Annotated in this window: 52 protein-coding genes (2 of these 52 running past the window's edge); 23 read left to right on the top strand and 29 right to left on the bottom strand. The window is 67.6% G+C overall.

Annotated elements, in window-relative coordinates:
• Positions 1–6,292 carry the start of an SdrD B-like domain-containing protein gene (locus JW030_RS00550; protein WP_188045890.1) on the bottom strand. It extends 9,848 nt beyond the left edge of the window, so only the first 6,292 of its 16,140 coding nucleotides appear in the window; the start codon lies at positions 6,290–6,292; its stop codon lies beyond the left edge, outside the window.
• Between the two features lie 406 nt (positions 6,293–6,698).
• Here JW030_RS00550 and JW030_RS00545 point away from each other — a divergent pair, with 406 nt between their 5' ends.
• Together JW030_RS00545 and JW030_RS00540 are read left to right on the top strand one after the other, a co-directional pair.
• A complete protein-coding gene (locus JW030_RS00545; RefSeq protein ID WP_188045891.1) occupies positions 6,699–7,064 on the top strand; it encodes a hypothetical protein in 366 nt (121 codons plus the stop codon).
• Complete coding sequence (locus JW030_RS00540; RefSeq protein ID WP_188045892.1) at positions 7,061–8,395, top strand: MATE family efflux transporter; 1,335 nt, start codon at positions 7,061–7,063, stop codon at positions 8,393–8,395. Before JW030_RS00545 ends, JW030_RS00540 begins: the two co-directional genes overlap by 4 nt.
• Here JW030_RS00540 and JW030_RS00535 read toward each other — a convergent pair.
• The 4 genes from JW030_RS00535 to JW030_RS00520 form a co-directional block, all read right to left on the bottom strand.
• A complete protein-coding gene (locus JW030_RS00535) occupies positions 8,392–9,882 on the bottom strand; it encodes an alpha/beta hydrolase (protein ID WP_188045893.1) in 1,491 nt (496 codons plus the stop codon). The genes JW030_RS00540 and JW030_RS00535 overlap by 4 nt on opposite strands.
• Before the next feature lie 56 nt (positions 9,883–9,938).
• Positions 9,939–10,637: a hypothetical protein gene (locus JW030_RS00530; protein WP_188045894.1), complete on the bottom strand. Its 699-nt coding sequence runs from the start codon at positions 10,635–10,637 to the stop codon at positions 9,939–9,941.
• Positions 10,638–10,771: 134 nt separating this feature from the next.
• A complete protein-coding gene (locus JW030_RS00525) occupies positions 10,772–12,346 on the bottom strand; it encodes an alpha/beta hydrolase (protein ID WP_188045895.1) in 1,575 nt (524 codons plus the stop codon).
• An 88-nt stretch (positions 12,347–12,434) separates the two neighbouring features.
• Positions 12,435–13,367, bottom strand: coding sequence for a helix-turn-helix domain-containing protein (locus tag JW030_RS00520; RefSeq protein WP_188045896.1), 933 nt, complete (start codon positions 13,365–13,367; stop codon positions 12,435–12,437).
• 196 nt (positions 13,368–13,563) lie between these two features.
• Here JW030_RS00520 and JW030_RS00515 point away from each other — a divergent pair, with 196 nt between their 5' ends.
• The 4 genes from JW030_RS00515 to JW030_RS00500 are packed head-to-tail and all read left to right on the top strand — an operon-like array spanning position 13,564 to position 16,654.
• Positions 13,564–14,778 (top strand): sugar MFS transporter, encoded by a 1,215-nt coding sequence (locus JW030_RS00515; RefSeq protein WP_188045897.1) that lies wholly within the window; start codon positions 13,564–13,566, stop codon positions 14,776–14,778.
• A gap of 9 nt (positions 14,779–14,787) precedes the next feature.
• Positions 14,788–15,480, top strand: coding sequence for an endonuclease NucS (gene nucS, locus JW030_RS00510; protein ID WP_188045898.1), 693 nt, complete (start codon positions 14,788–14,790; stop codon positions 15,478–15,480).
• Positions 15,481–15,515: 35 nt separating this feature from the next.
• Complete coding sequence (locus JW030_RS00505) at positions 15,516–15,971, top strand: SseB family protein (RefSeq protein WP_188045899.1); 456 nt, start codon at positions 15,516–15,518, stop codon at positions 15,969–15,971.
• Positions 15,968–16,654, top strand: a complete 687-nt coding sequence (locus tag JW030_RS00500) for an HAD hydrolase-like protein (RefSeq protein ID WP_188045900.1) — start codon at positions 15,968–15,970, stop codon at positions 16,652–16,654. Before JW030_RS00505 ends, JW030_RS00500 begins: the two co-directional genes overlap by 4 nt.
• Positions 16,655–16,657: 3 nt before the next feature.
• Here JW030_RS00500 and JW030_RS00495 read toward each other — a convergent pair whose 3' ends face one another.
• The 4 genes from JW030_RS00495 to JW030_RS00480 form a co-directional block, all read right to left on the bottom strand.
• Positions 16,658–17,230, bottom strand: coding sequence for an HdeD family acid-resistance protein (locus tag JW030_RS00495; RefSeq protein ID WP_188045901.1), 573 nt, complete (start codon positions 17,228–17,230; stop codon positions 16,658–16,660).
• A 124-nt stretch (positions 17,231–17,354) separates the two neighbouring features.
• Positions 17,355–17,762: an acyl-CoA thioesterase gene (locus JW030_RS00490; RefSeq protein WP_188045902.1), complete on the bottom strand. Its 408-nt coding sequence runs from the start codon at positions 17,760–17,762 to the stop codon at positions 17,355–17,357.
• A 58-nt stretch (positions 17,763–17,820) separates the two neighbouring features.
• Complete coding sequence (locus JW030_RS00485; RefSeq protein ID WP_188045966.1) at positions 17,821–17,976, bottom strand: hypothetical protein; 156 nt, start codon at positions 17,974–17,976, stop codon at positions 17,821–17,823.
• A gap of 43 nt (positions 17,977–18,019) precedes the next feature.
• Complete coding sequence (locus JW030_RS00480; RefSeq protein ID WP_255499139.1) at positions 18,020–19,762, bottom strand: bifunctional diguanylate cyclase/phosphodiesterase; 1,743 nt, start codon at positions 19,760–19,762, stop codon at positions 18,020–18,022.
• A 235-nt stretch (positions 19,763–19,997) separates the two neighbouring features.
• Here JW030_RS00480 and tagD point away from each other — a divergent pair, with 235 nt between their 5' ends.
• The gene (gene tagD / locus JW030_RS00475; protein ID WP_188045904.1) at positions 19,998–20,390 is read left to right on the top strand and encodes a glycerol-3-phosphate cytidylyltransferase; all 393 of its coding nucleotides are present in this window, start codon (positions 19,998–20,000) and stop codon (positions 20,388–20,390) included.
• Between the two features lie 82 nt (positions 20,391–20,472).
• Here the strand turns inward: tagD and JW030_RS00470 are convergent, their stop codons facing one another.
• The 4 genes from JW030_RS00470 to JW030_RS00455 form a co-directional block, all read right to left on the bottom strand.
• Positions 20,473–21,246 carry an amino acid ABC transporter ATP-binding protein gene (locus JW030_RS00470; protein ID WP_285895460.1) on the bottom strand — a complete coding sequence of 258 codons (774 nt, stop codon included), beginning with the start codon at positions 21,244–21,246 and terminating at the stop codon, positions 20,473–20,475.
• A complete protein-coding gene (locus tag JW030_RS00465; RefSeq protein WP_188045905.1) occupies positions 21,243–22,265 on the bottom strand; it encodes an amino acid ABC transporter permease in 1,023 nt (340 codons plus the stop codon). Before JW030_RS00465 ends, JW030_RS00470 begins: the two co-directional genes overlap by 4 nt.
• 3 nt (positions 22,266–22,268) lie before the next feature.
• Positions 22,269–23,162: an ABC transporter substrate-binding protein gene (locus JW030_RS00460; protein WP_188045906.1), complete on the bottom strand. Its 894-nt coding sequence runs from the start codon at positions 23,160–23,162 to the stop codon at positions 22,269–22,271.
• Positions 23,163–23,227: 65 nt separating this feature from the next.
• Positions 23,228–24,118, bottom strand: a complete 891-nt coding sequence (locus tag JW030_RS00455; RefSeq protein ID WP_188045907.1) for an ABC transporter substrate-binding protein — start codon at positions 24,116–24,118, stop codon at positions 23,228–23,230.
• 393 nt (positions 24,119–24,511) lie between these two features.
• On the opposite strand from JW030_RS00455, the gene JW030_RS00450 reads away from it, so the two are divergent.
• The 5 genes from JW030_RS00450 (at position 24,512) to JW030_RS00430 (ending at position 29,760) form a co-directional block, all read left to right on the top strand.
• Complete coding sequence (locus JW030_RS00450) at positions 24,512–25,183, top strand: hypothetical protein (protein ID WP_188045908.1); 672 nt, start codon at positions 24,512–24,514, stop codon at positions 25,181–25,183.
• Between the two features lie 93 nt (positions 25,184–25,276).
• Entirely contained in the window at positions 25,277–27,418 is a 2,142-nt protein-coding gene (locus JW030_RS00445) for an MMPL family transporter (protein ID WP_188045909.1), read from the top strand.
• Complete coding sequence (locus JW030_RS00440; RefSeq protein ID WP_188045910.1) at positions 27,381–28,667, top strand: sensor histidine kinase; 1,287 nt, start codon at positions 27,381–27,383, stop codon at positions 28,665–28,667. Before JW030_RS00445 ends, JW030_RS00440 begins: the two co-directional genes overlap by 38 nt.
• A complete protein-coding gene (locus JW030_RS00435) occupies positions 28,664–29,308 on the top strand; it encodes a response regulator transcription factor (protein WP_188045911.1) in 645 nt (214 codons plus the stop codon). Before JW030_RS00440 ends, JW030_RS00435 begins: the two co-directional genes overlap by 4 nt.
• 20 nt (positions 29,309–29,328) lie before the next feature.
• On the top strand, positions 29,329–29,760 hold the full coding sequence (locus JW030_RS00430) for a DUF2871 domain-containing protein (protein WP_188045912.1): 432 nt from the start codon (positions 29,329–29,331) through the stop codon (positions 29,758–29,760).
• Between the two features lie 72 nt (positions 29,761–29,832).
• Here the strand turns inward: JW030_RS00430 and JW030_RS00425 are convergent, their stop codons facing one another.
• The 8 genes from JW030_RS00425 to JW030_RS00390 form a co-directional block, all read right to left on the bottom strand.
• Positions 29,833–30,858 carry a DUF2804 domain-containing protein gene (locus tag JW030_RS00425; protein ID WP_241095482.1) on the bottom strand — a complete coding sequence of 342 codons (1,026 nt, stop codon included), beginning with the start codon at positions 30,856–30,858 and terminating at the stop codon, positions 29,833–29,835.
• Entirely contained in the window at positions 30,851–31,621 is a 771-nt protein-coding gene (locus JW030_RS00420) for an enoyl-CoA hydratase/isomerase family protein (RefSeq protein WP_188045913.1), read from the bottom strand. The genes JW030_RS00425 and JW030_RS00420 overlap by 8 nt, the downstream gene beginning before the upstream one ends.
• Before the next feature lie 2 nt (positions 31,622–31,623).
• Positions 31,624–32,814, bottom strand: coding sequence for a bifunctional 2-methylcitrate synthase/citrate synthase (locus tag JW030_RS00415; RefSeq protein WP_188045914.1), 1,191 nt, complete (start codon positions 32,812–32,814; stop codon positions 31,624–31,626).
• Between the two features lie 69 nt (positions 32,815–32,883).
• Entirely contained in the window at positions 32,884–33,783 is a 900-nt protein-coding gene (gene prpB, locus JW030_RS00410; RefSeq protein WP_188045915.1) for a methylisocitrate lyase, read from the bottom strand.
• Positions 33,783–35,309, bottom strand: a complete 1,527-nt coding sequence (locus JW030_RS00405) for an MmgE/PrpD family protein (protein ID WP_188045916.1) — start codon at positions 35,307–35,309, stop codon at positions 33,783–33,785. Before JW030_RS00405 ends, prpB begins: the two co-directional genes overlap by 1 nt.
• Positions 35,306–35,944, bottom strand: a complete 639-nt coding sequence (locus JW030_RS00400; RefSeq protein WP_188045917.1) for a GntR family transcriptional regulator — start codon at positions 35,942–35,944, stop codon at positions 35,306–35,308. The genes JW030_RS00405 and JW030_RS00400 overlap by 4 nt, the downstream gene beginning before the upstream one ends.
• Before the next feature lie 241 nt (positions 35,945–36,185).
• Complete coding sequence (locus tag JW030_RS00395) at positions 36,186–37,127, bottom strand: ThiF family adenylyltransferase (protein ID WP_188045918.1); 942 nt, start codon at positions 37,125–37,127, stop codon at positions 36,186–36,188.
• The gene (locus JW030_RS00390) at positions 37,127–37,897 is read right to left on the bottom strand and encodes a GNAT family N-acyltransferase (protein ID WP_188045957.1); all 771 of its coding nucleotides are present in this window, start codon (positions 37,895–37,897) and stop codon (positions 37,127–37,129) included. The genes JW030_RS00395 and JW030_RS00390 overlap by 1 nt, the downstream gene beginning before the upstream one ends.
• Before the next feature lie 257 nt (positions 37,898–38,154).
• Here JW030_RS00390 and JW030_RS00385 point away from each other — a divergent pair, with 257 nt between their 5' ends.
• Positions 38,155–39,015: a hypothetical protein gene (locus tag JW030_RS00385; RefSeq protein WP_241095481.1), complete on the top strand. Its 861-nt coding sequence runs from the start codon at positions 38,155–38,157 to the stop codon at positions 39,013–39,015.
• Between the two features lie 35 nt (positions 39,016–39,050).
• On the opposite strand, the gene JW030_RS00380 is transcribed toward JW030_RS00385, so the two are convergent.
• Positions 39,051–41,378 carry a bifunctional diguanylate cyclase/phosphodiesterase gene (locus JW030_RS00380; RefSeq protein WP_188045919.1) on the bottom strand — a complete coding sequence of 776 codons (2,328 nt, stop codon included), beginning with the start codon at positions 41,376–41,378 and terminating at the stop codon, positions 39,051–39,053.
• 401 nt (positions 41,379–41,779) lie between these two features.
• On the opposite strand from JW030_RS00380, the gene JW030_RS00375 reads away from it, so the two are divergent.
• Positions 41,780–43,486, top strand: coding sequence for a hypothetical protein (locus JW030_RS00375; RefSeq protein WP_188045920.1), 1,707 nt, complete (start codon positions 41,780–41,782; stop codon positions 43,484–43,486).
• Between the two features lie 91 nt (positions 43,487–43,577).
• Here the strand turns inward: JW030_RS00375 and JW030_RS00370 are convergent, their stop codons facing one another.
• The gene (locus JW030_RS00370) at positions 43,578–44,387 is read right to left on the bottom strand and encodes an HAD-IIA family hydrolase (protein WP_188045921.1); all 810 of its coding nucleotides are present in this window, start codon (positions 44,385–44,387) and stop codon (positions 43,578–43,580) included.
• Positions 44,388–44,487: 100 nt separating this feature from the next.
• Between JW030_RS00370 and JW030_RS00365 the strand changes: the two genes are divergently transcribed.
• Positions 44,488–45,324 (top strand): alpha/beta fold hydrolase, encoded by an 837-nt coding sequence (locus JW030_RS00365; protein ID WP_206348592.1) that lies wholly within the window; start codon positions 44,488–44,490, stop codon positions 45,322–45,324.
• Positions 45,321–46,748, top strand: a complete 1,428-nt coding sequence (locus JW030_RS00360; protein WP_188045922.1) for a diguanylate cyclase domain-containing protein — start codon at positions 45,321–45,323, stop codon at positions 46,746–46,748. The genes JW030_RS00365 and JW030_RS00360 overlap by 4 nt, the downstream gene beginning before the upstream one ends.
• Before the next feature lie 3 nt (positions 46,749–46,751).
• Here the strand turns inward: JW030_RS00360 and JW030_RS00355 are convergent, their stop codons facing one another.
• On the bottom strand, positions 46,752–47,195 hold the full coding sequence (locus JW030_RS00355; RefSeq protein ID WP_188045923.1) for a nuclear transport factor 2 family protein: 444 nt from the start codon (positions 47,193–47,195) through the stop codon (positions 46,752–46,754).
• A gap of 107 nt (positions 47,196–47,302) precedes the next feature.
• On the opposite strand from JW030_RS00355, the gene JW030_RS00350 reads away from it, so the two are divergent.
• From JW030_RS00350 to JW030_RS00335, 4 genes are all read left to right on the top strand, one after another.
• Complete coding sequence (locus JW030_RS00350; protein ID WP_188045924.1) at positions 47,303–47,887, top strand: YdeI family protein; 585 nt, start codon at positions 47,303–47,305, stop codon at positions 47,885–47,887.
• Between the two features lie 80 nt (positions 47,888–47,967).
• Complete coding sequence (locus tag JW030_RS00345) at positions 47,968–49,482, top strand: SDR family NAD(P)-dependent oxidoreductase (RefSeq protein WP_188045925.1); 1,515 nt, start codon at positions 47,968–47,970, stop codon at positions 49,480–49,482.
• A 17-nt stretch (positions 49,483–49,499) separates the two neighbouring features.
• Positions 49,500–49,949 carry a MepB family protein gene (locus tag JW030_RS00340; protein ID WP_241095480.1) on the top strand — a complete coding sequence of 150 codons (450 nt, stop codon included), beginning with the start codon at positions 49,500–49,502 and terminating at the stop codon, positions 49,947–49,949.
• Positions 49,946–50,164 (top strand): SCO4848 family membrane protein, encoded by a 219-nt coding sequence (locus JW030_RS00335; protein ID WP_188045927.1) that lies wholly within the window; start codon positions 49,946–49,948, stop codon positions 50,162–50,164. Before JW030_RS00340 ends, JW030_RS00335 begins: the two co-directional genes overlap by 4 nt.
• Before the next feature lie 185 nt (positions 50,165–50,349).
• Here JW030_RS00335 and JW030_RS00330 read toward each other — a convergent pair whose 3' ends face one another.
• A complete protein-coding gene (locus JW030_RS00330) occupies positions 50,350–51,036 on the bottom strand; it encodes a hypothetical protein (RefSeq protein ID WP_223159932.1) in 687 nt (228 codons plus the stop codon).
• A 177-nt stretch (positions 51,037–51,213) separates the two neighbouring features.
• Here JW030_RS00330 and JW030_RS00325 point away from each other — a divergent pair, with 177 nt between their 5' ends.
• Entirely contained in the window at positions 51,214–52,023 is an 810-nt protein-coding gene (locus tag JW030_RS00325) for a tyrosine-protein phosphatase (RefSeq protein ID WP_188045928.1), read from the top strand.
• Between the two features lie 6 nt (positions 52,024–52,029).
• On the opposite strand, the gene JW030_RS00320 is transcribed toward JW030_RS00325, so the two are convergent.
• Entirely contained in the window at positions 52,030–53,160 is a 1,131-nt protein-coding gene (locus JW030_RS00320) for an MFS transporter (RefSeq protein WP_241095479.1), read from the bottom strand.
• Positions 53,161–53,323: 163 nt separating this feature from the next.
• Here JW030_RS00320 and JW030_RS00315 point away from each other — a divergent pair, with 163 nt between their 5' ends.
• Positions 53,324–53,671 carry a helix-turn-helix transcriptional regulator gene (locus tag JW030_RS00315; protein ID WP_188045929.1) on the top strand — a complete coding sequence of 116 codons (348 nt, stop codon included), beginning with the start codon at positions 53,324–53,326 and terminating at the stop codon, positions 53,669–53,671.
• Between the two features lie 9 nt (positions 53,672–53,680).
• Entirely contained in the window at positions 53,681–54,661 is a 981-nt protein-coding gene (locus JW030_RS00310) for an epimerase (protein WP_188045930.1), read from the top strand.
• A gap of 57 nt (positions 54,662–54,718) precedes the next feature.
• Here JW030_RS00310 and JW030_RS00305 read toward each other — a convergent pair whose 3' ends face one another.
• The 3 genes in view from JW030_RS00305 to JW030_RS00295 are tightly spaced (at most 39 nt apart) and all read right to left on the bottom strand, a layout consistent with a single transcriptional unit that may run on beyond the window.
• The gene (locus JW030_RS00305; protein ID WP_188045931.1) at positions 54,719–55,339 is read right to left on the bottom strand and encodes an NADPH-dependent F420 reductase; all 621 of its coding nucleotides are present in this window, start codon (positions 55,337–55,339) and stop codon (positions 54,719–54,721) included.
• Entirely contained in the window at positions 55,336–56,556 is a 1,221-nt protein-coding gene (locus JW030_RS00300) for an FAD-dependent monooxygenase (RefSeq protein ID WP_188045932.1), read from the bottom strand. The genes JW030_RS00305 and JW030_RS00300 overlap by 4 nt, the downstream gene beginning before the upstream one ends.
• A gap of 39 nt (positions 56,557–56,595) precedes the next feature.
• Positions 56,596–57,236: the 3' portion of an MFS transporter gene (locus tag JW030_RS00295; RefSeq protein ID WP_241095478.1), read on the bottom strand. The gene runs 739 nt beyond the window's last position; the window shows 641 of its 1,380 coding nt (coding positions 740–1,380); its start codon lies beyond the right edge, outside the window; it ends in the stop codon at positions 56,596–56,598.

Here is a 57,236-nt window from a genome sequence, read left to right as displayed (position 1 = left end):
CCCGGGCCTCGGCTGCGCTGTCGAACGACTGCAGGTTGAACTCGACCGTCGGGATGGCCTTCCACGCGGTCGATGACGCCTCGCTGCGGTACGTGTATTCCGCGACCGGCGATCCGGCAGGATCCTGGTGGGTCAGCTGGGTAGTCGCCTGCGAGGAGATGACATACGACTTCGTCGACTGCGATCCCGCGGTCTTCCAGTGCCCGATACCCGGAACCTGGAAGCTCGGGGCCTCGAACACCGTCGCGGCGTCGCCCAGCGCCGGGACGGTGCCGTAGTCGACGCGGAGCTGGTTGACCTCGCGCAGCGTGTGCACCGACGCGTCGAACGCCTCGGCGGCGATCCACTTGCCGCCGGCGTCCAAGAAGGACACCTTCGGCGCCGCGAACTCGCCCGCAAAGCCCGCGGGATAGGTCGGGGCAGGGAAGCCCGTCAGCTCAAACCCGGAGAGCGCGCTCTTGTCGAGCGTCACGAACAGGTCGAGGCGCGTGTTGTCGTGCAGGATCTCGTTGCGGATGTTCTTGACCGTCAGGGTCATGTCCTGGCCCGAGACGTTCTCGGTGTCGAAGCGGCTCTCGATGACGAGCTGGTTCGGGTCGGCGTAGCGGTAGAGCGTGTTGTGGACCCGGCCGAGCTGCTCGGCGAAGCTGTCCCCGTCGAAGTTCACTGCCGCGGTCGTGCCGGTCACCCGGTTGCCGTTCGCTCCGTCGCTGTTGTAGCTCATGAAGTGGTGGGCATAGGCCGGCCGCGCGTAGGTGTTCCACTGCAGGGTCTTGCCCTGCGTGGCGCCCAGCCCCGCGCCCGCATCGTTTGTCGCGGTGTACTCGACGAGGAAGAACACAGACTCGCCGTCGTTCAGCGTCAGGTCGAACGTGACGTCGGTGCGCTTGGGGTTGCGCGTGTCGACCGCCACCTGCTCGGCCGGCACGTCGACGGCCGCGTTGGGGCCTTCGCCGATGATCGCCCCGCGGTTCGGGTCACCCAACAGGTATGCCGACGTGGCCTCGACCGAGGAGATTTCCATGAACGCGGGCGCCTCGATGTGCGCCTGCGGGCGAAAGACGGGCAGGGATCCTGCCCCCGCGTTGTCCGTCGCGGTCACGCCCACGTTGCGCAGCTCGTAGAGCACTTTGGTGGTGTCGCCCACCGCGATGTTGGCAAAGTTGATCTGTGCGCCGGTGTCGGCGTCGTAGAACAGGTGCGTCGCGTCTGCCTTCGAGAAGTCGTTCTGCAGATGCACGGCGTGGGTCTGCAGGCGCGCGACCCGCGTGTAGATGCGCGGGGCGAGGGAACTCGTCGGGCTGGCGTGCGTCAGCGTCGGCTTCGCGCCGGCGTTGCCTCCGCCCGCCGAGGCGAAGATCGGGTTGTACGAGGTCACCGTGGCATTCGCGTTGAACGAGCTGTGGTGCATGACCTGCTCGTTGCTGCCCTTGCTGCGCTCGGAAACAAAGCTGGGCTTCGAGTTCCAGTTCGAGCCGTGCTCGTCCTCGTCGACCCACACGCCCGTGACAAAGACGTCTCCGCCGTCGCGCATGCGCGTCGGGAGCGGGACCTCGGACCCCGCCCGGGTCAGCGAGCCCCACAGCCCGACGGTGTCGTCCTTCGGGACGAAGGCGACCGCGATGTTGTCCACGTGCTGCTTGAGCAGCGTGGCCTCGCCGCCGAGCGTCACCGCGACCTCCTGGGTCGTCAGCGTGCCGTCGGCGAACAGCGCCCGCAGGTCGAACTCGTAGTTGCGCGTCGCCTCGTTGAGCGTGAACTCGTCGAGCGCGATCGGGGTGTGCTGCGCACCCTGGGAGACGACCACCGAGTCGACCGACCAGTCGCCCGCGAAGATGTCCTCAGGGATCTCGACCAGCTGCGAGCGGAAGTTCGCGTCCGGCTTGACGTTCAGGACGAGGTCCTTGATGTCGGCCTCGGAGGAGTTCGCGATCCCCGCCACCACCCGAGAGGTATTGGGGGTGACGCCGTCGGCCTGGTAGTCGTAGACCTTGACACTGTCGAATTGCATGTCGAGCGAGGCGCCGAGCTTGGGCGTGTAGCCGGTCAGGGTCGCGCTCGTCGAGTGCAGCAGCGTCTTCTTCTGCGTGTCGTCAGGCACCCGGTACAGGTTCGTCGTGCCCTTCAGGGCCTGGTTGCCGTTCACGACCCCGCCGACGCGGACGTCGACCTCGGCGAGCGAGGCGCCGAGGGTGTCGGCGACCGCGCCGTCGATCTCGGCGGTGCGCTCACCGAAGCCGGAGACCTGGCGGAAGATGCCCTCGAACTTCTCGGGGAAGACGCCGTCCTCGCCGAACGACACAGTGAAGCTTCCGTCGCCGTCGTCGTGGATGCCCGCCGCGAGCGAGTTGTCGTAATCGAAGCGAGCGGTGTCGGTCAGCTCAGCCCCGAACGAGATCTCGACGGTCTTCCCGTTCTCGCCGAGCACCCGCACACCGGTGAGGTACTGCAGTGTGCTCGTGTTCGCGATGGCGACGTGCGTCGCCTTGAGGTTGTAGACGCCGTTGTCTTTCGGGCTGGCCGGGTACACGAACTCGTATACGAGCTCGTCATGGAACGACGCGGGGTCGTAGAGGCCCAGCCACTCGTCGTACTCGGTGGCGGCGGGCGAGTACACGTCGGGCCCGTGGCCCGAGTAGTAGCTCCAGTTCGTCGTGTTGGCGTTCCAAATGCTCGCGAGGTACTCGCCCACCGAGCCCATCGTGATGACCTTGTTCGCGAGCGAAGTGTTGTCGTTCGCGCCGGTCTTGGTCTGCGCGAACGGGTAGGCGACCAGGGAGTTGATGCTGGCACGGTCCGTCCGCGTCAGCTCAGTGCCGAGGCCCATCGTGTCGGTCGCGGTGAGGTCGGTCGGCTGCTTGCCGCCCACTGATGACGAGTGGAAGCGGCCCATGTACTCGACGACGTCGTTCTGCACGCCGGCCATCTGGGGGACGGCATCGTTGCCCTCTCGCGTGAACTCAAGCGTGATGACGACGCGCGACACGGGAGCGTCGGGACGGACGTCCTGATCCCAGGCTTCCTTGTAGTACGGGTGATTGCTCACTCCCGCAACGCCGGGGTAGCTCGCGTACATCTCCTGGTCGAGAATGTCCGGGCGCGCGGTGCCGATGCGCCAGAAGCCTGCGCCCTCGGCGGAGTTGTTGACCCAGTCGCTGCCGGGCACCGTCTTCCAGAGCACTTCCTTGCCGTCGACCATCCGGTAGACGTCCACCGAGTCGACATACTCGCGCATGTCCTCCCGGATCTTGAGGTAGTAGAGGTCGAAGTGCTCGTAGGGCAGCTCGACGTCCACGCTCACGCGTTGGTTGTTGTTGTCGAAGGTCTCGGTGGGCCTCGTGAGCGTCGAGGTGAACCCGCCGAGCGACTTGTAGCCCTGATCGAGCGTGGAGTCCTGCGTGTTGTAGGTGGACCCCTTGCCCCACCAGCGGTAGATGTCGACCGAGTAGGTGTTCCCGGCGCCGACCGGCTGCGTCACCTGGTTCACGCCCTCGACCTTGACCTTGGTCTGGGTCTCGCGCACCGTGATCTGGTTCTTCTGTGTCGCCGACTTCTCGTCCTCGTACGGCGCCTCCTGCGTGCCCGTGAAGGTGGCGCGGACGGTCTGCGAAGACCCGATCTCGATGTCCGCGTCGTACTCGACAAGGGCGATGGTCTGCGGGCCCTGCAGGCTGAGATTGGTGCCGGAGACGACGATCTTCGCGATGTCCGTCAGGGTGACCTCAGCCGTGGCCACCTCGGGCGCGGTGAACCGCTGCGTCTTGCCCTTCGCATCGACGAACGTGATCGCGGGGTCGGTGACGTTGTCCAGGTACGCCGCCTGCAGCGCGATCTTGCCAAACGCGAGCGCGCCGGACTTGGTCGGCGCGAGCAGATCGATGACGTACTCGGACTCTGGGGAGTTCACGCCCAGCGTGTCGAGCTGGAACTCGGCCTGGAAGGTCGACTCGTAGCCGACGTGGGTGGTCTTTCGCGTCGCGAGCGTGCCGTAGACGCCGATCACGTCGACCGCGGGGACGAGCTCGTTCGGCAGCTGGATGTCGATGGTCCCGATTGCTTCCGCGGTCGTGTCCTGGTCGTACGGCCGAGGCTGGTAGGTCCGAATGTCGCCGGTCACGAGGTGCTGCTTTGTGAGTTTGTGGCCCACCTTCGCCGAGACGGAGGCGAAGTTTGCGACGCCGTCCGAGGTGAGCGCGTCGGTGTCAATGGTGACCGTCGCCACTCGTTGGGGCAGGGCGACCGTGAAGTCACCGCTTCCCGCGTAGCTCGTCAGGTCAAGCTTCTCGACATCGCCGTCGAGCGTCGCTACCGAGACGCGAAGGTTCTCCCCCTGCGCAAACAGCGCGGCCTTCAGCGTCAGTTCAGCCTCAGTGAGCACCGCGCTCTTCGTGTTCAGGGTGAGGGTGGTGGTCGAGTTCTCGGCGGTCGTATTGTTGACGCCGAAGAGGAAGTCGATCAGCGCCACAGACTCAAACGGCACCGTGGCGTGGTCGCCCTGGGAGTTGATGTCCACCTGGAAGTCGGGAACGACCTCATCCGGGTAGATCACGGTGAAGCTCGCGTCGAGCGCGGTCTCGTGCTGCACCTCGGTGTAGGTCGTCTCCTCGCCGAAGTCGTTGTTGCTCGCGATCCGCTCGGTGAAGATCGCGGTCGCCGTGGCGGTCATGACGCCCACCCGCACCGGCTCGCCGAAGACCTTGATGGTCAGCGGCAGGCTCGCGCCGGGCTCGACCCGGTCGACCAGGCTGAACGAGAGCGTGTGGTCCCAGTCCAGGCGCTGCAGGCGCGACACGTCGAAGGTCAGCGTCACGACGCCCGTGGCGTCATCGCGCGCGAGCGCGGTGGCCTCGAGCCCCTCGGTGACGGTGTCGCCCGTGTTCGCGTCGACGTACGAGTAGGTGACCTCAGCCCGCTCAAAGCTCGAAAGGTGCGCCTCGTCAAACTCGTAGGTGACCCGGTCAAGGAGGAAATCTTCGTCCACCTCGTAGCGCACCGAGGGGTCGAAGGTCGGCGCGTTGGAGCCGTTGCGGAGATTCGCGATCTCGTTGAACGTCTCGTAGCCGTAGACGACCTCGTCCTGTTGCGTCGTGTGCGTGAACGAGAACTCGTACGTCGGGACGACAATCTCGCGCTCGACGATCCGGGTCTTCGACCAGTTCGCCGTCTGGGCGAAGAGGATGTTGGTGATCGCGGCCACCTTGAACATCGCGGGCGGGTTCGGGAAGCCCTGCCGACTCAGGGGCAGGGAGATCACGAACTTCCGCTCGGTCGGGCCGGCGGCCCCCGCGGGGGTGAGCTCCTGCTTGTTCGCGCCGTGCTCACGATCGATCGTGATCATGCCGGTGCCCGAGTAGGTGTACGGAATCTCTTCCGTGAGCTCGCTCACGCCGTCCCAGTCGGTCGCGTCGTAGATCAGCACGCCGCCCTCACCCGGGACTCCGACGAACTGGCCCGAGGTGTCCTCTCGGTCGCCGTTGGGCACGGGCGCACCGCCCTCGATGTACTTCCAGCGATTGATGTCGAACGGGATGATCCCGTTGACGTTGCTGTCGGTCGAGTCGATGTCAAACGTGACCGAGTAGCCGTCGATGTTCGACGCGACGTTCGTCGAGGTGTTGGTGATCGAGTAGAGGTAGTCGACGTACTGATAGCGGTCCCAGATCGGCACGGAGTCCGTGCCCCCGGCCGGCAGGTGCGCCTGGATGTTGGATTCCCAGCGCAAATCAGACGAGATGACGGAGACTCGCGACTCGTCGTCCAGCTGGTTCGGGGTCTCCCACGAGGAGCCCGGGACCCGGTTGAACATCTCGTACGAGACGGCGCCGCCCAGTTCGAACCGGGTGCCCTCGGGCACGCCACCGTAAGGCCCGTCCGTCTGGTCGTTGTAGGTCGTCAGGAAGATGTCGAACGCGGGGTTCACGCCGGCGCCCAGGTCGCCGATGTACTCCATGACGATCGGTCCGCCCTGGACCGTCGTGTCAGACAGCACGTTCCAGCCGCCGCCTGCGCTCACGCGGCCCTGCACGCCGAGCGGGCTGGGGGCCCGGTCTCGGCTGACGACCTGGTACTCGCCATTCACGTACTCGAGCGAGGGCAGGAAGATCTTGACCTGCACACCGGTTGCGTTTCCCGACGCATAGCCGGGCACGAGCCGGTAGTTCACCCGGGTCTCGTTGCCCGAGGACAGCACGATCGACTTCGAGTTCAGGTACCCGGGGTCACCCTCGTCTACCGTGCCGTTGAGGGTGATGCCCGGCGTATCCGCGGCCTGTGCCGCTGGAATCGCAGTCATACTTCCTGCGACATCGGCCAGCGCGAGCAATACTACGAGCGCCGCAGTGACGACACCCGAAAAGAACCTCTTCAACACACAATCCCCTGAAACCACGAGCCGTTTGTGGGCATGCCAAAACGGCGAACTACTTGAGTGTGACTACGTCAGCGCGCGCTGGGCGCGCTAGTCATCGAAAACGCATAAACGGTCAAAGCTCAGGTCTCAGTCCCCCGACTGTCCGTAGCAAAATGAAACACAGCTTTTCGCCATGAAATCCCCAAAAAATTCCCCCAGCGACCGAAGGCGCCCCCCGGGAACATCCTATGGAACAACGCACGTTGACGGCCACTCGCCACACGCCTCGCGCGCCCACCGCCTCAGGGCAGGATCCCCACCACCTCCGCCACCGGCGTACCCTGGGGGCATGCCCTCACGCTTCGACGCTGCCCTTGCCCTCGACATCTCGCTCGAGATGGCCCGTCGTCACGGCATTCCCGCTCAGATCAGCCAGGCAGAGCTCGACGAGATGAACGCGCACCCTCCGGCCTGGCTTGCGCAGTCCCGATCGAACCGCACGGGCAAAAAGCCGGTGTGGGTCACGCTGCAGTGCGTGGTGTGCGGGTTCACCGAGCAGGCGCGCCCCAAGAAGTGGTGGCCCGAGTTCACCCTGATTACCTGCGCCGAGCATGACGAGTCCGCCCTGCCCGAGCCCGCGAACCCCGCGGCGGCCCGCGAGTTCGTCTACGGCGTCGGCACCCGGTTCAACGGGGTCGTGGACTCGGTGGCGTGACGGCCGACCGGCGCAGTGCCGACCGCGGGATAGACCGCCGGATCGCGGCGCTCGCCATCCCCGCGCTCGGCGCACTGATCGCCGAACCGCTCTTCCTCGTCGTCGATACCGCCCTCGTCGGCCATCTCGGCGCCGACTCGCTCGCCGGACTCGCCGTCGCCTCTGCAGTGCTGAGCACCCTCGTCGGCCTGATGATCTTTCTCGCGTACGCGACCACGCCGCAGGTGGCCAGGCGGCGCGGCGCGGGTGACCTCGCGGGCGCCATGCGGGCGGGCGTCTCTGGCCTGTGGTTCGCGCTGGGCCTCGGGGCGGTGCTCGCCCTCGTCTTGGCGTTCGCCGCGCGCCCCCTCGTCGGGGCGTTCGGCGGGGGCGAGTCGGTGGCCGATCAGGCGCTGGCGTACCTCCTGCCGTCCGCAGCCGGTGTCCCCGCCATGCTGCTGGTGTTCGCCGCGGCTGGCCTCCTGCGCGGACTGCAGGACACGGTAACGCCGCTCGCGGTCGCCGGCATCGGCTTCGCACTGAACGCCGCCCTCAACGTGCTGTTCATCTACGGTTTCGGCTGGGGCATCGCCGGATCCGCCTGGGGCACCGTCATCGCGCAGTGGGGCATGGTGATCGCCTACCTCGTGGTGATCGCGCGGCACGCGCGCGCTGCGGGCGTGGGCCCGCGGCCCCACGCGGCGGACCTCCGGCGGGTGGGCCAAAGCGGCGGCTGGCTCTTCATCCGCACGCTGGGCCTGCGCGCGGCGCTACTTGCGACCGTCGGGGCCGCCACCGTGCACGGCGCGGTCACGACCGCCGGCTACCAGGTCGTCTTCACGCTCTTCACGCTCGCGGCCTTCGCGCTCGATGCCCTCGCGATCGCCGCGCAGGCCCTCGTGGGCGACGCCCTCGGTGCCCGTGACGCGCGGGCGGCCCGGCAGGTCCTTGCGCGCACCGTCTGGTGGGGTGCCGCGAGCGGCGTCGCGTTCGGTGCGCTGCTCGCGGCGCTGAGCCCCTGGCTCGGACGCATCTTCACGGACGACCCCGACGTGCTCGCGTTGCTGCCGCCCGTGTTGCTGGTGCTCGCGCTCTCGCTGCCCCTGTCCGGCATCGTCTTCGTGCTCGACGGCGTGCTGATGGGCGCGGGCGACGCGCGCTACCTCGCCTGGACCAGCCTCGTCAACCTCGCCTGCTACCTTCCGGTGCTGTGGCTGCTCACGCGCCTCGCCCCGACCGGCCTGCCGGCGCTGATCGCGCTCACCGCGGGCTTCACCCTCGTGTTCATGCTCGCCCGGGCGGTCACGCTGGGGCTGCGCGCCCGCGGCGAGCGCTGGGTCGTACTCGGCTAATCCTTCGCGCAGACCGTGCCCTCCGCAGGCAGCGTCCCCTCCACGAGGAAGGCGGTAGCCGCCTCGGTCACACAACTCGACTTGCCGGTGTATGCGGCCGCGTGCCCCTCGCCCTCGAGCGTGAGCAGGCGCGCATTTCCGAGTTCACGCACCAGCGCGACTGACTGCGCGTAGGGGGTCGCGTGGTCTCCGGTGATGCCCACCACCAGGATGGTCGCGTCAGGAGAGCCCCGGAACGAGGTGAGGTCGTCGCCAGCCTCGGGAAGGGCAAAACAGGACAGGTCGGTGAACCCCATCAGCGCCTCGTCGGTTATCGCTGGCCCTCCGAGCATCTCGGGCAAGCCGAGCTCCTCCACGCGCTCCACCAAGCCGAGCACGTCCGGGTCTCTGGGGAACGAGTGGCAACTCACGATCTGGCCGGAAAGCCCCACCTCAGCACCCCCTCCACTCATCGCCTCGGCAATCTCATCGATCGCGGCCTGTTCCCCGCCGATCGCGCGCCCGAACGAATCGAGCGCGATCTCTCGGGGGACGGTGCCGCCATAGAGCGCCTTCAGCAGGTGACCCCAGAGCATGCCTCCCCCGACCTCGGTCCCGTCACTCGCAAACTTTGGTTGCTCCTCGAACGACTGAATCGTGTGTCTCAGCGCCGACTCGTTCGCGATCGGGCACGTCGTGACCTCATAGCTCACGCCGCACTCAGCGAGCATGAACTCGATCGCCTTCACGATTGCCGAACTCTGGTCGAAGTGTCCGGTGAGACTCGCCCACTGCGACCCGATGGCGCTGTCGAGCAGCATCCGTCCGACGCGCTCGGGGAACAGCGTTGAGTACGTCGCGCCAACGACCGTCCCGTACGAGTAGCCCAGGTAGTCGAGTCGGTCCTCGCCCATGAGTTCCCGCAACAAGTCCATGTCGCGCGCTACCTGCGAGGTCCCCATCGAGTGTGCGAGCGGGTATGCGTCGGCGCAGGTAGCGATATCGAGTACCTTCGAGGCCGAAACGTCATCGCACACGAGCGGCGAGCTCTTGCCGATGCCTCGCGGGTCAAAGCCGATGAGGTCGTAGTTCGCCAGCACCTCTCCGAATTCCTCACGCGTGGTCTGGCCGTAGGTGTATTCCAGTCCGCTTCCGCCCGGGCCGCCGGGGTTGCCAAACAGCGTTCCCCGCGGCGAATCCCCGGTCGAGGGAACATGTACGACCGCGAGCTCAATCGTCTGGTGGCTCGCGGGGGTGTCCCAGTTCAGCGGCGCCTCCACCATGGCGCAGCGGAAGGTGTCAGTGGGAGCACCGCGCGACTCGAGCTTTTCGGCCATCGTCTCGGTCATGCCGAAGTCCTCGGTGCACGCTCCCCAGTCGATCGTTTGCGCATAGACGCCGGGGTACCGCTCGGATTGCCGCTGGCTCTCGCCGGGCTCGGGCGCCGTGGAGCACGCGCTCAACGCGAGAGCCGCAATGGCGACAATCGACAGTCCAAACCGCTTCATGGCTTTCCTCTCAAAAGGTTCGGGTGACAGACCAACGTCCGGCACGCACGGCTGCACTACGAGATCGGCGTCGACACCACGATGAATGTCAGCACCGTGGCGACCACCATGACCACGGCGGAGACTCCCGTGATCAGCAGGCGCGTACGATAGGTGCGCAGGATCGCGGCGATACCAAAGAGGAACAGCGAGATCGCGAGCAGCACGGTGTTCAGGGTGAGCTGATCGCCCAGGTCGTTGAACTTGCTTGAGTTTGCGAGCTCGGTGTCCGCCTGCGCCTTCACCTGTTCGTACTCGCCGAACAGGGTCGCCAGGTAGGCCTCGTCACCCTGGGGGTGCGTGAACATCTCGGGGTCTGCCTCGTTCTCGGCGTCAGCCCACTCAACGGCCGCGGCGAAATCCTCGCTCATCGACTGGAACGTCAGGACGTCGATGGTCTCCGCGGCCACCGCGGCGGCCGCGGCGTCGGCGCTGGTCGACTGAATGCGCAGCTCGGTCAGCCGGTCGAACAGTTGACCGTCGCTCAGGTACTGCTGGTTTCCCTCGAGGTACAGCGACTCAGCCTCGGCCGAGAGCACACCCGCGCGGGTGTTGGCTGCCGACATCTCGCCGTCGTACAGCGAGGCCTGGAACGACGCCCAGGCGGTGACGATCGACGCGAGGCCAAGCAGCATGGCGATGACGAGCTCGAAGTGCCGGTTCATCCAAGTGGAATCGGTGTGCGTCACCGCAGCGTCGTCAATGGCCTGAGGCATGTGTGGTTCCCCCGTTGATCGGACGCGTGTTCCGCGTCAGTTTCGCCAGTGTGCCTGACCTGCGCTGCACGAATCGGCCAACGGGCTCGATCTCGCGCGGGTTGCACGAGAATCGCGTGGATTGACTGCTGCGCTCAGCCCTCGGCGGGCACCGCGTCGTCGCGGCAGACCGTGCCCTCGCCGGGCAACACCCCGTCCAGCAGGTACTCGGTGACCGCATCGTCCACACAGCTCGAGCGGCCGGTGTACGACGCCGCGTGACCCTGCCCGTCGAGGGTGAGCAGCACGGCGTTCCCGAGCTCCTCGGTCAGCACCTCGGCGTACTGGAACGGCGTCGCGTGGTCGCCCGTAATCCCGATCACCAGGATCGGCCCGGCGTCCGGCGCCGAAAACGACTCGGTCAGATCGAGCCCGCTCTCGGGGAGCGTGTAACACGAGAGGTCGGTGAACGGGGCGAGCGTCTCGTCGTCGATCGCCGGCCCGCCGAGCAGGCGCGGCATGCCGACGCGTTCGATGTGCTCGAGCAGCCCCGGAATGTTGGGTTCGATGGGGAACGAATGGCAGGTGACCACGGTCATGGCCATGTCGATGCCGGAACCGTCGTCGGCGAACTCGGCGCCGATCTCGTCGATCGCCTCCTGATCGCCGAAGAGGGCGAGGGCAATGGTGTCGAGGGTGCGCCCCCGCTCAAAGTGGCTCTGGTAGAGGGCGCTTGTCAGGTAGGACTGCAGCAGCTGACCCGTAATCTCGGTACCGTCGCTCGCGACGAGCGGCTCGGCGTCGAGCTGGGCGAGCACCGCGAGCAGCGAGTCTTCGTCGACGAACGGGCACACCTCGACCTCGTCCGCGTAGTCCGTGCGGCACGCGGTCGCGAGCGCCACTGTCGCGTTCGCGATGGCGACCTGCTGGTCGAACAGGTGGATCAGGCTCGCCCACTCGGCGTCCTCGGCGCTGTCCAGCACCATCCGGCCCACCCGCTCGGGGAAGAGCGTGGCGTAGGTCGCCCCGAGCATCGTGCCGTAGGAATAGCCCAGGTAGTTGAGCACCTCGTCCTGCATGAGGTGCCGCATCAGCTCCATGTCGCGCGCGACCTGCGAGGTGCCCATGGTGTGGGTGAGCGGGTTCTCGGCGATGCAGACGCCGAGCTGCACGACGGGCAGGTCCGATCCTGCGCCGTCGCAGTCGATCGGGGTGCTGCCGCCGATGCCGCGCGGGTCAAAGCCGAGCAGGTCGTAGCTCGCCGCGACGCCCTCGAAGCCCGGGGAGAGCGCCATGCCCAGCATGAAGTCCACCCCGGTGGCGCCCGGGCCGCCGGGGTTTCCGAGCAGGGTCCCCAGCGGTTCCTTTCCCGTGGCGGGGATGTGCACGATCGACAGCTCGATCGTCTCGGCGTTCTCGGGGTCGTCCCAGTCGACGGGCGCCTCGATGAGGGCGCACCCGATCTGGCTGAGATCATGCCCGGCCGCCTCGAGCGCGTCCGCGGTGTACGCATCGAGACCCTCGTCCGGGGTGCACTCGAACCAGTCGATCTCCTGCGCATACAGCCCAGCGAATGCGTCAGCCTGCCACTCGCTCTCACTCGCGGTCGGCGTGAGCGAGGCCCCCGAACCACCCACCAGTCCGCAACCGCTCACGGCCAGCGCCGCCCCGATCAACCCCGCGACGCCCGAGGCGACGCGACGCAGCCCAGCCCGGTTCCCAATGCTCATGGGCACAGACTACGGAGCATCCCTTCTGAGGTGGAGCGGCGCGCGAGACGACCGCACAATCTGCACGGTTTCCGCGCGCACCGAACGATTAGGCGGCGGGGGTGCGCCGCTGGCGCAATTCCTTCGGGCTCAGTTGGTACAGCACGTCGAGCGATCGACGCAGGCTCACGCTCGAGCCGAACCCCGCGCGCCCGGCGACCTGCTCGACGCTCAGGTCGTCAAATCGACTGTCCTGGAGCATCGCGCGCGCAACGCGCGCACGCTCGCGCCGGATCTCCCCGGCAACCGAGCTCCCCGTGTCGGCGAAAAGGGTCTGGAGGTGGCGCAGCGAGACGCCCACTCCGCCGGCGACGCGCGCCGGGTCGAGTCCCGAGTCCGCGTGCTCTGCGGCGATGATCGCGCAGGCCCGGCCCCGCAGGACCGCTTGGGGCGTGCCCAGCTGCCAGGCCTCACCCTGTCGGCTGCGCAACATCGCTCCCGCCATCTCAAGCACCATCCGCCCCACCGTAAGGCCGTCACCCGCAGAGATCTCATCCTCGCTCTGCACCGACTGGGCGAGAAATGCCTCCATCGCGCGCTCCGGAATCGTGAGCTCATCGTAGATCCCGACGGTGTCCGTGAGCCCCGGCACGAAAGGCAGCAGCGCGTCCCGCGGGATCCGCGCCACCAGGAACCGCCACTCGCTGGTGAACCGCACCCGATGCGGCAGTCCGCTCGGCGCCACCATCAGCGGGCCCTGCGAGGCGTGCCAGGTCCCGCCTTCGAGGTAGGCGAACTCGCCGGCTCCGACGAAGATCACGTCGATCGTGGGCAGGCCCGGACGGACGGGTCGGCGCTCGAACTCTGAGCCACTCCCCGACGCCTCGATCACGAGGACGGGACCGAACGCGCGCACCTTCGCGCTCATCCCCAGGTCGCCGCCGACCCCGCGCACCCCCTCGCGCGCGAATTCGCGTTGTCCGTAGTGGGTAATCGATCGTTCTCCGAGCCCCTCAACCTGGGGCGCACTCTGCTGCGACACAGCGAAACGCTAGCAGCCAGACAGCCGCCGGTGGTGCAATGTGCGCAGCGAACGGGCAATTTGCGTCATTCTGCGGCGCATTTCACCCCCGGGCCTCACCGTCGCAGGCGAGCGGTTCAGCGCACGAGGGCTGCCCGGGGAGAGCCTCGCTGCAGTAGTCTGCTGTGACTCCCCCAGTTTTATAGTCAGGATCCCGGTGCCCCACTCTGCCGCGCATGAGCGCCGTCGCCTGAACGCCTGGGTCGGCGGGATTTTCGTCGTCTTCGGCCTGCTCGGTTTCGGGTTTGGATCCTGGCTGTCTCGGCTCCCCGCGGTCCGCGACCACCTCGGGGCAACCCCCTCCGAGATCGCGTTGTTGGGCCTCTGCCTCGCGGTCGGTTCCGTCACGGGCCTGATCTTCTCGGGGCGCACGGTCACGCTGGTCGGCGCGCGCAGGATCCTGCGCATCGGCGTCCTGGTGCAGGCAGTCGCGATGCCCCTGGCGGCCTGGCTGATCTGGGAACAGCACCTGGTCCCCGCGATCTTCGCCCTCTTCGCATTCGGGTTCGCGTTCGCAACGAGCGACGTCGCCATGAACGTCAGCGGCGCCGACGCCGAGCGCGCCCTCGGCCGTTCACGCATGCCGCTCCTGCACGGCGCGTACAGCCTCGGCGGCGTCTCAGCGATGGGCGTCGGTGCCCTCGCTGAGGCCGGCGGCGTCTCGGTGCCCCTGCACCTGCTGCTCGCCTTCATCGTGATCGCCGGCGGCGTGCTGTGCGCGCTGCTCGTCGTGCCGGCCGACGTTCGCGGCGGCGAGCTGCACCACGCGCAGGATCCGGCCGGCACGGCCGCGCCCCGCGTCCGCCCCCGCAGCCCCTGGCGCGACCGCCGCGTGGTCCTGGTCGGCGTGATGGCACTCTCGTTCAGCCTCGCGGAGGGTGTGGCGAGCGACTGGCTGCCGATGGCACTGGTGGATGGCTATGGCATCACCAACGACGCGGGCGCGCTCGCGCTCGGCGCGTTCTACGTGTCGATGACCGTCGCCCGCTTCGCTGGCGGGCCCATGCTCGCCCGCTTCAGCCGCGTGACGATGCTGCGCGCGAGCGCGGTGCTGTGCATCGTCGGGCTGCTGCTCGTCATCCTCTCCCCCGCCATCCCCCTCGCGGTCGTCGGGGCCATCCTCTGGGGCGTCGGCGTCGCCTACGGCTTCCCGCTCGGCATCTCGGCCGCCGCGGACAACCCGGCGACCGCGGTGCGCGACGTCGCGGCGGTCTCGGCCATCGCCTACGGCGCGTACCTGATCGGCCCGTTGCTGCTCGGCTTCCTCGGCGACCATTTCGGTCTGCTGAATGCGTTCCTTCCGCTCGTGCTCGTCATCGCGGTCGCCGGGATCCTCGCCGCTGCTGCACGGGAGCCCCAGCCCGCCGCCTAGAATGACTGGGTGCGTATCGTTGTTGCAGACTGTTCCGTTGACTACGCGGGTCGACTCTCCGCGCACCTGCCGCGGGCGACTCGCGTGCTCATGCTCAAGGGCGATGGCAGCATCCTCATCCACTCCGACGGCGGCTCGTACAAGCCGCTGAACTGGATGAGCCCGCCCTGCTCGCTCGCTCCGATCGAGCCGAGCGACGAGCAGGTCGCGGCCGGCGTGACCGAGATGTGGCGCGTCGTCCACGCGAAGACCGCCGACCAACTGATCGTGTCGATCTTCGGCATCATGCAAGACACGAGTCACGACCTGGGCATCGATCCTGGCCTCATCAAGGACGGCGTCGAGGCGCACCTGCAGGAGCTCATGGCGGCGCAGATCGAGGTGCTCGGCGAGGGACACACGCTCGTGCGCCGGGAGTACATGACCGCGATCGGCCCGGTCGACATCCTGGCCCGCGACGAGCAGGGTGTCTCGGTCGCGGTCGAGATCAAGCGACGCGGCGAGATCGACGGCGTCGAGCAGCTCACCCGCTACCTCGAGCTCATGAACCGCGACCCGCGCCTCGCGCCCGTACAGGGCGTCTTCGCGGCGCAGGAGATCAAGCCGCAGGCCCGCACGCTCGCCGAAGACCGCGGCATCCGCTGCGTCGTCCTCGACTACGACGCGATGCGCGGCCTGGAGGACGTGAACGCGCTCTTCTAGGCGGGTGCCCGCCGGGCCGCCGGTAGGCTAGTCGCATGGCTGAAGCGCAGATTCCCGAGGGCGTGTCCGCGGACACCGAGAACGCAGAGGCGCGCGACGCGATTGCGGCGCTCCTCGCAGAGCCCGACTACGAGCGTCTCGCCGCGGTGCTCCGCGCGCTGCGCGAGGGCTTCTTGGTCGTCGACGTGACTGGCACTCCCAAGAACAAGGTGACCCGGATCCGGACCACCCGCTCGACCAAGGGTCAGCTGATCCTTCCGATCTTCACCTCGGCAAACGAGTTGCGCGCCGCCGTGCCGAAGGCGAAGGCCGATGCCGCCCGCGGCGCGATCATGCCGGCACTCTCGGCGCTGCGCCTCATCACGTCCGATAAGTTCGTCGCCGCCGAGATCAACCCAGGCAGCGTGCCCCTCGTGATCCTGCGCAAGTACATTGAGCTCGCCTTGCGCGAAGAGCCCATCGACGCGGCGACGCTCGAACGCCTGCGATGAGCCACCCCGACTGGACCGCGGTCATCTGGGATCTCGACGGCACGATCGTCGACTCGGGCACCGAGATCACGGGGCGCTTCACGCGCACACTCGAGATCCTCGGGTGGCCGGTCCCCGCGCCCGAGGTGCTCGCGCGCCTGATTGGCCCGCCCGTCACCACTGGCTTCATTGAGGTGCTGGGCATGCCGCCCGAGCTCGCCGCCGAGGGCCAGCGGGTCATGCGCTCGCTCGTCGACCTCGCCCACATCGCAGAGACTTCCACCCCGTTTGACGGCGTGCTCGAGCTCATGGCCGAGATCCACGCCGCCGGGCTCCCGCAGGCGGTCGCCAGCTCCAAGGGCCAGCAGCTCGTCGCCGCCATCGCCGAGCACCTGGGCCTCATGCCGCTGCTCGGGGCCTGCGTCGGCGCAGACGAATCGGTTGGCCGCGCCACCAAGGAGTCCGTGATTGCCGAGGCGCTCGCGCAGCTCTTGGCGCAGGGCGCCGACCTCTCCCGTCCGGTGATGGTGGGCGATCGCGTGCACGACATCATTGGCGCCGCCGCCCACGGCATCCCGACCGTGCTCGTCGGCTGGGGCTACGACCACGACGACGACGACACTGCCGGGGCACTCGCGCACGCACAAACGGCCCAGGAGCTGCGCGCGCTGCTCCTGGGCCGTCCGGTGCCGACTGGGGTGTAGTCGCTACTTCTGCTTCCCGAAGGTGAGCGCCCGCACGATCTGCAGGATCCCGAGCACGATCAGCGAGATGCCGAGGAGCCACCACAGCGTGACGGCGCCCATCATCGGCGAGAACAGCAGGGTGACGCCGGCGATGACGCTGATCACCGCGAACACGACGACCCAGACCTTGTTGGTCGAGGTGCCGATCGAGGTGAGCGTCATGATGCCCTCAACGATCCAGGTGATGCCCAGCATGATCGTGATGAAGAGGAACAAGAACGCTGCGGTCGCGGTCAGGTTGCCGATCGCGACGATGCCCGCGGCGAGGTAGAGCAGGCCGAGCAGGATCGCGCCGACCCGGTGCCAGCCGCCCTGGCCCTTCGAGAAGAGCGCCGAGCCGAGGTAGACGACGCCGACGGCAGCGGCGTACACAGCGACGATGGCGGCGGTCGCCGCGGCGGTCTTCAGCGGCGAGACAAGGATCAAGATGCCGACGACGACGGCGAGCAGGCCGCCGAGTCCGAGCATCGTGCGGATGCCGTTCGCCACCTCCTGGACGACCGGCGGCGTGGTGGTGTCAGTTGCAGAGGTCATGGTGCTCCCCGAGTTTCGTGGCGCGCGCACCCGGTCGGGCAGCGTCACCTATACCTCCCATGGTTGCCTACCAGGCGACGCCTCTGCGCGCGGCGCGCCGATTACCAGGCCCGCGCGGGACGCGCTACGTTGCCGCGGGCCGCAGCCGGACGCTATCCGTCGCCACCGTGTGAAACCCGTGAGCGACGGGGAGCCCGGAGTCGTCGACCGCGACGAAGACGATCTCGGCGAGGGTGAGAATCACCTGCGCGGTCGCCACGTTCTCGACGACGCAGCTTAGGGTGACAGAGGTGCGCCCGAAGCGAGCGACGCCGTAGGTGAGTTCCAGGAGGTCGCCCCGGTCGGCGCGCGCGACGAAATCGACGGCAGACATGTGGCGGGTGACGATGCTCACCGTCCCGAGCTGCACCCCCGCGATGATCGCGGCCTCCTCATCGACCCACTCCATCAGCCGACCCCCGAAAAGCGCGCCGTGCTGGTTCAGATCCGCCGGCTTGACCCACTTGCGCACAACGTGCCGGTAGCTGTTCATGCGCTCAGCCTACTGGCGCGATCAGGCTCGCGGCCCCACCGCACTGGCGACGGGCGGGCTATTCGGCGTCGTGATGCGAGTGCCCGGATTCGACGTGAGTGGCGGGCCCGTCCGGGGTCGCACCGCCCTCGTCCGCCCAGTCCTGGCCGGGTTCGTCGTTGTGTGCCGGATCAGACTCGTGGTCTGGCGCCAGAGCGTCGTTCGATTCCTTCATGAGGCTTCCCTCCTTTGTTTGCAAGGTACACCCGGGCGCCACCCTAGGGAAGAGCTGGCGCCCCACGCGAGTGCTCAATCAGAAACCTCGTGGTCTGTTCGAAACCGTGGGGCCGACAAATCCCATACCCCTGGGCGCGCTCACAACCGGCCTCTTGCAGCAAGCGGAGCTGTTCGTCGGTCTCGACCCCCTCGCCGACGACCTCGAGGCCGAGGCTGCGGGCGAGGCTCACGATCGCTCCGACGACGGCTTGCGAGTCACTATCGTCGCCCTGCACGAAGCTCTGGTCGATCTTCAGCTCCGCGATCGGCAGCGTGACGAGCCGCGTCAGCGAGGAAAACCCGGTGCCGAAGTCGTCGATCGCGATGTTGATCCCGAGGTCGGCGAGCCGACGTAGGTGGTTGAGTGCGGGCTGCTCATCGATGAGCGACCTCGACTCGGTGATCTCCAGGGTCAGCTGCCCGGGCGGCATGCCCTCGTCACGGAGAATCTGCAGGGTGCGATCCGCGAAGTCGGGCCGTTCGAGCTGCGCCCCCGAAACGTTGACGGACACCCCGATGTCAAGGCCCTGCTCGCGCCAGCGCCGAGCGTCTCGGCACGCCGTGACGAGCATGACCCTGCCGATTTCCGTGATCAGGCCGTTCATCTCGGCCAGCGGGATAAAGAGCAAGGGCGAGATGGCCCCGAGCTCGGGGTGCGTCCACCGGGCCAACGCCTCGACTCCAATGACGCGACCAGTGCGCAGGTCAAGTTGTGGTTGGTACGCGGCAAAGAACTGCTCGCTGCGAATCGCCGAGTGCAACTCGGTGTCGAGCATGAGTTCCTCGACGCTGCTGAGTCCGAGCTGCGCGGCCTCCCGCTCGCGCACCCGGGACAACTGGCTCCGCTCAGCCTCCGCGATGAGCTCACAGGCGGCCGCCGCAAAGTCCGTCTCGTGCGCCAATGCCTCGCGCGTGACCAGGCGGCTCACCCCGAACGAGAACTTCAGGTAGACGCGGTCGGCATCGATCCCCACCGGCGCCTCGAACCCCTCGCTGACCCGCTCCAGGGCGCGGTCCACCCCGGTGTCGCTGTCGTGCCCCTCGAGCACGACGATGAACTCGCTCCCCGAGGTGCGGGCGATGATCGCGCGCTCGCCGAGCAGGTGGCGCAGCCGCCGGCCCACGCGGCGAAGCGCCCGGTCGCCGCCCTCGCGGCCCAGCATGTCGTTCACCCGACCGAATCGGTTGACGGCAAGACACGCGACCACGAGGCCGCGGTGGAGTTCGGGGTGGCGCAGCCGCTCGGCGAGCTCGGCCTCGAGCTGATGCCGGTTCGGCAGCCCCGTGATGGGGTCGTGCTCGCTCTCCCACAGCAGCTGCTCGTGCAACTGCGTCGAGGCCATCGCGAACCCTGCGATCTGGGAGAGGGCGGCGAGGCGATGGCTGAGGTCGGCCGATAGTTCGGTCGGCGGCTCGTTCGTAATCCAGTGCGCGACCACCAGCCCGTTGTTCTTGCCGTCAATGTGCAGGGGAACCGTGGCAAAGGCGACGACGCCGTGCGTTTCGAACAGGAAGCGCCCGAAGGCCGAGTCCTCTGGCCGATTGAGCGTACTCACCTCGCGTGCGAGCAGCTCGTCCAACGCGGGCAGGGAGAACGGGCTCTTGGTCCAGTGTCGCGGGTCGAGGTCGGCGTCGTGCTGGACGTCATCCCAGCCCGCGTGGCCCGTCATCGCGTACAACTCTTCGCGGTCGGTTCCCGCATGCAGAATCACCATGCACCGGTCCGCGCCCGTCAACCCGCGCATGGCGACGGCCAAGCACGTCGAAATCCAACGGATCTCGCTCGGCTAAGGCTCACGGCCGTTGCCGGGCTCGGCGTCACTACCAGCCCCAGGTTGCACCCTCGCTCCTCAGTACCGTGTCGGTTTACTGCGATGCTATGGCGTTCTGGACGCGGTACACAAGAGCGCTTCAGGCCCGGTGTACTACCATTCCAATCGTGCATCGAGCCGGTGCCGCCTGAGGAATCTGGAGTCGAGCATGAAGCGCGTTCTTACGTACGGAACCTTCGACCTGCTGCACTGGGGTCACATTCGACTGCTCCGCCGCGCCCGGTCGCTCGGCGACTACCTCGTCGTCGCGCTCTCGACCGAGGAGTTCAACGCGGGCAAGGGCAAGAAGACCTACCACGACTTCGAGACACGCAAGGCGATGCTCGAGGCCGTGCGCTACGTGGACCTGGTGATCCCCGAGAACGAGTGGGACCAGAAGATCGGCGACGTCCAGCGCTACGAGATCGACACCGTGGTCATGGGCGGCGACTGGGAGGGCGACCCGCGGTTCGAGCTGCTGCGCCCCCACTGCGAGCTCGTCTACCTCGATCGCACCGAGGGCATCTCCACCAGCAAAATCAAGAACGACCTCGGCACCTAGCCGACGGGATCCTGCCGAAACGACACGGGCCCCGCGCCGAACTCCGTTCAGGAGTCGCCGCGGGGCCCGTATCGTGTGTGCGCTAGAGCACCTTCGACAGGAAGGCCTTTGTGCGCTCGCGCTGCGGGTTCGAGAGCACCTCGCGCGGGTCACCCTCTTCGACGACGACGCCGCCATCCATGAAGACGAGCTTGTCGGCGACCTCGCGGGCGAAGCCCATCTCGTGCGTCACGACGATCATGGTCATGCCGCTCTGGGCGAGGCCCTTCATGACGTCGAGCACCTCTCCCACCAGCTCGGGGTCGAGCGCGCTCGTCGGCTCATCAAACAACATGAGCTTCGGATCCATGGCAAGCGCGCGTGCGATGGCGACGCGTTGCTGCTGACCGCCCGAGAGGTGCGCGGGGTAGTGATCCCACTTGTCGGCCAGGCCGACCCGTGCGAGCAGTTCCATGGCGCGCGCCTTGAGCTGCGTCTTGCTGCCCTTCTTCAGCAGCATCGGCGCAGCCATGACGTTGCCGAGCGCGGTCATGTGCGGGAACAGGTTGAAGCGCTGGAACACCATTCCGATGTCGCGGCGCTGACGCGACGCTTCCCGCGGGTGGAGTTCGTAGAGCTTGTCGCCTGACTGGCGGTAGCCCACGATTTCACCGTCGACCGACAGTCGGCCGGAATCGACCGTCTCGAGGTGGTTGATGCAGCGCAGGAAGGTCGACTTGCCCGAGCCCGAGGGCCCCACCAAGCAGAGCACTTCGCCGCGCGCCACCTCGAGTGAGATAGAGCGGAGCACGAGGTTCGACCCGAAAGCCTTCGAGACACCCTCGGCCTTGACCATGGGCACATTGCTATCGGTCATCGTGCGTCACCTTCTCCATGATCTGCCACGGGCTTTGGCCGGTCGGCCTTCGCCTTCGCGATCTCCGTCGCCGACGGCACCCCGAGAGTCTGCGTTTCGGTAGTGGGCTTCATGACGTCGGGACGCTGAGCCACCCCTCGCGCAAAGTGCTTCTCGAGGTAGTACTGGCCCACCATCAGGATCGAGGTGACGAACAGGTACCAGATGGATGCCACGATCAGCATGGGCACCGGCTTGTACGTCACCGCGGCGATATCGCGGGTTCGCGTGTAGAGCTCGAGGGTGAACGGGATCGCCGTGACCAGCGAGGTGGTCTTCAGCATCGAGATGACCTCGTTGCCCGTCGGCGGAATGATCACGCGCATGGCCTGGGGCAGCACCACTCGCGTCATCGTGTGCCACCAGCCCAGGCCGAGCGCGGTGGCCGCCTCGTCCTGGCCCTTGTCGACCGAGAGCAGGCCCGCGCGGACGATCTCGGCCATATAGGCCGCCTCGTTGAGCGCGAGACCGATCACGGCGAGCGCGAACGTGTTGAGCAGAAGGTCGGTCTCGACCGCGACCCAGGGCTCCATGAACGGGATGCCGAGACCGATGGTCGGGTAGATCACCGAGAGCAGGCCCCAGAACACGAGCTGCACGTACACCGGGGTGCCACGGAAAATCCAGAGGTAGACCCAGGCGATGGACTTCACGATGGGGTTCGGCGAGAGTCGCATGACCGCGAGGGCGATGCCCATCACGATGGCGATGATCATCGAGTAGATCGTGAGCTGCAGCGTGTAGCCGGCGGCCTGGGTGACGCGCGTATCGAAGAGGTACTTGCCCACCTCGGCCCACTCGAACGCCGGGCGGTTGAACGCGGCGTCGAAGATGAAGATGCCGGCGAGGAGGACCAGGATCGTGGCGAACACGATCCGGCCCGGGTGCTTGAGCTTGATCGCGACGATCGGCTCAGATTCATAGAACGGCAGGGACTGCGGCGGCTCTCCCGCCGCAGCCCCGTGCTTCGTTTCACTCATTGGTTAAAATTTCCCCGCATTAATGGTCGCTTCTTCAATCGCGCCAGCCTCGACGCCCGCGTCCTCCAGGATCGTGAGGTAGGTGCCGTCGTCCATGAGGGACTGCAGCGCGGCCTGCACGGCCTTGGTCATGTCGCTGTCCTTCTTGGTTGCGAAGCCGTACGGCGCGACGTCGAAGGCCTCGCCTGAGGCCTCGATCTTGTCCTTCAGCTGCGCGATCGCCGCGAGCGTGACGGGCGAGTCAGCCGAGAAGGCGTCCGCCTTACCCAGCACGACGGCGTTCGTTGCCTCTGCCTGGCCGTCGAAGGGCAGGATCTCGATTGCCGGCTGGCCATCGGCGACGCACGTTTCGCTCTTCGCGGGAACCTCGTCGGTGTGCTGGTAGGTGCCCGCCTGCACGGCAACCTTCAGGCCACACGCGTTCTCGGGGTCAACCGTCTTGCCGATCGGGGCCGCCCACAGCACACCAGCGGTGTAGAAGTTGACGAAGTCGACCGACTTCTGGCGCTCGATCGTGTCGGTGAACGACGACGAGCCCATGCCGACCTTGTCGCCCGTGATGCTCGGGATGATGCTGTCGAAGCCCATGATGCGCCAGTCGGGCTCGAGGCCGAGCTTGGCGGAGACCGCGTTGGCGAGGTTGACGCCCCAGCCGACCGGGTTGCCGTCCTTGTCCTTGAACTCGTTCGGCGGGTACTCGGCGTCGGTTCCGATGACGAGCTTGCCGGAGTCCTTGATATCCGAGGGCAGCAGGGCGACCGCGGCCTCGTCGGGCTTGATCGAGGAGCTGTTGTCAGTCCCCGTGTCCGTGGTGGAGCCCTCGGTGTTGTTGACACAGCCGGTCAGGGCGAGCGCCGCGACTGCGGCCAGGGCGGGGAGCACGTAGCGAATCTTCATCGATTCATCCTTCTCTCTAGTGGGGCATGTTGCGGAGACCGGGTTGGCCGCCGCGAGACTGAAAGTTACTGGCCGGCGTTGAGGGTTGCGGTTTCAAGCGCGCCGCCCTCGACTCCCCACTCCGTGAGGATATCCAGGTACGTGCCGTCGTCAATCAACGACTGCACGGCGGCCTGGATTGCGGGGACGAGGTCGCTGCCCTTCGCAATCGCAAAACCGTACGGCGCCTCGTCGAAGGTGCCGCCCGCGGCGACGAGCTTGCCGTCCATCTTCTTAATGGCGTAGAGCGTCACGGGCGAGTCGGCCGAGAGCGCGTCGGCCTTGCCGAGCGCGACCGCGTTGCTCGCGTCCTCCTGGCTATCGAAGGGCAGGATCTGGATCGCGTCCTTGCCGCTCGCCACGCACGCCTCGCTCTTCGCGGGCACCTCGTCCGTGTGCTCGAAGGTGCCCGACTGCACGGCGACCTTCAGCCCACACGCGTTGTCGGGGTCAACGGTCTTGCCCGCGGGGGCAGCCCACTGCACGCCGGCGGTGTAGTAGTTGACGAAGTCGACGACCTGCTGGCGCTCGGCGTTGTCGGTGAAGGAGCTCGCGCCGACGTCCATCTTGCCGCCGGTGATGCTCGGGATCAGGCTGTCGAACTTCGCCTGGCGCCACTCGGACTCGAGGCCCAACTTGGCGGCCACCGCGTCGGTGAGCTGAATCGTCCAACCGGTGGGGTTGCCCTCGGCGTCCTTGAACTCATTGGGCGAGTAAGACGGGTTGACGCCCAGCACCAGCACGCCGCGATCTCGGATATCGGCGGGCAGCAGCGCCTCAGCCGCGGTGTCGACCTCGACCGTGGGGCCCTCCGCAATGTTCGGGGTGCCGGCTTCGTTCGCCGCGTTGTTGACGCAGCCGGTCAGTCCGAGGGCCGCGAGCACGAGGAGTGCGGGGAGCATGGTGCGTGTCTTCATTGATGCCTTTCTCGATTCCTGAGCGGGCGCGCGCTCGGCGCCCCCGGACCGGTCGATTGATCCTGAGTGTACTGGGGCGAGTCGTCTCGGAAAGCGGCAGGCTCTCTGGTCATCAACAGATACTGTCTGTAGCTCACCGCGAAAAAACGCCACGCTCACCTCATGACCATCGCACTCGCGACAGACCCTGTCTGGTAAGCGTGGCATCTTCGCGCTTTCCCTCCGCTGCTGGGTACACCCTGGCACCTTGCCGCGGTGCCCGAGCGGGGAAACGTCTCCCTTCGAGCGTACCGGCGGCAGCCCAGCCCGCATGCCCGGTCGGGGCAATCGCGACCAATCCGAGACTTTTCACCGGCCTGCATGTCGGGCCGGCCGAGGGCGTATTCTCTGACCATGGCACGCATCGAAGACGCAACTATCACGCCCACCAAGATCGAGCTCGTCACCACCTGGCTGCCGACGCAGCCGTGGTTCTCGGGCGACCACGAGGCCGCTACGATCGTCGGCTCGTACCGCTTCGACGACCCCGAGGGCGAGGTGGGCGTCGAGGTCTTGCTCGTGCGCACCCCCGGCGCCGACGCCGCCACCTGGCAGGTTCCGCTGAGCTATCGTGCCGCGCCGCTGGCCGACGGCGAGGAGTTCTTCATAACGACGATGGAACACTCGGTGCTCGGTCCGCGCTGGATCTACAACGCGATCGGCGACCCCGTCTACCGCACCGAGCTCGCCCGCGTCATCGCGCAGGCCGACACCAACGTGCCCGAGTTTGTGAATGGCCCCCAGGGCCTGGTGGAGCGCCCTCGGAAGACGCTGGTGCAGGGATCCGGCATCGCCGAGCAGGCCGTACCCGAGTTCTTCGCCGCCTCGGTGATCGATGCGAGCGACGTCGACGGCGCAGCCGTGGTCGACACCGGGCTCGCCCGCCTGATCGTTACCCGCAAGGTCGGCGGGCGCGCGCTCGCGACGGCCCTCTCGGGCGGCGCGCAGGGGCACCTGAGTGGGCACTGGCCCGGGCAGGAGGCGCCGCAGCCGCTCGCCGCGCTGACGGTCGGCGTGCGCGGCTAACTGCACGAACGATCACCCCTCAACCAAAAGGTTGAGGGCGATCTCAACCGGGCGCACGATGTTTCTGCCGCACCGCGCTGCTGGACTGGGGTCATGTCTGATCTGCGCCAGCGCGCCTCCCTTGCCGAGCGTCTTACCTCCAAGCGCGGCGCCAGGATTTCCCTGGCAGTCGTCGTACTCGCCATTGTCGCGCTCTTCGGAGGGCTGAGCGGGGCCGAGTCCCCCGCGAGCAATCTGCCGTCGCCGGTGGGTTCCGAGTCGGGGCAGGTGCGCGAGCTCAGCGAACAGTTCGCGGGCAGCGACGAGGGGTCGATCCTGATCGTCTCGACCCGCGACGACGGGGCAACGCTCAGCGAGGCCGACCTCGCCGCCGTCGGCGCGTGGGTTTCGGGGATCGACCGCGCGACCGGCCACACCGCCTCGCAGCCGTTTACGAGCGAGGACGGCAAGGCCGCCGTGATCCAGACCTCGATCACCCTCGGCGAGGACAACACGGCCACCGCCGATGCAGTCAAGGACGTGCGCGCCGAACTCGCGGCCAGCCCCATCGACGGGATCACCGCGCAGGTGACCGGCGGCTCCGCGTTCGGCGCGGACATCGCGGCGTCGTTCGAGGGCGCAGACTTCACCCTGCTGCTCGTCACGATCCTCATCGTCGCACTGCTGCTTATCGTGACCTACCGCTCGCCCATCCTGTGGCTGATCCCGCTCGCGGTCGTGGCCATCGCCGACCGCCTGGCGAGCCTCGTCACCGACACCGTCGGCAGCGCCCTCGGTCTGCAGTTCGACGCCGGCATCATCAGCGTGCTCGTGTTTGGCGCGGGCACCAACTACGCGCTGCTGTTCATCTCGCGCTACCGCGAGGAGCTCCTTCTCGATGAAGACCACCGCTCGGCGCTCGCGACCGCCTGGCGGAGGACCGCCCCGGCGATCATCGCGTCCAACGTCACCGTCGTGCTCGCACTCGGCACCCTCGTCTTCGCGGTGATTCCGGGCACCCGGGGCCTCGGCATCACCTCCGCCATCGGCCTCGTCATCGCGCTCGTCGCGGTGCTGTTCGCGTTGCCGCCGCTGCTCGCGATGTGCGGTCGACGCGTTTTCTGGCCGCTCGTGCCCCGCCCGGGCGAGACGCACACCCGTCGCCGCTTCTGGGGCACAATTGCCGGTGGCGTCGTTCGTCGCCCAGTGGTCTCCCTCGTCGCGGGGGCTGCCCTCCTCGCCATCATGGCGACCGGGCTCATCGGCACCTCGATCGGGCTGACGCAGACCGAGAAGTTCCGGGTCGCCTCCGAGTCGGCCGCCGGGCTCGAGACGCTCTCCAAGCACTTTCCCGCGGGAGAGTCCCAGCCCATGATCGTCATCGCCGACACGGAGTCGATCGACGACGTGCGCGCCGCCGCGGCGGACGTCGACGGCGTGATCCGGGTGACCCCGCTCGGCGAGTCAACGGACGGCACGCTGAGCAAGCTCATGGTCACGGGCGAGCCCGGCCCAGGCACCCCCGAGAGCCTCGCGCTCGTCGAGGATCTGCGGGCGAGCGTGCACGACGTACCGGGCGCACAGGCCCTCGTCGGGGGCGCGGTCGCGGACGACCTCGACTCCCGCGCCGGGAACACGCAGGACCTGTTCCTGATCGCCCCGCTCGTGCTCGCGGTCAGCTTCATCGTGTTGCTCGTGCTGCTGCGCTCGCTCGTCGCGCCGACCCTGCTGCTCCTCGTAAACGTCGCGAGCGCACTCGCGGCGATCGGGGCAGGATCCTGGCTCAGCCGCGTCCTCTTCGGACAGGACGCGCTCGATCTCCAGGTCCCCCTGCTCTCGTTCCTCTTCCTCGTCGCCCTCGGCATTGACTACACGATCTTCCTCGTGCATCGGGCGAAGGCGGAGTCCGCCCTGCACGGCACCCGGGACGGCATGGTGCGGGCGGTGGCCAGCACCGGCGGCGTCATCACAAGCGCGGGTATCGTGCTCGCTGCGGTCTTCGCGGCGCTCGGCACCCTGCCGCTCGTGACCCTCGGGCAGCTCGGCCTCATCGTCGGGCTCGGGGTGATCGTCGACACCCTGGTGGTGCGCACCGTGATCGTGCCCGCGATCTTTGCGCTCCTCGGCGACCGCATCTGGTGGCCGTCGCGGGCACCGGGCGCGGCGCTTCGCGGCGCTGCCCCGCGCAATCCGGCCGATCAGGAGGCAGAATCAGAGCATGGCCAGCAGCCGCGCGAAGCCGCCCTCACCCGATAGCCCGATCGCTCAGGGCGCCCCGCGCACCCTGAGCGCCACGATCCGGTCGATGCAGCTCGGGCTGCACTTCATCACCGCCGTGCTCATTGTCGTCGCGTGCCTGCGCGCGCTCGCCGATGGCTCGCCCGCGGCCCCGGTGCTGCTCGGCGCCCTCGTCTTCTCTGGCTGGTACGTCGGCGGAGTGGTGCTCGCGGGGCGCGTCGACGACCGCCCCGTGGCGGCCTGGTGGCTCGCGGGTCTCGCCCTCATCTGGGTCGGCACGGTGGCGGCCTCGGCCGAGTTCATCTGGCTCGCGTTCCCACTCTGGCTCCTCGCGGGGTATATCTTGCGGTGGCGCTGGGCAGTCATCTGCTCGGTCGCGGTGTTCCTCGTCGTGGCCGTCGCCCCGCCGCTCCACTTCGGCACCACCAGCTACGCCAACGTGATCGGGCCCCTCCTGGGGGGAACGTTCGCGCTCTTCATCGCCCGCGGGTATGTCGAGCTGGTGAACGACCTGCAGGAGCGGCAGCGGCTCGTCGCCTCCCTCGTGCACGCCCAGACCGAAATGGCGGCGCTGCAGGAGGAACTCGCGAAGACGCAACGCCTTTCGGGCGCGAAGGCCGAGCGCACCCGCATCTCGCGCGACATCCACGACACGGTCGCGCAGGGGCTGTCGTCCATCTCGCTGCTCACGACCGCGGCGCTCGAACGGGGGGAACTCGCTGCGATGCCGCGCACCCTCGAGCAGATCGACGCGCTCGCCCGCGACAATCTCGTCGATGTGCGCCGCATCGTTGCCGCCCTCGCGCCCGCCGCGCTCGACGAAGGCGCACTCTCAGGAGCGCTCCGCCGCATGCTCGAGCGACTCACCGAAGAGACCGGGCTCGCCACCGAGTTCCGCGTCGACGAGAACCTGCCCGCGCTTCCCACCACCGTCGAGGTCGCCCTCTTGCGCACCGCGCAATCGGCGCTCGCGAATGTGCGCCAGCACGCCGAGGCCACCCGGGTGGTCGTGAACCTGGCGGACGCCGGCGACTCGGTCCGGCTCGATATCGTCGACGACGGGGCGGGCTTCGACACCTCGGCCTGGCACACCCGCTCGCGCGGATCCGGCGCCGCCACGACCGGCGGGTACGGGCTCCACTCGATGCGCGCACGCCTGCACGAACTCGGCGGCGGGCTCGACGTCGAGAGCGCCCCGAGCGAGGGCACCGCCCTCTCAGCGCACGTCCCGCTCGCGGCGAAGCCACTGGAGGACCCTCAGCCATGACCATCACCGTCCTGCTCGTGGACGACCACCCCGTCGTCCGCACCGGCCTGCGCGCGCTCTTCGCCAACTCCGACGCGGTCACCGTCGTCGGCGAGGCGGCCACCGGCGAGGAGGCCATCGCGCTGGCCGAACACCTGCACCCCCAGGTCGTGTTGTGCGACCTACGCCTCGGCGCCGGCATCGATGGCGTCGAGACGACCGCCCGGCTCCGCGCGCAGACTCCCGCCCCGGCCGTCATCATCTTGACCACCTTCGACCACGACGTCGAGATCCTGCGCGCGGTCGAGGCCGGCGCCGCCGGCTACCTGCTGAAGGACGTGTCCGCGGCCACGATCCTGTCGTCCCTGACCGAGGCGGCGGCCGGCGGGATGGTCCTCGCCCCCGAGATGGCGCGCCGCGTCGTCGACGGGATGCGTCAGCCGCAGCCCAAGCTCACTGCGCGCGAGCACGAAGTCCTGCAGTTGCTCGGCACGGGCGCCTCGAACCGCGAAATCGCCAAGGCGCTCTTCGTCACCGAGGCGACGGTGAAGACCCACCTCGTGCACCTCTTCGGCAAGCTCGGCGTCGAGAGCCGCGCGAAGGCCGTGACGCTCGCGCGCGAGACCGGCCTCATCTCCCCCTTCGATTCCCGAGACAGCTAGTTCCCAACGAAAGGTCCACTATGCACAAGCTCTACGTCGCCGCATTCACCTACATGGCGGTTGGCGTCGCCTCCGGCCTCTTCTACCGCGAGTTCACAAAGGCGTACGACTTCCCATCGGGCGAGTTCACCCAGCTGGGCCTCGTCCACACCCACCTGCTGACGCTCGGCTTCATCGTCCTGCTCATCGTGCTGCTGCTCGAGAAGCAGTTCCGCATCTCGGACAGCAAGCTGTTCGGCTGGTTCTTCTGGACCTACAACGCGGGCGTCGTACTCACGTCGGGCATGATGATCTGGCACGGCTCGCTCACCGTCATGGGCAAGGAATCCAACGCGATGATCTCGGGGATCGCCGGCCTCGGCCACATCTTCCTCACCGTCGGCATGGTGCTGCTCTTCCTTGCGCTCGGCAAGGGCATCAAGCGCGACCAGGCGGCCGTCGCCGCCGCGTAGTCTCACTCCCCGACGCGACCACGGCGGGCCACCGGGCAGGATCCGGTGGCCCGCCGTGGTCGTTTGGCGCAGTTACCAGCGGTTCTGCACGTCCTCGGCCCAGCCGACGATCCCGTCGAGCGCGACCTGCTCGCCCGATTCACGAAGCGCCCAGCCGCGCCAGACCCCAAACGCTTGCCGGGTATCGCTGTCGATGACGAGCGCGTTGGTGCGAGCCCGGCGCACCCCGAACGGGGTGAGGGTCGCGTCGACGCGCTCGCCGCTCACGCGCCAGGGCCGCTCGGGCGCCTCGCGGTCGTACTCCCACGCGAGCTCATCGGGGAGGTACTCCGCGACGCCGTCGACCATCACCGCATTCTCGGTCGAGCCGGTGCCAGCGGTCCAGCGGCCGCCCACCTGCAAGCCGATCGTGCGGCCCGCCACGACCCCCGAGCCGGCGCCCCAATTCCACTGCATCGAGTAGGGCCAGCGCCCCCGCCCGCGGTCAAGCACCGCGAACGAGTCTGCAGCAAACTCGTGACGCACCCCCGCCACCGTGAGGGCGCCCGAGACGGGTTGCGCTGGCGCCTTCACCGTGTACTGAAAGCGCTTCTCCGACCACGGCACCACGACGGCGAGCGCGTCACCCTGCAGACGCACGGTGGCGTCGATCTCGAGCTCGCCGAGCGTCGCGCGCAGCCGGGCCGTCGCGCCCATCCCCGCGTCGACGAACTCGAAGGAGTAGCCCCGACCGGCCGCTCGTGCGGTGAACGGGGGCAGCGAGTCGGGCAGCGAAACGCCGCGCGCGAACGGTGCGAGGGTGCCGCGTTCGATCTGCTCACCGGTCGCCCGGTCGAGCACAAAGAACTGGTGCACGCCCGCGTAGTCCAGGCTCGAGATCGTGAGGCCGATGACATGCGCGGGCGTCGTGATGCCCCAGTACTCCCAGCGCTTGTTCCGACCCCAGGCCGCGGCGGCGCGCGGGAGATTCGTGCGGTGTAGGTGCCGCCGCGACCAGCCGACGGCGGCCGGGTTCAGCCGCCCATCGGGCAGGCAGAGCGGCACGGGGTCGTGGAACTCGGGCAGGGGCACGGTGCGGCGGGAGGTCGACTCAGCCACGCGCGGCGCCGAGGAAGCTCGCGATGCGCTCGCGCGCCTCGGGCCCGTCCAGGGCGGCGCCGATCGTGTGCGCCTCTTCGGCCAGCTGCTCGGCGATCGATCGCCCGGGCCGCGAGCGGATCAGCCGCTTCGCCTGGCCGTACGCTCCCGCCGCGCCCTCGATCCAGGACCGGGCGATCGCCTCGGCCCGCTCGGAGACCTGCTCATCGGGCACCACCTCGGCGGCGATCCCCCAATCCAGCGCCTCCTCGGCCGTGAGCATCCGATCCTGCAACACCAGCTGGAGCGCCCGGCGCTCACCGACAGCGGCGGCCAGCAGGGCGGTCACCGAGAGGTCGGGGGTCAGCCCCACGTTCGCGTACCGACTGCCCACCTTCGAACGCTCGCCGAGGACCGCATAGTCGCTGCTCAGCAAGATCCCGAGGCCGCCGCCGGCCGTCGCCCCGTTGGCCGCGGCCACGACCGGAATCGCCGAGTCGAGCAGCGCACGGATGCCGATGTTGATGCGCTCGGCCAGCGCCTTGACGCCAGCACCGCCCTCAGGCATCTCGGAGATTGCGCGGACGTCGCCGCCCGCACAGAACGCACGCCCTCGGCCCTCGACGAGGATCGCCTTGACGCCCGGCTCGCGGACCGCCTGGGTGGCAAGGTCCGACCAGCTCTCGGCCATCTCGCGGTCGAAGGCGTTGAGCTTCTCGGGGCGATTCAGCGTGATCCGGGCAAGCCCGTCGCTGATCTCAAACAGGATCGGCGCCTCGGTCACGGCTAGCTCGCCGCCTCGTCCGCACGCAGGGCCGCGGCGAGCGCCGCCTCGTCGGGCGCGTAGCCCGCGATGTGTCGCTCGCCCGGCCCGTTGTAGGCCGAGAGCGGGCGGATCAGGGCGTTCGAGGCCGCCTGCTCGGAGATGTGTGCGGTCCACCCGGTCACCCGGGCCGCGACGAAGAGCGGCGTGAAGGTGAGCGTGTCAAAGCCCATGAGGTTGTAGGCCGGGCCCGAGGGGTAGTCGAGGTTCGGGTAGATGCCCTTACGCGAGACGAACTCGTGTTCGAGCGTCTCGTAGAGCTTCGCGACGTCGGGGCGATCGTAGAACGCGATGAGCGTATCGAGCGCGGCGCGCATCGTGGGCACGCGCGAGTCGCCGCGCTTGTAGACGCGGTGGCCGAAGCCCATGATCTTGCGCTTCTCGGCGAGCGCGGTCTCGAGCCAGGGCACGACCTGCTCGGCCGAACCGATCTCATCGAAGATGTGCATGACTGCCTCGTTGGCACCGCCGTGCAGCGGGCCCTTGAGCGCGCCGATCGCTCCAGTGACCGCCGAGTACAGGTCCGACATCGTCGAGGTGATCACGCGCGCGGTGAAGGTCGACGCGTTAAACGAGTGCTCCGCATAGAGGATCATCGAGCGATTGAAGGCGTCGACCACCACGGGGTCGGTCACCTCGCCGAACGTCAGCCAGAGGAAGTTCGCGGCGTAATCGAGGTCGTCGCGCGACTCGATCGCCGGCAGGCCGTGCCGGCGGCGCTGGCCGTAGGCGACGATCGCGGGCAACGCCGCGTACAGGCGGATGCTGCGCTCGAGGTTCAGCTCGGGGCTGCCCGAAGCGTCGAGCACGGACGCGCCGGCCGAGGTGTCGGAGGCCCCGAGCACGCTGACCGCGGTGCGCACCTCGTCCATCGGGTGGGCGTCCACCGACATCAGGTCAATGACCGCCTTGACATTGGGGGCGAGGGCGCGGTGTGCGCGCTCCGTCGCGCGAAGCTCCGCGAGCTCCGCCTCGGTGGGCAGCTCGCCAGTCCACAGCAGATGCGCGACCGCCTCGAACGGCTGGGTCGCTGCGAGCTCCTGCACCGGGTAGCCGCGGTAGAGCAGGCTGTTCGTCTCGGGGTTCACCTTGGAGATCGCGGTGACGTCCGCGGTGACTCCGGCGAGGCCCTTCTTGATTTCTACTTCCGCCATGATTGCTCCTTTGCGGTGGCCAGCTGGGTGGGGCCCGGCACGTTGCCGGCCGGGCCCCGGGGTGTCTTGTTAGCGCTCAACCTCGAAGTTGAACACGTGTGTATCGAAGTGGTTGTAGCCCTCATAGTCAATGAGTTCGTACAGGTCAGCCCGGTGTTGCATCTCTCCGAGCTTGCCGGTGAGATGGCCCTCGTCGTTCAGCGTATCGAGAGCACGGGAGGTCGCACCCATCGCGATGCGAAGCATCGAGACGGGCCAGATCACCATGTTCACACCGACGTCTGACAGTTCCAGCGTGCTGAACAGTCGGCTCTTGCCGAACTCGGTCATGTTCGCCAGGATCGGCACGTCGAGGGCGGCCCGCATCGCGGCGAACTCCTCGAGCGAGCGCATCGCCTCGGGGAAGATCGCGTCGGCGCCCGCGTCGACGAGCGCCTTCGCGCGATCGATTGCGGCATCCAGTCCGTCGACCGCCGCGATGTCGGTGCGCGCCATGATCAGGAAGTTCGGGTCACGCCGAGCGTCGACCGCGGCCCGGATCCGCTTGACCGCGGTGTCCTGGTCGACAACGGCCTTGCCGTCGAGGTGGCCGCAGCGCTTCGGGTTGATCTGGTCCTCGATGTGGCAGCCGGCGAGGCCGGCGTCTTCGAGTTCCTGAATGGTGCGGGCCACATTCATCGGCTCGCCGAAGCCGGTGTCGGCGTCGACGATTGCGGGCAGCTCGGTCATACGGGCGATCTGCTTCGCGCGCCCCGCCACCTCGGTGAGGGTGGTGAGCCCGATGTCGGGCAGGCCGAGGTCCGCCGAGAGGACGGCGCCCGAGATGTAGACGCCGTCGAAGCCTTTCTGTTCGATCAGCCGCGCCGACAGCGGGTTGAAGGCCCCGGGGAACCGCAACAGCTCGCCGCTCGCCAGGCGCTCGCGGAACGCGCGGCGCTTCGCCTCGGGGGTGCTCTTCGCGTACAGCATTAAAAGAGACCCTTCGGGCTCGGCGCCGACTCGAGCAGGCCGGGCTTCGCGACGATCGTGAGCTCGTTCACCTCGGCCGCGCTCAGCTCGGGCAGGCGCTGCACGAGCTCGAGGAAGCGCTCGATCTCGGCGGGCTCGAGCACGGGCTCGGCGAGCATGCGGAACTTCGCGATGTAGTTCGCGCGGGCGAACGGGCGCGCGCCCAGCGGGTGCGCGTCGGCGACGGCGATCTGGTCGATGATCTTGCTGCCGTCCGAGAGCGTGATCTCGACGCGGCCGCCGAACGCCTTCTCGGCAGGGTCCTCCGAGTGGTAGCGGCGCGTCCACTCCGCGTCCTCCGCGGTCGTGATCTTGTTCCACAGCTCGACCGTGTCGGCGCGGCCCGCACGCTCGGGGGCGTACGAGGCGACGTGGTGCCACCCACCGTCCTGCAGCGCGACGGCAAAGATGTAGGGAATGGAGTGGTCGAGCGTCTCGCGCGACGCCAGCGGGTCGTACTTCTGCGGGTCGTTCGCGCCCGAGCCGATCACGTAGTGCGTGTGGTGGCTCGTGTGCAGCACGATGCTCGCGATGTTCGCGGGGTCCTGCAGCTCGGGGTGCTCGCTGTGCAGCTTCCGGGCGAGGTCGATCCAGGCCTGCGCCTGGTACTCGGCCGAGTGCTCCTTCGTGTACGAGTCGAGAATGGCACGCTTGGCTTCGCCGGGAGCGGGCATCGGCACATCGTAGGACGCGTCGGGGCCGTCGAGCATCCACGCGATGACGCCGTCCTCTCCCTCGTAGATCGGCGACGGGCTGGTCTGGCCGCGCATGGCACGGTCGACCGCCTCGACGGCCATCTTGCCGGCGAACGCGGGGGCGTGCGCCTTCCAGGTCGAGATCTCGCCCTTCCGGCTCTGCCGGGTCGCGGTCGTGGTGTGCAGGCCCTGGCCGACCGCCTGATAGATCGTCTCGGTGTCGAGGCCGAGCAGGGTCCCGATACCGGCGGCGGCCGACGGGCCGATGTGCGCGACATGGTCGATCTTGTGCTTGTGCAGGCAGATCGAACGCACGAGGTTCATCTGAATCTCGTAGCCCGTGGCGATGCCACGCGTGAGGGCGGCGCCGTCCTTGCCCGCGTGCTGCGCGACCGCGAGGATCGGCGGGATGTTGTCACCGGGGTGCGAGTACTCGGCCGCGAGGAACGTGTCGTGGTAATCGAGCTCGCGCACGGCGACCCCGTTGGCCCAGGCGGCCCACTCGGGGCTCGACTTCGTCGCCGGGTCGCAGCCGAAGATCGTGGCGCCGGTGCCGCCGGTCGAGACGGGGTGCGCGAGGGCCTGCGCCCGCGAGGCAACGATGGGTCCGCGCACGAGCGAGGCCGCGGCGACGGACGCGTTATCGATGACGCGGTTGATGATCATGTCGACGACCTCGGGGTCGACGGCGACGGGGTCGGTGGCGACCTCCGCGATCTTCCAGGCGAGCTGCTCGACACGCGGCAGGTCCTCTTCGCTGCGATAGACGCGAACGTGGTGGGTGACGGTCATGGGGTTCCTTCCGACAGAGAGCTGAGGATCGAAGTCAGTGCGTGGTGCAGGTGTACATGGGTGGCATGAGCGGCAAGCTCGGCGTCGCCCGCCGAGATCGCGCTGGCGATGAGCCGGTGCTCGGCGACCGAGGCGCGCAGGCGCTCCTGGTTGTCGCGGGCTAGGCGGCGGGCGCGCGCGAGGTGGGTGCGCACGGTGCGGAGGGCAGCCACGAGATAGGCGTTGTCGACCGCCGCGTCGAGCGCCGCGTCGAACTCGGCGATCAGCGCGTAGTAGGCGTCGACGCCGCCCTCGTGGCCAAGCCCCGCGCGGTCGAAGGCGTCGGCGAGGGCCGCGAACACCGCGCGGTCTCCGCGCAGAGCCGCCAGGCGCGCAGCCGTCTCTTCGAGCGCTCGACGCGTCTCGAACAGCGAGCGCACGTCGCGGGCGTCGAAATCGGTGACCACCATGACGCGCGGCGACTGCTGCGCGACGAGGCCGTCGGCGATCAGGCGGCCGAGAGCTTCGCGGACCGGGGTGCGGCTGAGGCCGAGGCGCTCGGCCTGCGGCGCCTCGCCGAGCACGGCGCCGGGCGCGAGCACGCCGCCCTGAATTTCGTCCAGCAGCAGCGCGTATGCGCGATCACTCGCCCGCATGCCCACACCCCTCATGCACTTACCGTATACATAAACGACAGAATTACGCCATAGAACATGAGTATCTCGCCTTTATGGATACCAAAGGCGAAGATCGCGGACAGTTGCCCAGACGCAAGACCACGCCGGGAGAACAGAATGTCCCAAAGGGTGCGGCGAACGCGACCGCCCAGTCCAAGAGCCAGAGAAGCTCTGACGCTGCAGCCGGCAGCACGAGCCCCCACCCAGCAGGATCCTGCCGCTATGCGGAACGGCGGCGCGCGATGTCCGCGAGCGTGTAGCTGCCCTGCGGGTTCTTGCCGAGCTTGTCGCGCGCCGCCGCCACCAGCAGGTGGCCGACGTGCGAAGCCCGGCCAGCCCGCAAGATGCGGGTGCGCAGGCTGTAGGCATCGGTGATCGCCACGCGCGGCGCCCAGACGGGCGAGCGGCGGCGGTTCGAGACGCCCGAGGTCAGGTGCAAGAACGCCTGTGCGCTGCCGATCGCCGAGGCGAGGTCGACGCCGATCGAGATCGACGGGAGCGACGCGGGCTCCGCCCCGTCCTCGCCCTGCACGGCCTGCAGCGAGCGCAGGTCGGTGTACGGCGGAATGTAGGGCAGGCAGCGTGACAGGTCGACGCCCACCTCCGCGATCTCGGCGAGCGGGGTTTCGGGCGTGAACCCCATGAACCGCTCGAACGTCCACGCCGAGTCGGGTGCGAAAGACGTGACCTGGGCCGCGAAGCCGATGTTCATGACGAGCAGGTCGGGGATGGCCTGCGCCCGCGCCCGTCGCGCGATGAGCGTGCCGATCTCGGGCCGGGTGAGCTCCGACTCGTCGAGCACGAGCGAGGCACCGTGCATGAAGGGCTCGACATTGTCGGGCGTCACACCGCTGAGGAAGGTCTCGACCTCGGCGTCGGGATTGATGTCGAGCACGCGCTCACGAAACACCTCAGCCTTGTCGCGGCCGACCGACGACGCAGTCGCTCCCTCGACGCGGTTGACGTTCTCGGGCTCGAACACCTCGGGGTCGGCGATGCTGAACTGCGAGACCCCCATGCGGGCCAGCTTGAGGCCGAGCTGGAACCCGTCCCCGCCGACGCCAGCGATCGCGACCCGCGACTCGACGAGCGCGCGCTGTTCGTCCTCGCTCCAGAACCCGTAGTTGCGCGAGAACTCGGGCGACGTGATGGTCTTCGCCATTAGGCGGCCCGCTCGCTCGCGGCGTTTCGGGCAGCGCGCCCGAAGTACGCCATGGCGGGCTCGGCGGCGCGGTAGCGGTCGATGAAGCCACCGTTGCGCGCGTTCACCAGCTCGGCAGAGGCCGGGATATCGATCTCGATCGGCAGGTTGTAGTCGAGATAGTGCTCGACATAGCGCGGATCGCCAATGCGCTCAATCGCGATTGAGCCGTTCAGCACCCGCTCAAGCCAGGGCTCGATAATCGCGAACGTGCGCCCCAGCTCGTGGTTCGCCACATAGGCGAGCATGATTGCGAAGAGGTGCCACTGCACGAGATCCTGCAGCGCGGCCCGCTCGTGGCGAGCGATGACTCGTGAAACCTCGACGCTGTTGACCGTGAGGTCGCCCGGGGCGAACGAGTCGGGGCAGAACTCCTCGACCGGAAGCGGGTGTTCGTCACCGCGCAGGATCAGCCGGGACACCCCGACGACGCGCACGCCGTCCGCGTGATTCTCGAAGACCGCGAATGTGACCGAGCGCGCGTCGTCGTCGTCGCGATCGGTGCCGTCCGGCTGCAACTCGCTCTCCGCGAGTTGTCCCGTTTGATCGACATACACTTTCTTGCGAAGGTGGAAGTGGGCGGCATACTCCGCCTCGAACCCGGCAACCGCAATACCGCCCTCGGCGATGATTCCGCACGCCAGCCTGGAGGTGGGTTCGTCGGCGAACAGCGCCGAGCCAATCACCGGGATGACCTGGTGGTTCGTGACCGAACGATCAACGTGAGACAACGTCACCGTCCCCCTGAAGGCCACAGTGCCCTCGCTGCAATGGACAGTTCATGAATCCCCCTGGATTGTGGGCCCGATGGGGACCCGTAGACACTCCATTCTGCCCTAAATCGCGCTGCAGGCCGCGCCGAAACGACGCCGCGTGCGGCGCGAGGCGACACTGCAGCAAATTCGGGCGCGTCGTTCGCAATTTGCCCCCCATCGCTGGGGTCGAATTGCTACTATGAACCACAGAGTAGAATGCGATTGGAGGAGCTGTGCCGGCAGACAAGTGGAATCTGGAAGCGCGCGCGCGCGTCAAGCCTGCGCTCCTCGAGGCACGCGCCGCGGTTCTGCGAAGCGCGACCCACCACGTTGAGTCCGTCGGCCTCTCCCTCGGCATTGATGCCGTCCGAATTGAGGCGATCACCGCCGAGGCTGGCGTTACCGCCAAGCAGTTCGACCAGATCTGGGCGACCCCCGAGGAATTCCTCACCGATTTGTTCTGCGAGCTGGCAAACCAGGCGCAGATCGACCGCGCCGACACCGAAACCCTGCTCTCGACCTGGCAGTACCTCAGCATGCGCACGGACGACCTCCGCTCGACCACGGGGCGCCGCAGTATCTTGGTCGACGTTATCCGCACCGCCGCGGAGTACAACTTTGGTGCGGTGACCGCTTCAAGTAAGTGGCGCACCTACGCAGCGCTCTCGACCACGATCATGTCCTGGCCCGAGGGTGAGGCGCGCACGCGCGTGCTCGACGCGCTTCGGGCGAGCGAGCTGTCTTTCGTCGACACGATGGAGAGCTTCTACCGCAACGTGCTTCCCACGATCGGCTACCGCCTCAAGCCCGCCTTCAACAACGATTACCAGCCGTTCGTCGTGGCGGCGGCCTCGGTCATCGAGGGGCTCGGCATCGTGCGCTCCACGGTTCCCACCCTTGTCGAGGCCCACTTCGACCTCCCGGTAGAGAACGGCACGGAGACCTGGTCCGTGGCCTCGCTCGCGTTCGTGGGCGTCGTCGACGCGTTCATCGAGCAGGATCCGGCGTTCGCTCCCGACGAGGCGATCGCACGGCTCAGCGGCGGCGTCGACGTGACGCCCCCGTCGCAGTCCGAGGCCGACTCCGACTACTAGCCGCGGCCGTCCACCAGTGGGCGGCGCTGCAGCGCCTACTCGGCGAGCGCCTGCGTGCCCCAGCGTCGCAGACGATCGGTGGTGCGCGCGAGCGATATCGGCCTGCCGTAGAAGTAGCCCTGCGCGCTGCGTACACCGAGCTCGACCATCACGTCGACCATCTCTTGCGTCTCGATGCCCTCCACCACCATCGCGTAGTTCAGGTTGTCACCGAAGCCCTGCAGCGCCTTGATGACCTCGCGCTGACGCTGGTCCTCAAGATTGTCGATGAGGCTCTTGTCGATCTTCAGGATGTCCATCGGGAACCGGATCAGGGCGCCGACCGACGAGTCGTCGGAGCCGTAGTCGTCGAGCGCGATCATGACTCCGGCAGCCTGCATGATCTCCGCATCGCGCCGCAGCTCGTCTGTGACAGATCGTTGTGAGCGCTCGTTGAGCTCAATACACAGGGAGATGTTCGGGTGGGCACGAGCGGCCTCCCGAATGAACGGCCCCAGTTCGTCTTCGCTGATCTGGCGCAGCTCGAGGTTTACGGTCATGCAGGTGATGCTCGGCTCAAGGCGATAAAACTCCTCGGCGGCGTTCAACGCCTTCGTGATGACCTGCTTGGTCAGGAGATTCATGAGGCCGAGGCTCTTGGCCCGCGCCACGAGCGACGGCGGCGTGATGGGGCCAAGCTCCGGATCGACGTACCGCACGAGCGCCTCGAAGGCCCAGATCTTGCCCTCGTCGAGGCTGACGATCGGCTGGAACGCGAGCATGAGCCGATCCTCGTTGATCGCACGCGCGACAATGTCGTTGGTGCGGGTCGAGCGGTGCGAGGCGATGCTGAAGGTGCTCACCTCCGCCGATCCACCTTGGCGCCGCGAGCGCTTCACCTGCAGCATCGTGCGGTCGGCGTCCATGACCAGGGTCTGCGCGTCGAGCTCGCGGTGACTCGAGAACGCGAGTCCGGCGCTGACGACCGGCACCATGTCCTGTCCGGCGAGCGCGAGCGGCGCACTGATTGCCCGGATGATCCGGTCAGCGGCTTCCTTCGCCTGCTCGATCGACACGAGCCCGGTGAGGATCACGACGAATTCGTCGCCTCCGACGCGCGCGACGAAGTCCCCGCCCCCGGCCGTACTCTGCAGTCGGTCGGCGACCGCCCGCAGCAGCTCGTCGCCCGCGTGGTGCCCCAGGCTGTCGTTGAGCTTCTTGAAGTTGTCGAGGTCGATGAAGAGCAGGGCAATGCCCTCGTGGTACGGGCGGTGCTCGTTCGCCTCGACCAGCGCCAGTTGGAATGCTCCGTAGTTGGGCAGGTTCGTCAGCGGGTCGCTGTTCGCCCGCCGCTCAAGCGTGTTGACCTCGTGCTGAATCCGCGCGGTCTGGCTTGCCATCTGGGCGAGGGTGGCGAGCGCGTGCTGGTCCTCCCGCGCGAAGGGCACCCCTCCCAACTTTCGCGAAGCGATCAAGAACTGCTCGACGCCCGACTCGAGCTTTACGGCTGCGCCGATCTCGTGCCGCTCGGGCGCCCGGCCGCGGAGCTCGACGCTGCTCGCCTGGACGATGGACTGCACCCGGCGCCGCAACGCCCCAGCGAGGCCGCCCTCGGTCTCGCCCGGCAGCTCGACCGCCGCTTCCACGACCGCGCCCAGCCGACGTTCGATGTCGTCGTACCGCGCGCGCTGCGCGAGCACGTAGAAGAACAGGGCCGAGAGCACCCAGACAAACGGGGAGCGCGTCGCTTCGGGATCCTGTTCGAGCCACGGGATCACGGTGGAGTCGACGAAATTGATGAGCGCGGCCGAACTCCCGGCAAGGAGAATGACACCCCCCAGTCGGAGCGGGCTGAGCGCGGAGAGCCCGAAACTGTGGTCGAGCGCCCAGCGGCCCCGCAGCCGGACGAACTCGACCAGCAGCACGATGAGGTAGTAGGCCGCGGCCGCGGCGAGGAAACTGACGATCGACCAGACGCCGCGGGCCTCAAGGCTCGCGTGAATCCCGACGAAGACGAACGCGGCGGCGGTGCTGACGCCCGCCAGGTAGAGGGCCTGGAGGATATTGCGGCGCAGGATCAGCTCTGAGATCACGCGCCCGATCGCCCAAATACACACGCTGTATTGCGGGGATTCATTGGTGGGTTGTATCGCGAGCATGATGATCGCGACCCCGACCGGCGGCAGCCCCGGGACACGGCCGACCTGTATCCGGAACGGGCCACAGATAATGACGCTCACGATGACCGTGATCACGAGGACCCAGGAGTGCGGCGTCGAGCCGCTCAGCCAGTAGACACCCAGGCCGACCGCGCACAGGGCGAAGAGGGCGAAGGGCGCGGTAAAGAGGACGCCCCGATTCGTCGCGTCAATGCGTCTGAACACGGCCCCCACCCCTGTCGCGGTGTGCCCACGCGACGTTCACTACGCGCGGTACAGCACCAAGATCGTGTTAATCATGACATGCCCGGCGCCCGATTTCGTTCCGTGACGCACTGCCGCGGGCGAGTGGGACAGCTTTGTGCACTGCCTTCCCGACAGGCAACCAATCCTGATGACGGACTCCCCCTCGGACAAGAGCGAGCCCCTCTCCGTGACGATACGCCGTGAGCGCCATCCGCGAGACGACGCCAGTGCGAACGATGTCGAGTGGGGAGGTCTCCTACGTAATCCCTACCGATGCCCCGAGCCCCGCAGAATCCTACGCTCCGGGCAGGTTGACCCATTGTCGTGCGACCTGGGGCCTGTTCTCACGCGTCGCACCCGCATGAGAACGGATGAAGCACATGAGCATATCTACGCGGCGCGCTCGCAGTGATGCGGGGCACCGTTCGCGTCACGGCCGCACCTTCGTCGCATTGATCGCGGCAACAGCACTCACCCTGGGGCCGGGGGCACTGACCGCGTTCGCAGACGATTCGGCTCCCACGCCCGTCGTCGTCGAACCGGCCGCCGCACCGGCACCGGTCGCCGAAGTCGTCGCGCCCGAGCCGCCGGCACCGGCGCCTGCCGAAGCGGCACCCGCACCAGTCGAAGTCGTGCCTCCTCCTGTCGAGCCCGCTGAGGTCACACCTCCGCCCGAGGTCGTGACCCCTCCCGCCGAGGACGTCGTGCCGCCCACTGACTCAGTCGATGCAGTCGAGCCAGAGCCCGCAGCAGCGACCGCCACCGAAACCCCGGAATCGACACCCCCGGCATCCGCCCGTGTGGCGACCGACACTGCCAAGACGGGTGGGGACGACAACCCCCACAACAAGATCAAGATCTGTCACGCCACCGGTTCCGAGAACAATCCCTTTGTTGTCAACCGGCCCAACGCGAATGGCACGGTTGATGGGCATGCGGGGATGGATCACCAGAACGGCGAGGACATCATTCCTCCCTTCGATTACAACGAAGATGGACAAAATGCGCACTTCCCGGGCCAGAACTGGGACGAGGGAGGCCAGGCGATCTACAACAACGGTTGCAACCTCCCGGACCCCGAGCCCATGGACCCGGTGATCAGCGTTACCCCGCCGGTGTGTGTGCCCGTGGGCCAGCCGGTTCCGACGATGATCGCGGTGTCGCTCGAAGACCTCATGGTCGGATCCAACTACTCCGTGGAAATCTCACGGGACGGCTGGAGCGATTCGGTTGATTTCGTGGCCGAAGGCATGACAGCGATGCTTGACGTCCCCGTGAACGGGCTCGGCGCCTACACGGTGACGGTCTACGGACCCGAACAGCTGAGCGATTCGGCCTGGTTCTCGTTCACCCAGTGCGAAGGCCCCGACCCTCGCGACAACGTCTCGTTCTGCCACGCAGTGACCGACTACCCGGAGGTGGCGAAGTTCACTTCGTTCGCTGACTTCCTGTACTACGAGTTCCTCACCCTCCCCAAGGGCGAGATCCTCGATGGTCACGCCTGGGTGCACCCGGACGACATCATCCCGCCGTTCAGCTACTTTGACGGCGAATCGCCCGTCGAGTTCCTCGGCCAGAACTGGGACGAACACGGCCAGATGCTGCTGCGCAATGATTGCGAGGAGCTCGTCCCCGTCCCCGTGGTGAACGTGGACATCGTGCAGTGCACCGGCCCGAACGGAGTCGTGCCGAGCACCGTGCTCGTCACGATCGGCTCGCTGGTGGTCGGCGACGATTACACGCTGCTCCTGAACGGCCCGATGGGCCTCGCCGAATCGACACCGTTCACCGCCACCGCGGAGACGATGGAGTTCGAACAGGCCGTCAACGGACCGGGAGATTTCGTCGCGGAAGTCTCGAGCGACTCGGAAGATCCAGTGATGGACATGCAGGCCTTCACGGTGAACCCGCAGTGCGCGGTCAAGACGCCGCCGGTCGTCACCACCTCCTCGCCCAAGCCGCCGATGCTCGTGTCCACGGGCGTCGACGGTGAGGGCCCGAACCTGGCGGCAGCGATCCTGCTGCTCGCCGGCGGAAGCCTCCTCACCGCCGCAGGCGTGAGGCGGGCGGCCCGGTCGCGCGGTTAGTGGCTCCGGGGCGAGCACCCCTCGCCCTTCCCCAGACGATGCCTCGGCCGCTCCGGCCGGGGCATCGTGACGCTCGGGGCATCGAACAGCCCTAGTCTCCGGGCGTACCAGCCGGCAACAGCGCCGCGACCGAGCCAAGAATCTCGTCGGGGCGGAACGGGAACTGCTCGATCGACTCCCGGTCGGCGATGCCAGTCATCACCAGGATCGTGTGCAAGCCCGCTTCCATTCCGGCGATGATGTCGGTGTCCATGCGGTCGCCGATCATGGCGGTGTTGTGCGAGTGCGCGCCGATCTGATTCAGCGCCGAGCGGAACATCATGGGGTTCGGCTTGCCCACGATGTAGGGCTCCTTGCCCGTGGCTTTCGTGATGAGCGCGTTGATCGCGCCGGTCGCGGGCAGCGGGCCCTCTGGGCTCGGGCCGGTCGCATCCGGGTTCGTCGAGATGAAGCGCGCGCCACCCGCGATCAAACGAATCGCCTTCGTAATCGCTTCGAACGAGTAGTTGCGCGTCTCGCCCACCACAACAAAGTCGGGGTTCTTCTCGGTCATCACGAACCCGGCGCTGTGCAGGGCGGTCAGGATCCCGGCCTCGCCGAGCACGAATGCCGTTCCCCCGGGCTTCTGCTGCTTGAGGAAGGCGGCGGTCGCGAGCGCGCTCGTCCAGATCCGGTCCTCGGGCACCTCAAGGCCCGACTCTGCAAGCCTGGCGCTGAGGTCGCGAGCAGTGAAGATCGAGTTGTTGGTGAGCACCAGGTAAGGCTGCTCCGTGTCACGCCAGTGCTGGATCAGCTCGGCCGCCCCCGGAATGGCCTTATTCTCGCGTACCAGCACCCCGTCCATGTCGGTCAGCCAGCATTCGATCTTGCCTCGACGGTTTGCAGCCTGTGGGTCGCTCATGGCCCCAGCGTACCGTCGCGGAGTGAATGGCGGGTTGCGTGATCTCGCCGCCTCGGAAGTGGAGTAGTCTCGGCCAAAACGCATGATCATGGAGGTCTGTGTGACCCAGGGCACCACGCACCGTTTCGCCACGACGCTGTCGAAGGACGGCGTACTTCTAAGAAACGCGGTCGCTCACTGGGGCCCTGCCGAAGCGCCGGCGATCGTGTTCGGACACGGCTACGGCACCGACCAGTCGACCTGGCTCCCGATCGCCGAGACGTTCGCCGAGACCCACCAGGTACTCCTCTTCGACTATGTCGGGTCCGGCCGATCAGATCTCAGCGCCTACGACGAGCAACGCTACAACTCGCTCGATGGCTACGCCGATGACCTGATCGAAGTGATCGAGGCGGCAGGCCTGTCCGACGTCGTCTTTGTGGGCCACTCGGTCAGCGGCATGATCGGCGCGCTGGCGTCGCTCCGGCGCCCCGATCTGTTCCGGCACCTGGTGATGGTCTGCCCCTCGCCGCGGTACGTCGACGATGACGATTACGTCGGTGGCTTCAGCCACGACGATGTGCTGGGCCTCATCACGGGAATCGAGATCAACCAGCCCAGCTGGGCCGCATCCATGGCGCCTGCCGTGACAGCGCGCGCTGACCGACCCGACGTCACGGGCCGGGTCGAGCAGCTCTTCGCGACCACCCTGCAACGGGTAGCGATCCAGTTTGCGCGGGTGGTGTTCTTGAGCGACGTCCGCCACCGACTTGCAGAGGTTCCCACCCCCAGCAGGATCCTGCAGTCCAGCGGGGACATCATCTGCCCTCCGCACATCGGGGACTACCTCGCCGCCCGCCTGCCACAGAGCGAGCTCGTCCGGCTCGACAGCGCCGGTCACTTCGTCCACCTCACCGAACCGGATCTCATCTCGGCCGAAATTCGGGCCGTGCTGTGACGGAAGACGAGCTCTCCGAGCAGATCCGGCTCATCGAGCACAGTCCGGTCGCGCTGCTCGCCGTGACGCTGAACGGCGAGGTGCTCGCCCACAACGAACGGATGCGGATGTGGATGGGCGCCCCGGACAAAGAACACTCGCTCCGCGGGCGCAATCTCGTCGAGTGGCTCACCCCGGCATCACGCCTGCTCTACGAGTCTCAGGTCATGCCCCGACTCCTCGACAACGGACGCGTGCAGGACGTCATTCTCGAGGTCTGTAATGACCTCGGCGTTCGAATCCCCCTGCTTGCGAGCGCCAACCTGTCCACCGCCCCGGACGGATCGCAACTCATCTACGTTGCCGTCATCGATGCCTCCGCACGAATCTCGTTCGAGCGCGAACTGGTTGAGGCGCGGCGTGCGGCGGACGAGGCCCACGAACGACTCACGTTGCTGCAAGACGCCACAAGCCAACTTGCACTCGCACAGGGAATCGACGATCTGGGCGCGATTCTCGTTGAAATGGCCGGGCGCGCGAGCCTGACCGACTGGACCTCGGTGCGCATTGTGAGCCCGTCGAGTGACCTTCGTGAAAGCCGGTACGGTTCACTCGCTACGGATATCGCCGCTTCGCTCGTTTCGCAGGGCTCGGAGCCAGTCGCCTGCCGGGACGGGTCCGAGATGCGCTCTCGATTCCCCGAACTCGCTGATTCCCTGGCTTCGAGGGGGGTCGAAGCGCTCCTCATCGTCCCCATTTCTCGCCTGGGAGCCGACGATGTCACGACGCTTGGTGAAATCATCTGCGCGTATCGCCGGCCCACCCCGTTCAACGACGACGAGGTGGAAACGCTGCACGCGCTCGCAGCGCAGGCGGAGCGGGTCATCGAGCACCTGCACCTGCAGGATCAGATCCGGCACCAGGCGCTGCACGACGTCCTCACGGGACTGCCCAACCGCCGCCTCTTGGCCGAGAACCTGGCGCAACAGCTCTCCGAGGCCGCGCGCACGGGTGAGCCCTGCTCCACCTTCTTCATCGACCTCGACGGGTTCAAAGCGATCAACGACGTGCTCGGGCACGCAGCTGGCGACGCGGCACTCCGCGTGATCGCCGGCCGACTTCGCGGCCTCTGCCGCGCCGAAGACATCGTGTCCCGCTTCGGCGGGGACGAGTTCGTCATCGCGCTGAAGGGCGTGGACGAGGCGGCGGCGCGCGAGTTCGCCACGCGAGCTCAGCGGGCGATCCGGCAACCGCTCGGCGATACGGCGGCGGGCGCCCATCTCTCCAGCAGCATCGGCGTCATGACCTGGCTGCCGCGCGCCGGTGAGCGCCCGCCGACCGCCGAGGAACTCATTGACGCGGCCGACAATGCCATGTATTCGGCAAAGCGACGCGGCAAGGACGCGGTGACGCTGCACCACTGGACGGGGCCGAGCACGGACTAATCGCTACCGTGCGGCGGCAGTGCGCGTATCGAATCTCCACGCGGGGTGCAGCGAGATCCTCGAGAACAGCCAGACTCCGTCCACGCGGACGAGTTCGAGCTCGTAGTGACCGCCGGTGGTCCAAAAGTCGGTCCCCGCGGCATCGCGCACATGGGTCGCAAGCAGCGTCGAGCGCGCGGTAGCGCGATCGCCTTGGACGGTGATCTCGTGATTCGCGCTCACGTGCTGCGTGGCGACGTAGCGTTCGAGCCCCGCACGCACGTGAGCGGCGAGCCCCGCTCGGCCCGCGTGCCCACCCCAGGGCGTGACGAGCTCGCCATCGGCGGCAAAGGTGCGTGCGTACCCTTCGAAGTCCCGTTCGTCGACGCATCGGGCAAACTCAATGATGCGCCCGCTGATCGCCCGCTCGTCCATCAGCGTCTGCCAGCCGTCTGCCGAAAACTCCATGACATGCTCCTCGCCGGTGTCGCCAGTGACACTCGCTCCCGACAGTACCGAGCGCTTGCTTGTGGGGGCAAGCGCAGCGTCGCCCCGCGAACCGGTACCTTCAATCCATGAGCACGCCAGATATCGCCCCGCTCGTTGTCGCCGACGTCCACGCCTGGCGCGCCTGGCTCGACGAGCAGGAGGGCGTCTCGGACGGCGTCTGGCTCATGCTCGCTAAGAAGGGCACCACGTCCCCGACCTCGCTGAGCTACGCACAGGCACTCGACGAGGCGCTCTGCAGCGGGTGGATCGACGGGCAGATCAAGTCCATCGACGAGTCAATCTTCATGCGCCGCTTCACCCCTCGCCGGAAGTACAGCCTCTGGTCCACCCGCAACATCGAGCACATCCAGCGACTTTCGGACGAGGGCAGGATCCGCCCCAGCGGAATCGCCGAGATCGAGCGGGCGAAGAGTGACGGGAGGTGGGACGCCGCGTACGCCGGCTCGGCCACCATGGAGGTGCCTGGCGACCTGACGATCGCGCTCGCCCAGGACGACGCCGCCCGACGGACGTTCGAGTCGTTGAACTCCCAGAACCGGTATTCGATTCTGCACCGGGTGACGACGGCGCGCACCCCCGAGACCCGCGCGAGGCGCCTGGCACGTGCGCTCGAGCAACTCGCCCGCGGCGAGACCCCCTACCCGCAGTAGGCGGGATCCTGCCCAGCCCCTGAGGTCGGCGAAATCGGGCACACGGAATGCCCACGTCCGCAGCACGTAGAATTGGCCCAATGACCGAGAACCCGACCGACCTTGCAGATTTCGGCGACGGGATCGATCCCACTGAACTTGAAATCACGCTGCGCGTGCTCGGGGCGGTGCACCGGCTTCCCGAGACGCACCCGGACTTTGTTTCCGTGCGTCGCGCGACCGCCTCGATGTTCAAGGCCGTGAAGAAGTCGCGGCGAGCGGAGATCCGCGATGCCGTCGCCACCGCCGACCGCGCCGTGATCGCCGCCACCGCGACCGGCGCTCCCGACCGCATCGACGACGAGACGCGGGGCCTCGACCTGGCGTCCTCGACCGACGCCCCGATTGCGGGCGAGCTCATCAAGCCGCGCAACTGCTACATCTGCAAGCAGCCGTACACGATGGTCGACGCGTTCTACCACCAGCTGTGCCCCGAGTGTGCACGGTTCAGCCACGCGAAGCGGAACGCCCGCGCCGACCTCACGGGCAAGCGCGCACTGCTCACCGGCGGCCGCGCCAAGATCGGCATGCACATCGCGCTGCGCCTGCTGCGCGACGGCGCCCACACGACGATTACGACGCGCTTCCCGCGCGACGCCGCCCGACGCTTCGCCTCGCTGCCCGACTCGGGCGACTGGCTACACCGCCTGCGCATCGTCGGCATCGACCTGCGCGACCCGGCTCAGGTCATCGGCCTCGCCGACTCGGTCGCAGCCCAGGGCCCGCTCGACATCCTCATCAACAATGCGGCGCAGACGGTCCGGCGCTCGCCGGGGTCGTACTCACTGCTCGCCGACGCCGAGCTGCAGCCGCTGCCGGACGGCCCGCTGCCCGAGATCGAGACCTTTGGCCACACGAATGACCCGCACCCGCAGGCCCTCCAGGCCTCGGTCGAGCAGCACCCGCTGCTCTCCGTCGCCGCGCTCGCCGGCACCGTGGCCGAGGGCTACGGCCCGAATCTCACGGCCGACGACCTCTCGCAGATCGCGATGACCCCGGGTTCGTCGTCGCTCGCGAAGCACGCCGACGGTACCGCGATCGACGCGGGCGGGCTCGTGCCCGACGTGAACCACGTCAACAGCTGGGTGCAGAACGTACAGGATGTGGACCCGCTCGAGATGCTCGAGGTGCAGCTCTGCAACACCACCGCGCCGTTCCTGCTCATCAGCCGCCTGCGCGCTTCGATGGTCGCGGCCGAGGCTGATCGAACCTACATCGTCAACGTCTCTGCGATGGAAGGGCAGTTCGCACGGCGCTATAAGGGCCCGGGGCACCCCCACACCAACATGGCGAAGGCGGCGCTGAATATGCTCACGCGCACGAGCGCGGGCGAGATGTTCGAGACCGACGGGATCCTGATGACCGCGGTCGACACCGGCTGGATCACGGACGAGCGCCCGCACTTCACCAAGGTGCGCCTGGCCGAGGAGGGCTTCCACGCCCCGCTCGACCTGGTCGACGGCGCGGCCCGCGTGTACGACCCGATCGTCCGCGGCGAGGCCGGCGAAGACCTGTACGGCTGCTTCCTGAAGGACTACAAGCCGAGCCAGTGGTAGCTGGCGCGGACGCGGGCGTGCATCCCGATGTGGCCAGCGCCTGCGCCGCGCTCGGGCATGATCCCTCGCGCCTCTCGCCAGAGCCCGACAACCGGGCGCACGGCGGCGCGATCGCGCGCACGCCCGAGTCCGCGGTGCGCTTTCGCGTGGGCAAGGTCACTCCCACCAAGGTCGGGCACTTCGTGACGGTGTGGCGCCGGGCCGCCGATGGCTCCACCGAGCCCTTCCCCGCCGAGGACGCGGTGGAAACGCTGGTTGTCGCCGTTCGAGACGGCCCGAATTTCGGCGCCTTCGTCTTCCCCGCGAGTGCGCTGATCGAGCACGGCATCGCCTCCGCGGGCGGGATCGGCGGCAAGCGCGGCTTCCGCGTCTACCCGCCCTGGGCCGCGGCCGCGAACCCACAAGCGAGGCGCACGCAGCAGTGGCAGATCGGCTTCTTTGTCGCGCTGGATAGGCTGAAGCCATGACCGTTCTCGCCGCCGTCCTCCTGCTCGTCAACGCCGCGTACAACGCGCTTGTGTGGCCGCAGTTCTTCAAGCGCATCAAGGCGGACGAGCGCGCGTTCGACGCTCACGGCAAGCCCACGAAGTTCTTCACCGTGCACGCGTGGCTGATCGGTATCGCGCTCGTCATTGGGCTGGCCTCGGCTATCGCGGGTATCTGGCTGCTCGTCGCCGGCTAGCGCCTCCCGCGCTACCCCTCCAGCAGGATCCTCCCGCGCTGCCCAGCGCTCGCGCGCCCGAGCCTCCCCCAGTTCCCTGCGCGTTCGTAGTTCCCGGAGCGAAAAACTCGGGTTTCCGGCGCCGGGAACTCAGAACGCTCCGGCAAGTGAGCGAATCAAACCACTCGGGCCGTCGCGTGCCCGAGCTACCGCCGTTCCGCGCGTCGCGGCAGCACGACCGCCGACGCGATGAGGAAGCAGAGTGCGCCGATGAACGTGCCGGCGCCAGCGAGCGTCGGGTCGAGATCCTGCCCGCCGGGCAGCAGGAACGCGCCGATGGCGGAGAACCCGAAGGCGATGCACCCCAGCAGGTTGATCTGCGCCGACCACCAGTCGGCATCGCGGAAGTCGAAGCGGCGTTCTCGGCCGCGGGAGTCCGCGATCACGAGCAGCACCCCGCTCAGCAGGAAGGCGGCCGAGCCGCCCGCGTCGGGCGACCAAACGTAGTGCAGCTCGGCGGGGAGGTTGTGCGCGACGAGGGCCACGGTCGTGCTCACGTTGAACGCAATAGTGCCCAGCGACTGCGTGAGCGCGGCCATCCATTCAGGGCGCACGCGCCTCGCGGAAGAATCAGGGATCCGTGCCGTTGCGGGCGTGCTCCGCGCGAGCTGGATCAGCCCGGCCGCCGTGAAGAACCAGGCGCCGATGAAGCACAGCCAGTTGGTGGCCAGGGTTCCGGCCACCGCGTGAAACCCCGGGGCGGTGCCAACGGCGAAGAGCGCCGAACCGATCATGAAACCCCAGCACTGCTGCGCCAGGCTCGGCGTGAACCTGCGTCGCTGGCCGGGCTCGCCCGTGCGCGCCTGACCGGACGGGGGCGTTGAATTGCTCACGGGACCTCCTTCCGGTCGCCTGCGTCCATCATGGCAAGATTTCGCGGCGAGGCGCGTACCGGGTCCAAACAGGGCAGGATCACCACTCCCGTATCAACCGGGCCCCGCATCCCACAACCCGCCAAACCCGCACCCGCGGTGGATACACTGACCGTCCGCGACAGAAAGCAGGCAGCAATGGAGCTCAGCTCGGTCATCCAGATCACCTTCAACTCGCGTGGACTCGCGAATCTCCCCACTGAGGGCGGCGGCCGAGTGGCGCCGGTACTCTTCCGCTCCGATGCGCTCGCCTCGCTCACCCCGGCAGGGATCCAAGCCCTTGCTGACCTCGGCATCGGCACCGTGATCGATCTGCGTACCGACGCTGAGCGGGCACGCGCCGCCGACGTGTTGCCCGAGGACGGCAGCGTGGAGTTCGTCCCACTTCCTGTCCTGGGCGGTGCAATGGACGAGATGGTGCAGCGCCTGTTGCCCGCGAGCGGGGCAACGGCGAGCCCGACACCCGAGCAGCTCGCGGCAGCGGTGGAGCAAGTACCGACGCTCCCCGAGCTGTACACCTCGATCCTCGAGAACAGCGCCGCGCAGTTTGTGGCGCTCGCGCGGGCAGTCATCGCGGCGGCGCCGACCGAGCGGCCGGGGGTCCTGTTCCACTGCACCGCGGGGAAGGATCGCACGGGCCTCGCTGCGGCGCTCCTGCTCTCCGTCGCCGGCGTCGCGCGCGACAGGATCGTGACCGACTACACCAAGACTGAGGCGAACCTGGCAGGGCCATTCGCGCAGCAGCTGAAGGGCCTCATCACCAGCATGGGGATGCCATTGACCCCACGCCTCGAGACGCTCGCGACGAAATCACCCGCGGAGGCGATTGAGACTGCCCTCGATTGGGTCACGACCGAACATGGGGACGCCCGCGGGTACCTCGGCTCTGGAGGGCTCTCCGACGCGGAGTCCGATGAGCTGCGGCGCGCCCTCGTGAGCCAGGGGTAGCCGACGTTACTGTCGTCGCACCCTGAGCAGGCTCGCAAGACCCGCGAGCACGATCACCACCGCCCCATACCCGTAGGTCACCGCGGTCAAGCCGAACACCGGCACGAGGGCGCCGGCGATCACGGTCGGGATTCCGAATGCCAGGTAGGAAACCAGAAAGATCACCGCGAACACATCTGCGCGTTCGGTCGCGGGGATGTGTGGCGCAAGCGAACTGACCACCCCAAAGAAGGCGGTGCCGAAACCAGACCCGGTCACCGCTACGGCGAGGAGGTAGGCGGGCAGGGATCCTGCAGCGAGGGCGAGCAGTGACAGCGCCGTCCCGACCGCGAGCGCGGCCGTGCCGTAGATCGAGATCGTGCGTGCTGACCGTCGGCGCAGAAGGAACGCGGCGACCGCTCCTGAACCGGCAAGCACGCCGACAGAGAGTCCCTGCCAGGCGTGGGCCTGTCCGCCCAGCTCGGTGTGGACGATGTTGGCGCCGAGCGAGAGGAACAATCCGCCCGTGGCCCAGCCGGCGAAGATTGCGGGTGCCCCGCGCAAGAAGTCCCCACGCATCGATTCAGGAACCGTCAGTTTGAACCGTAATGAGCGGATCGCGCCGGGTTTACGCGGGGCCGTCTCAGGGATGAACCAGAAGAGGACCGCGAGGACCAGGTACAGCACGACGAGTGGCGCGAAAATAACGGCCAGGGCGTGGCTGAAAAGGTCGAGGACAACGCCGGCCGCGAGCGCACCGAGCCCCAGCCCGACCATTGGGGCCACGGCGTTCCAAACGGCGGCGGATCCTGGGCGCGACGGCGGTTCGAAGTCGGTGATCGCCGCCGATACGGCGGAGAGCAGCAACCCGCTCGCGACCCCCTGCACGACTCGCGCGATCACCAACAGAGGGACCGTATCCGCGTGCCAGAAGATGAAGACGCTGGCAGCGAGGAGCACGAGCCCCACACTCGCGACCGGGCGCCGTCCAATGTGATCGGACAGCGACCCCGCAATCAAGAGGGTGAGCAGCAACGTGAGCGCGTAGATCGCAAAGATCATCGTGATGGCGACGGCGTCGAAGCCGATCGCTTCAGCGAGCACGGGGTAGAACGGGGACGGCGCGCTCGCGCCCGCCATCATCGCGGTGATGGACACGATCGAGAGGGTGAACCCCCACCGCGTGCTCCGGCCCTGTGCTTCGAGGCCTGCCCTTGCCGCCACCGCTGTTCTCCGCTCGCCCTAAAGTTCGAAGTTTTTCGAACTGCTCAAGTTTTAGAGTGTAGTGACACTTGACGGGTGGTTCAACTATTCTCGAACCATGACCAGCCCGACGGTGCTCATGCACCCTGCCCCCGCAGAGATCGAGTTGCACCACGTGCTCTTCGCGCTGAGCGACCCCGAACGCCTCGCGATCGCCCGTCAACTATCCAGCGGGCCCCTCGACATGGCCGAGTGCACGCTCAGCGACCCGGGCATGCCGAAATCCACGAAGTCACACCTCATGAAGGTGCTGCGGGAATCGGGCGTCATTCGCAATGACGCGAACGGCCGGGGCCGACGGCTTTCTTTGCGCAGGGAAGAGCTCGACGCGCGCTTTCCCGGGCTGCTCGATGCCATCCTTTTCGCAGCGTCCGACTCCCGCGTTGCGCCAGAGTCGGGCCGTTAGATTGAAGGCATGACCCCACCTCCCCGAGTCGTCATCACCGGCGCATCCGGTTTCATCGGGCAGCGTATGGTCGAAGAGTTCAGCGAGCGCGGGTTCGAGGTCCGGTGCGTCGGCCGCCACGGACCGGACGCCAGCTGGAACGACCAGGGGGCCATCACCCGGCTGATCGACGGAGCCGCGGTCGTCATCAACCTCGCTGGAAAGAGCGTCAACTGCCGCTACACGCGCCGCAATCGCGACGAGATCCTACGCTCCCGCCTCAGCACGACGGCCACCCTCGGCGCAGCAATCGAGCAGGCGGAGCACCCGCCCGCGATCTGGCTGAACGCCAGTACTTCGACGATCTACCGGTACTCGATGGACCGGCCGATGAACGAGGATCGTGGTGAGCTGGGCGCCGGTTTCTCCGTGGATGTGGCCCGGAACTGGGAGCACGAGTTCTTCGCGGCGCCCCTCCCGCACACTCGTCGCGTCGCCCTCAGAATGTCGATCGTTCTCGGCGATGGCCCCGCTACCAGCATGCTGCTGCGCCTCGCCCGACTCGGCTTGGGTGGGCCGCAGCACGACGGCTGGTGGTTCGGTCACCGTCGCTACCGCGGCATCGGCCCGGCCCCCACCGCGGAGGCAGCGCACTCTCGCCGATCCCGCGGAAAGCAGCGCTTCAGCTGGATCCACATCGACGACGTGGTCGGCGCCATCGATCACCTCATCGAGCACGAAGAGATCTCGGGCCCCGTCAACCTGGCCTCTCCCGGCGTCTCCAACAACGCCGAGCTCATGGCCACCATGCGCCGGGTGGTGCACCGCAGGATCGGGCTGCCCGCGTTTCGGTGGATGCTTGAGCCGGCGATGTGGTTGCTGCGCACCGAGCCGGAGCTCGTGCTCAAGAGTCGCTGGGTCGAGCCGGAGGTGCTGCGGGCAAGCGGCTATCAGTTCGTCTGGCCCGAGCTCGAGCCCGCACTCCGCTCAGTGGTCAGCCAGGGCACCTAGGCAACGGACCCGGCCCCGACACCGGTTTCATCATGCGTCGACGACGCATCCGAGGCCTTACGCCAGCAGCGTGAATCCTGACTCGTAGCGCGTCTTCCCGAGCGCCGCCATGATGATCTGGAGAAACCCCATCGCCTCGAGCTCCCTCGCGCGAGTCAACGGGCCGACGTCGACAGCGCGCATTCCTGCCGCCTCGATCAGTGTCGCGACCGCGATCTTCGCGTCGGCGTAGTCGCCGGCGAACAAGACTGTCGTGGGTGTCGTGCCGTTCGTGCCCGAGGTGAGTGTATCGCCGAGATTGACGTTGAACGCCTTCACCACCGATGCACCCTCGGGAAGCATCTGGGCGAGCTCGGCGGCAGTGGAGGAATCTGCCGGAGACTTCAACTCGTCGTACGTAGAGAAGTCGATGGGATTGCTGATGTCGATGACCACTCGGCTACTGAGCTGCTCCCGATAGTGCTCGAGAATGCTCGGGTAGGCCGCGCTGGGGACAGCAAGGACTACGAGATCGCCGGCGAGCTTGTCCCCCATCACGCTGTACTCGAACCCCGAGCGGGCCGCGGAGGGGCTCGTCGCACTGCGCTTGAGGATTTGCACACCCGCTCCCGCACGGTCCGCGACTTCTGCAATCGCGGCGCCCATCTTGCCGCTCCCAATAATGCTGACCGTTGTCATGCGACCGAGATCCTCCTGAATCGGTTGAGCGCCTGTTCTGCGACCTTCTGCGCGTCGTAGTCAAACACCGCGCTTCGGCGGAAGTCCCGACCGACGCGAATATCAGCGTCGCGCTTCGCGAGGTCCGCAAACTCGTATTGCGCGTCGAACATTGCGCCAGATCTGCGAGACCCATTCTGCAGAATCGCGGTGCGCTGCATGCGGACTGCGGTGTAGCGCCGGAAGGCCTCGGGGATGTCGGACACGTTCTCGGCGGCCGCCAGGAATGTGGCGAGCGCCATGCTGTCTTCGATCGCCTGGTTCACTCCCTGCCCCTGGTGCGGCAGCATCGTGTGCGCCGCGTCGCCCAGCAAGGCGATCGGCCCTCGTGACCAGTTGGTGAGGGGTTCGTGGTCGAAGAGGCCCCACCAGAAGGTCTTGTCAATGAGACCGATGAAGTGTTGGAGCTTCGGGTCCCAGCCGTCGCCCGCAAACTCCGCGGCGAGTTCGCTCACCTCCGCCGGGCCAGACCAGGGTCCGTTGAGGGGCCGGTCGCTCGGAATGCCTGCGACAAAGTTGAAGAGGTTCCGTTGCTGCAGCGGGTAACACATGAAGTGCCGGTTGTCGCCCATCCACACCTGGCTAATCATTGGCCAGTCTTCGGGAAGACGCGACGCGTCAATGACCCCGCGATAGACGATGTATCCGGAGTACACGGGCTCAGGGTGCTGATCCACGGCCTTCCGCACCACCGAGTGGATGCCGTCTGCCCCCACCACGGCGTCGAACTCCTCGTGCACCCCGTTTTCGAACTCGACGCGAACACCCGATTCCAGTGCCTGAACGGACGTCAGCCGGTGGCCGAGACGGATCGACTCAGGATCGACTCCTTCCGCCAGTGCATTGATGAGGTCCGGCCGGTACATTCCGATGTTCTGATACTGCTTTGCCGAATCTTCCCATGCCGCGTCCGTGACCATCTTGCCCATCGCGTCCAGGTACACCCCGTGCCCGTCGGGGACGGCTCCCAGCTCCTTGATCTTCTCGAGGACGCCGAGCGTGTCGAGAACGCGCGCGGCATTCGGTGCAACGGTCACGCCCGCGCCCACCTCGCCGAGCTTGCTCGCCTGCTCGAACACCGTGACCTGCACACCGGCGATCCGCGTCAGCGCGATTGCTGCGGTGAGCCCGCCCATCCCGCCGCCGATGACTGCAATTCTGGTGGTCTGACTCACCATGAGTTCTCCTTGCCTGGACTACGCAACACGGGTGATTCCCTATCGCTTTTCGACGAGCTCACGGGCGACCGCCGGTGAGGAGAACATCGTGGCTCCGCTCGCCTGCTCCGCTTCGTGATCGGGGCCGAGCGGGATGCCCGAGCGATCACGCAGGCACAGTGTCGCCGCGCCTCCGACGAGGGATGCGGCGAGGAGGTACCCAGAGACGGCGGCAGTCGTCCCTGTGGCTTCGAGGAGCATCTGCGCGATCATGGGGGCGAACGCCCCACCGAGGATCGCGCCCACCGCGTACGAGATCGAAACACCCGAGAAGCGCACCGATGCGGGGAAAATCTCTGAGTACCAGGCCGCTAGCGGGCCATAGGTGAGCCCGAGAGCGGACGAGATGAGAATGAGTGCCGTGTAGAGCCCGGGCAGCCCTCCGTTGTCGACGAGCCAGAAGATCGGGAAGACGATAGCCGCCTGCAACGCGAAGCCGACCAGGAAGGTGTTTCGTCGCCCGATCACATCGGACAGGTACCCCGCAAGGAGGGTCGAGAAGAACCACACGACCGCGGCGGCTGATGCGGCGAGCAGCACTACTGGAGTGTTCAAGCCCTGCACGTTGATCGCATAGTTGTTCAGGAACCCGCCGGTGGTCATGTACCCGAGCGTGCCGTTCCCGGCGAACACGAGTGCTG

It is taken from the genome of Leucobacter sp. CX169 (assembly GCF_017161405.1).
Taxonomy (GTDB): Bacteria; Actinomycetota; Actinomycetes; order Actinomycetales; family Microbacteriaceae; genus Cx-87.
This window is presented reverse-complemented; position numbering and strand designations above follow the sequence as displayed.

What these genes read in the sequence shown, in the direction of transcription:
- JW030_RS00350 (WP_188045924.1), top strand. Translation starts at nt 47,303, where the DNA reads ATGAGCACGCCAGATATCGCCCCGCTCGTTGTCGCCGACGTCCACGCC.
- JW030_RS00525 (WP_188045895.1), bottom strand. Translation starts at nt 12,346, where the DNA reads ATGAGCATTGGGAACCGGGCTGGGCTGCGTCGCGTCGCCTCGGGCGTC.
- JW030_RS00480 (WP_255499139.1), bottom strand. Translation starts at nt 19,762, where the DNA reads ATGCGCGGGTTGACGGGCGCGGACCGGTGCATGGTGATTCTGCATGCG.
- JW030_RS00315 (WP_188045929.1), top strand. Translation starts at nt 53,324, where the DNA reads ATGACCAGCCCGACGGTGCTCATGCACCCTGCCCCCGCAGAGATCGAG.
- JW030_RS00530 (WP_188045894.1), bottom strand. Translation starts at nt 10,637, where the DNA reads ATGCCTCAGGCCATTGACGACGCTGCGGTGACGCACACCGATTCCACT.
- JW030_RS00305 (WP_188045931.1), bottom strand. Translation starts at nt 55,339, where the DNA reads ATGACAACGGTCAGCATTATTGGGAGCGGCAAGATGGGCGCCGCGATT.
- JW030_RS00300 (WP_188045932.1), bottom strand. Translation starts at nt 56,556, where the DNA reads ATGGTGAGTCAGACCACCAGAATTGCAGTCATCGGCGGCGGGATGGGC.
- JW030_RS00335 (WP_188045927.1), top strand. Translation starts at nt 49,946, where the DNA reads ATGACCGTTCTCGCCGCCGTCCTCCTGCTCGTCAACGCCGCGTACAAC.
- JW030_RS00395 (WP_188045918.1), bottom strand. Translation starts at nt 37,127, where the DNA reads ATGGCGAAGACCATCACGTCGCCCGAGTTCTCGCGCAACTACGGGTTC.
- JW030_RS00470 (WP_285895460.1), bottom strand. Translation starts at nt 21,246, where the DNA reads ATGACCGATAGCAATGTGCCCATGGTCAAGGCCGAGGGTGTCTCGAAG.
- JW030_RS00465 (WP_188045905.1), bottom strand. Translation starts at nt 22,265, where the DNA reads ATGAGTGAAACGAAGCACGGGGCTGCGGCGGGAGAGCCGCCGCAGTCC.
- JW030_RS00435 (WP_188045911.1), top strand. Translation starts at nt 28,664, where the DNA reads ATGACCATCACCGTCCTGCTCGTGGACGACCACCCCGTCGTCCGCACC.
- JW030_RS00460 (WP_188045906.1), bottom strand. Translation starts at nt 23,162, where the DNA reads ATGAAGATTCGCTACGTGCTCCCCGCCCTGGCCGCAGTCGCGGCGCTC.
- JW030_RS00485 (WP_188045966.1), bottom strand. Translation starts at nt 17,976, where the DNA reads ATGAAGGAATCGAACGACGCTCTGGCGCCAGACCACGAGTCTGATCCG.
- JW030_RS00310 (WP_188045930.1), top strand. Translation starts at nt 53,681, where the DNA reads ATGACCCCACCTCCCCGAGTCGTCATCACCGGCGCATCCGGTTTCATC.
- JW030_RS00405 (WP_188045916.1), bottom strand. Translation starts at nt 35,309, where the DNA reads ATGACCGTCACCCACCACGTTCGCGTCTATCGCAGCGAAGAGGACCTG.
- JW030_RS00375 (WP_188045920.1), top strand. Translation starts at nt 41,780, where the DNA reads ATGAGCATATCTACGCGGCGCGCTCGCAGTGATGCGGGGCACCGTTCG.
- JW030_RS00345 (WP_188045925.1), top strand. Translation starts at nt 47,968, where the DNA reads ATGACCGAGAACCCGACCGACCTTGCAGATTTCGGCGACGGGATCGAT.
- JW030_RS00370 (WP_188045921.1), bottom strand. Translation starts at nt 44,387, where the DNA reads ATGAGCGACCCACAGGCTGCAAACCGTCGAGGCAAGATCGAATGCTGG.
- prpB (WP_188045915.1), bottom strand. Translation starts at nt 33,783, where the DNA reads ATGCTGTACGCGAAGAGCACCCCCGAGGCGAAGCGCCGCGCGTTCCGC.
- tagD (WP_188045904.1), top strand. Translation starts at nt 19,998, where the DNA reads ATGAAGCGCGTTCTTACGTACGGAACCTTCGACCTGCTGCACTGGGGT.
- JW030_RS00545 (WP_188045891.1), top strand. Translation starts at nt 6,699, where the DNA reads ATGCCCTCACGCTTCGACGCTGCCCTTGCCCTCGACATCTCGCTCGAG.
- JW030_RS00325 (WP_188045928.1), top strand. Translation starts at nt 51,214, where the DNA reads ATGGAGCTCAGCTCGGTCATCCAGATCACCTTCAACTCGCGTGGACTC.
- JW030_RS00500 (WP_188045900.1), top strand. Translation starts at nt 15,968, where the DNA reads ATGAGCCACCCCGACTGGACCGCGGTCATCTGGGATCTCGACGGCACG.
- JW030_RS00430 (WP_188045912.1), top strand. Translation starts at nt 29,329, where the DNA reads ATGCACAAGCTCTACGTCGCCGCATTCACCTACATGGCGGTTGGCGTC.
- JW030_RS00505 (WP_188045899.1), top strand. Translation starts at nt 15,516, where the DNA reads ATGGCTGAAGCGCAGATTCCCGAGGGCGTGTCCGCGGACACCGAGAAC.
- JW030_RS00490 (WP_188045902.1), bottom strand. Translation starts at nt 17,762, where the DNA reads ATGAACAGCTACCGGCACGTTGTGCGCAAGTGGGTCAAGCCGGCGGAT.
- JW030_RS00535 (WP_188045893.1), bottom strand. Translation starts at nt 9,882, where the DNA reads ATGAAGCGGTTTGGACTGTCGATTGTCGCCATTGCGGCTCTCGCGTTG.
- JW030_RS00445 (WP_188045909.1), top strand. Translation starts at nt 25,277, where the DNA reads ATGTCTGATCTGCGCCAGCGCGCCTCCCTTGCCGAGCGTCTTACCTCC.
- JW030_RS00495 (WP_188045901.1), bottom strand. Translation starts at nt 17,230, where the DNA reads ATGACCTCTGCAACTGACACCACCACGCCGCCGGTCGTCCAGGAGGTG.
- JW030_RS00400 (WP_188045917.1), bottom strand. Translation starts at nt 35,944, where the DNA reads ATGCGGGCGAGTGATCGCGCATACGCGCTGCTGCTGGACGAAATTCAG.
- JW030_RS00415 (WP_188045914.1), bottom strand. Translation starts at nt 32,814, where the DNA reads ATGGCGGAAGTAGAAATCAAGAAGGGCCTCGCCGGAGTCACCGCGGAC.
- JW030_RS00440 (WP_188045910.1), top strand. Translation starts at nt 27,381, where the DNA reads ATGGCCAGCAGCCGCGCGAAGCCGCCCTCACCCGATAGCCCGATCGCT.
- JW030_RS00455 (WP_188045907.1), bottom strand. Translation starts at nt 24,118, where the DNA reads ATGAAGACACGCACCATGCTCCCCGCACTCCTCGTGCTCGCGGCCCTC.
- JW030_RS00450 (WP_188045908.1), top strand. Translation starts at nt 24,512, where the DNA reads ATGGCACGCATCGAAGACGCAACTATCACGCCCACCAAGATCGAGCTC.
- JW030_RS00355 (WP_188045923.1), bottom strand. Translation starts at nt 47,195, where the DNA reads ATGGAGTTTTCGGCAGACGGCTGGCAGACGCTGATGGACGAGCGGGCG.